At 42.4% G+C, this 42428-nt stretch carries 39 protein-coding genes and 3 pseudogenes (1 of these 42 running past the window's edge); 28 read left to right on the top strand and 14 right to left on the bottom strand.

The window, feature by feature from the left end:
- Window positions 1-113: 113 nt before the first annotated feature.
- From TOL9009_RS0112475 to TOL9009_RS0112460, 4 genes are read left to right on the top strand one after another with little or no spacing between them, the layout of a single operon-like run.
- Window positions 114-341 (top strand): type II toxin-antitoxin system HicA family toxin, encoded by a 228-nt coding sequence (locus tag TOL9009_RS0112475; protein ID WP_029633106.1) that lies wholly within the window; start codon window positions 114-116, stop codon window positions 339-341.
- Window positions 338-562, top strand: coding sequence for a type II toxin-antitoxin system HicB family antitoxin (locus TOL9009_RS0112470; RefSeq protein ID WP_029633105.1), 225 nt, complete (start codon window positions 338-340; stop codon window positions 560-562). Before TOL9009_RS0112475 ends, TOL9009_RS0112470 begins: the two co-directional genes overlap by 4 nt.
- 25 nt (window positions 563-587) lie before the next feature.
- Window positions 588-842 (top strand): hypothetical protein, encoded by a 255-nt coding sequence (locus tag TOL9009_RS0112465; RefSeq protein ID WP_029633104.1) that lies wholly within the window; start codon window positions 588-590, stop codon window positions 840-842.
- Window positions 843-851: 9 nt separating this feature from the next.
- Window positions 852-1304, top strand: a complete 453-nt coding sequence (locus tag TOL9009_RS0112460) for an HNH endonuclease (RefSeq protein WP_029633103.1) — start codon at window positions 852-854, stop codon at window positions 1302-1304.
- A gap of 459 nt (window positions 1305-1763) precedes the next feature.
- Here TOL9009_RS0112460 and TOL9009_RS49285 read toward each other — a convergent pair whose 3' ends face one another.
- Window positions 1764-1886, bottom strand: a complete 123-nt coding sequence (locus tag TOL9009_RS49285; RefSeq protein ID WP_260675992.1) for a hypothetical protein — start codon at window positions 1884-1886, stop codon at window positions 1764-1766.
- Between TOL9009_RS49285 and TOL9009_RS43405 the strand changes: the two are divergent.
- From TOL9009_RS43405 to TOL9009_RS0112435, 5 genes and pseudogenes are all read left to right on the top strand, one after another.
- A pseudogene (locus TOL9009_RS43405) lies at window positions 1828-2028 on the top strand (hypothetical protein); the annotation flags it as partial. The gene TOL9009_RS49285 and the pseudogene TOL9009_RS43405 sit on opposite strands and share 59 nt — an antisense overlap.
- A 186-nt stretch (window positions 2029-2214) precedes the next feature.
- Window positions 2215-3090 carry an ABC transporter ATP-binding protein gene (locus TOL9009_RS0112450; RefSeq protein WP_029633101.1) on the top strand — a complete coding sequence of 292 codons (876 nt, stop codon included), beginning with the start codon at window positions 2215-2217 and terminating at the stop codon, window positions 3088-3090.
- Between the two features lie 16 nt (window positions 3091-3106).
- The gene (locus TOL9009_RS0112445) at window positions 3107-3691 is read left to right on the top strand and encodes a 5-formyltetrahydrofolate cyclo-ligase (protein ID WP_029633100.1); all 585 of its coding nucleotides are present in this window, start codon (window positions 3107-3109) and stop codon (window positions 3689-3691) included.
- A gap of 243 nt (window positions 3692-3934) precedes the next feature.
- Entirely contained in the window at window positions 3935-4381 is a 447-nt protein-coding gene (locus tag TOL9009_RS0112440) for a DUF29 domain-containing protein (RefSeq protein WP_029633099.1), read from the top strand.
- Window positions 4382-4542: 161 nt separating this feature from the next.
- Entirely contained in the window at window positions 4543-5373 is an 831-nt protein-coding gene (locus tag TOL9009_RS0112435) for a carbohydrate ABC transporter permease (RefSeq protein ID WP_029633098.1), read from the top strand.
- A gap of 205 nt (window positions 5374-5578) precedes the next feature.
- Here TOL9009_RS0112435 and TOL9009_RS0112425 read toward each other — a convergent pair whose 3' ends face one another.
- Both TOL9009_RS0112425 and TOL9009_RS0112420 read right to left on the bottom strand, forming a co-directional pair.
- Entirely contained in the window at window positions 5579-6253 is a 675-nt protein-coding gene (locus TOL9009_RS0112425) for a sugar transferase (protein WP_398344490.1), read from the bottom strand.
- Window positions 6254-6560: 307 nt separating this feature from the next.
- Window positions 6561-10496 carry a hypothetical protein gene (locus TOL9009_RS0112420; protein WP_029633096.1) on the bottom strand — a complete coding sequence of 1312 codons (3936 nt, stop codon included), beginning with the start codon at window positions 10494-10496 and terminating at the stop codon, window positions 6561-6563.
- A 152-nt stretch (window positions 10497-10648) separates the two neighbouring features.
- Between TOL9009_RS0112420 and TOL9009_RS48420 the strand changes: the two genes are divergently transcribed.
- The 4 genes from TOL9009_RS48420 (at window position 10649) to cobT (ending at window position 13831) form a co-directional block, all read left to right on the top strand.
- Window positions 10649-10789 carry a hypothetical protein gene (locus tag TOL9009_RS48420; protein WP_221928645.1) on the top strand — a complete coding sequence of 47 codons (141 nt, stop codon included), beginning with the start codon at window positions 10649-10651 and terminating at the stop codon, window positions 10787-10789.
- 260 nt (window positions 10790-11049) lie between these two features.
- The gene (locus TOL9009_RS0112415) at window positions 11050-11730 is read left to right on the top strand and encodes a Crp/Fnr family transcriptional regulator (protein WP_029633095.1); all 681 of its coding nucleotides are present in this window, start codon (window positions 11050-11052) and stop codon (window positions 11728-11730) included.
- Window positions 11731-11742: 12 nt separating this feature from the next.
- Window positions 11743-12462, top strand: a complete 720-nt coding sequence (locus tag TOL9009_RS0112410; protein WP_038296315.1) for a DUF2232 domain-containing protein — start codon at window positions 11743-11745, stop codon at window positions 12460-12462.
- Between the two features lie 181 nt (window positions 12463-12643).
- The gene (gene cobT, locus TOL9009_RS0112405) at window positions 12644-13831 is read left to right on the top strand and encodes a nicotinate mononucleotide-dependent phosphoribosyltransferase CobT (protein ID WP_029633093.1); all 1188 of its coding nucleotides are present in this window, start codon (window positions 12644-12646) and stop codon (window positions 13829-13831) included.
- Window positions 13832-14198: 367 nt separating this feature from the next.
- Here cobT and TOL9009_RS0112400 read toward each other — a convergent pair whose 3' ends face one another.
- From TOL9009_RS0112400 to TOL9009_RS50180, 3 genes are all read right to left on the bottom strand, one after another.
- Window positions 14199-14573, bottom strand: coding sequence for a hypothetical protein (locus tag TOL9009_RS0112400; protein WP_029633092.1), 375 nt, complete (start codon window positions 14571-14573; stop codon window positions 14199-14201).
- Window positions 14574-14873: 300 nt separating this feature from the next.
- Window positions 14874-15053, bottom strand: a complete 180-nt coding sequence (gene psb34 / locus TOL9009_RS0112395) for a photosystem II assembly protein Psb34 (protein ID WP_029633091.1) — start codon at window positions 15051-15053, stop codon at window positions 14874-14876.
- 173 nt (window positions 15054-15226) lie between these two features.
- Window positions 15227-17269: a thiazole synthase gene (locus TOL9009_RS50180; RefSeq protein WP_029633090.1), complete on the bottom strand. Its 2043-nt coding sequence runs from the start codon at window positions 17267-17269 to the stop codon at window positions 15227-15229.
- An 82-nt stretch (window positions 17270-17351) separates the two neighbouring features.
- Here TOL9009_RS50180 and TOL9009_RS47215 point away from each other — a divergent pair, with 82 nt between their 5' ends.
- Entirely contained in the window at window positions 17352-17477 is a 126-nt protein-coding gene (locus TOL9009_RS47215) for a histidine kinase (protein ID WP_186227543.1), read from the top strand.
- A 7-nt stretch (window positions 17478-17484) separates the two neighbouring features.
- Here TOL9009_RS47215 and TOL9009_RS0112385 read toward each other — a convergent pair whose 3' ends face one another.
- Both TOL9009_RS0112385 and TOL9009_RS43395 read right to left on the bottom strand, forming a co-directional pair.
- Window positions 17485-17829 carry a hypothetical protein gene (locus TOL9009_RS0112385; protein ID WP_029633089.1) on the bottom strand — a complete coding sequence of 115 codons (345 nt, stop codon included), beginning with the start codon at window positions 17827-17829 and terminating at the stop codon, window positions 17485-17487.
- A gap of 30 nt (window positions 17830-17859) precedes the next feature.
- Window positions 17860-18186, bottom strand: a pseudogene (locus TOL9009_RS43395) (2Fe-2S iron-sulfur cluster-binding protein).
- A gap of 70 nt (window positions 18187-18256) precedes the next feature.
- On the opposite strand from TOL9009_RS43395, the gene cimA reads away from it, so the two are divergent.
- Window positions 18257-19996 (top strand): citramalate synthase, encoded by a 1740-nt coding sequence (cimA, locus tag TOL9009_RS0112380; protein WP_029633088.1) that lies wholly within the window; start codon window positions 18257-18259, stop codon window positions 19994-19996.
- Window positions 19997-20205: 209 nt separating this feature from the next.
- Here cimA and TOL9009_RS0112375 read toward each other — a convergent pair whose 3' ends face one another.
- Window positions 20206-20439, bottom strand: coding sequence for a hypothetical protein (locus TOL9009_RS0112375; RefSeq protein WP_029633087.1), 234 nt, complete (start codon window positions 20437-20439; stop codon window positions 20206-20208).
- A 160-nt stretch (window positions 20440-20599) separates the two neighbouring features.
- Here TOL9009_RS0112375 and TOL9009_RS0112370 point away from each other — a divergent pair, with 160 nt between their 5' ends.
- Complete coding sequence (locus TOL9009_RS0112370; protein WP_029633086.1) at window positions 20600-22798, top strand: NAD(P)/FAD-dependent oxidoreductase; 2199 nt, start codon at window positions 20600-20602, stop codon at window positions 22796-22798.
- 3 nt (window positions 22799-22801) lie between these two features.
- Here TOL9009_RS0112370 and TOL9009_RS49270 read toward each other — a convergent pair whose 3' ends face one another.
- The 4 genes from TOL9009_RS49270 to TOL9009_RS0112355 form a co-directional block, all read right to left on the bottom strand.
- Window positions 22802-22930 (bottom strand): hypothetical protein, encoded by a 129-nt coding sequence (locus TOL9009_RS49270; protein WP_260675885.1) that lies wholly within the window; start codon window positions 22928-22930, stop codon window positions 22802-22804.
- A 48-nt stretch (window positions 22931-22978) separates the two neighbouring features.
- Window positions 22979-23368 (bottom strand): VOC family protein, encoded by a 390-nt coding sequence (locus TOL9009_RS0112365; protein WP_029633085.1) that lies wholly within the window; start codon window positions 23366-23368, stop codon window positions 22979-22981.
- Window positions 23369-23671: 303 nt separating this feature from the next.
- Window positions 23672-24211, bottom strand: a complete 540-nt coding sequence (locus TOL9009_RS0112360; protein WP_029633084.1) for a GAF domain-containing protein — start codon at window positions 24209-24211, stop codon at window positions 23672-23674.
- Between the two features lie 679 nt (window positions 24212-24890).
- Window positions 24891-26075 (bottom strand): NAD(P)H-quinone oxidoreductase subunit H, encoded by a 1185-nt coding sequence (locus tag TOL9009_RS0112355; RefSeq protein ID WP_029633083.1) that lies wholly within the window; start codon window positions 26073-26075, stop codon window positions 24891-24893.
- A gap of 202 nt (window positions 26076-26277) precedes the next feature.
- On the opposite strand from TOL9009_RS0112355, the gene rsmH reads away from it, so the two are divergent.
- The 3 genes from rsmH to TOL9009_RS45535 all read left to right on the top strand — a co-directional run bounded on the left by rsmH (window position 26278) and on the right by TOL9009_RS45535 (window position 28401).
- A complete protein-coding gene (gene rsmH / locus TOL9009_RS0112350; protein WP_038296314.1) occupies window positions 26278-27189 on the top strand; it encodes a 16S rRNA (cytosine(1402)-N(4))-methyltransferase RsmH in 912 nt (303 codons plus the stop codon).
- A gap of 150 nt (window positions 27190-27339) precedes the next feature.
- Window positions 27340-28137, top strand: a complete 798-nt coding sequence (locus TOL9009_RS0112345; protein ID WP_029633081.1) for an Rpn family recombination-promoting nuclease/putative transposase — start codon at window positions 27340-27342, stop codon at window positions 28135-28137.
- 33 nt (window positions 28138-28170) lie between these two features.
- Window positions 28171-28401 carry a hypothetical protein gene (locus tag TOL9009_RS45535; RefSeq protein WP_144238217.1) on the top strand — a complete coding sequence of 77 codons (231 nt, stop codon included), beginning with the start codon at window positions 28171-28173 and terminating at the stop codon, window positions 28399-28401.
- Window positions 28402-28403: 2 nt separating this feature from the next.
- On the opposite strand, the gene TOL9009_RS0112340 is transcribed toward TOL9009_RS45535, so the two are convergent.
- Window positions 28404-28883, bottom strand: a complete 480-nt coding sequence (locus TOL9009_RS0112340; protein ID WP_029633080.1) for a hypothetical protein — start codon at window positions 28881-28883, stop codon at window positions 28404-28406.
- Between the two features lie 219 nt (window positions 28884-29102).
- On the opposite strand from TOL9009_RS0112340, the pseudogene mraW reads away from it, so the two are divergent.
- From mraW to TOL9009_RS0112300, 9 genes and pseudogenes are all read left to right on the top strand, one after another.
- Window positions 29103-29216: pseudogene (gene mraW, locus TOL9009_RS43385) on the top strand (16S rRNA (cytosine(1402)-N(4))-methyltransferase); the annotation flags it as partial.
- A 205-nt stretch (window positions 29217-29421) separates the two neighbouring features.
- Window positions 29422-30174, top strand: a complete 753-nt coding sequence (locus TOL9009_RS0112335; RefSeq protein ID WP_029633079.1) for a response regulator transcription factor — start codon at window positions 29422-29424, stop codon at window positions 30172-30174.
- 54 nt (window positions 30175-30228) lie between these two features.
- On the top strand, window positions 30229-31560 hold the full coding sequence (locus TOL9009_RS0112330) for a PAS domain-containing sensor histidine kinase (protein ID WP_029633078.1): 1332 nt from the start codon (window positions 30229-30231) through the stop codon (window positions 31558-31560).
- Window positions 31561-31587: 27 nt separating this feature from the next.
- Window positions 31588-32259 (top strand): phosphate signaling complex protein PhoU, encoded by a 672-nt coding sequence (gene phoU, locus TOL9009_RS0112325; protein WP_029633077.1) that lies wholly within the window; start codon window positions 31588-31590, stop codon window positions 32257-32259.
- Window positions 32260-32798: 539 nt separating this feature from the next.
- Window positions 32799-35024: a PhoX family protein gene (locus tag TOL9009_RS0112320; RefSeq protein ID WP_029633076.1), complete on the top strand. Its 2226-nt coding sequence runs from the start codon at window positions 32799-32801 to the stop codon at window positions 35022-35024.
- A gap of 424 nt (window positions 35025-35448) precedes the next feature.
- Window positions 35449-36066: a Crp/Fnr family transcriptional regulator gene (locus tag TOL9009_RS0112315; RefSeq protein ID WP_029633075.1), complete on the top strand. Its 618-nt coding sequence runs from the start codon at window positions 35449-35451 to the stop codon at window positions 36064-36066.
- Between the two features lie 1012 nt (window positions 36067-37078).
- Complete coding sequence (locus tag TOL9009_RS0112310; RefSeq protein WP_029633074.1) at window positions 37079-38839, top strand: iron uptake porin; 1761 nt, start codon at window positions 37079-37081, stop codon at window positions 38837-38839.
- Between the two features lie 426 nt (window positions 38840-39265).
- Complete coding sequence (locus TOL9009_RS0112305; protein ID WP_029633073.1) at window positions 39266-40999, top strand: iron uptake porin; 1734 nt, start codon at window positions 39266-39268, stop codon at window positions 40997-40999.
- A gap of 130 nt (window positions 41000-41129) precedes the next feature.
- Window positions 41130-42428, top strand: the 5' portion of a protein-coding gene (locus TOL9009_RS0112300) for an iron uptake porin (protein ID WP_029633072.1). It continues 438 nt past the right edge of the window; only the first 1299 of its 1737 coding nucleotides appear in the window; its start codon is at window positions 41130-41132; its stop codon lies off the right edge, out of view.

The following is a 42428-nucleotide window of genomic DNA, read 5'->3' as shown; positions in this document are numbered from 1 at the left end:
GGGAGGGGAGCTAAAGCGTAGCTTTGGCGGGGTGGGGTTCTTGGGTTTTAAGAAGTAATCAAGCGGACATGATATAAGTCACCAGAGCCGATAAAGTTGAAGAATATGGGGATATGCCCAAGAAAATTAGAGAACTCAAAACTCTGTTGTTAGAAGCAGGGTTTATTTATAAACCTGGTAAAGGTAGCCACACTAACTGGTTTCATCAACTGCTACCGGGAAGAGTAACTTTATCTGGTAAAGATGGGAATGATGCGAAACCTTACCAAGAAAAAGACGTTAATAATGCACTTCAAAACCTAGAAGAAATCAAAAAAGCTCAAGAGGAAGAACAAGAATGAATTCTCATTATACTATTATTATTCAATGGTCTGACGAAGATAACTGTTATGTTGTCAGCCTTCCTGAATGGGGAGAATTTTGTCATACCCACGGAGACACTTACGAGGAAGCTGTTAAGAATGCTCAAGAAGTTTTAGAAATGCTCGTTGAGTCATCGTTAGAAGACGGTACACCTTTACCAGAACCGCAAACATTAACAAAGACATTTAAAGTAGCATAAATATTGATTCGATGAAAGAGGGATTATGACCACATCTGTAAATACAACCAAAGTCTACGACGAAATTATTGACTTTATTGCTGGGGGAACTACACCCCAAAGTGTTATAGATTTTAAATTATCACATGCAGCCCAGGAGCGTTTAGAAGATTTGGTTTACGCACACCAAACCGGAGAACTGACACCAGAGGAAAAAAAAGAGCTAGATCAGTTCCTCACCTTAGAGCATATAATGAGGTTGGCAAAAGCACGCGCTTACAAGTACATTACAGCCGAGTAATTATAAGAAGTGTCCCGACCTTACGTTAGTTTAGAACTTCGCCGTTTAGTTGCCGATCGCGCTGATTGTTTGTGCGAATACTGCCTAATTCCAAATACAAACGGCGTAAGCTTTCAAGTTGACCACATTATCAGTGTAAAACACAGTGGTTCAACTACAGCAGATAATTTGAGCTATGCCTGTATTTATTGTAATCTCCAAAAAGGCAGCGATTTAGGCTCTATTAATTGGCAGACTGGGGAACTTGTCCGCTTTTTTAACCCCCGTCGAGACTTTTGGGGAGAACATTTCCGCTTAAATGAAGCTGTAATTGAGCCTTTAACGGATATTGGTGAAGTAACTGTACGTATCTTTGATTTTAACAACGCCGATCGCATTCTTGAACGGCAAGCATTGATGGAAGTTAATAGATATCCATCAGAATCAGCGCTCCGACGGATAATTAAGCAGACGGAAGAATGAAGACGCAATGTAGTAAGGACTTCAGTCCTTAATCTTTGTTATGAGCGGTGAACCTCTCACTACGAAATCGCTTTAATCGAACACACGTAGAGACGTAGCACTGCTACGTCTAATCAAAGTTTTAGGTTTTATATATGTACTTCCTAAGGAGTGAAATCTGCTGTAAATACTCGTCGATGAGTTTCGGAAGGAGATTCATCAGTCTTTGACACTCGTCGATGAGTCTCGGAAGGAGATTCATTAGTTTTTGATACTCATTGATGAGTGTTGGAAGGAGATTCATCAGTCTTTGATACTCGTCGATGAGTCTCGAAAGGAGATTCACCAGTCTTTGATACTCATCGATGAGTGTTGGAAGGAGATTCATCAGTCTTTGATACTCGTCGATGAGTCTCGAAAGGAGATTCATCAGTCTTTGATACTCGTCGATGAGTCTCGCAAGGAGATTCATTAGTTATTTTAAATTGCGATCGCATGAATTGAGCTATTGTGTTTTAAGTAGGTGGGCATAAATAAACCTAATAAAAATGCCACTGCGGGTTGTTTAGTGGGACGCAGACGTGAAGGACAAAGCGAATTCATGGCAATCATAAAAGGCGATCGCCGTTATGTGAGTAATCCTCACTATGTTTTCTACACCACAGTTATTCCCAGCGATGATTTAGTCAAGGCATTCGGGGGAAAGGGCAAGAAATATTTCTCCCCCTGTTCAAATCCCCATTAGACATAGAAAGTAGAAATTAAACATGCCTTATCCAAAATCCTTAGAGACGTAGCACTGCTACGTCTCTACATTCTTTGTCTATTGTCAAATTGCCGCTTTCATCTTTAAGAATTCTCCTGATTGAAGTAAGTGTACTGGCGGCAAAAATGCTACTTTAAGGATGAATTCAAAGAATGCAAAGTATCCATGACCGCTGCTGTCTACCTAGAAAACGTTTACAAGCTATATAATAAGGTGCCTGTGGTGAATGACCTTTCATTCACAATTGAAGCTGGTGAGATATTTGGTCTACTCGGTCCCAATGGTGCAGGTAAATCTACGACAATTCGGATGCTAACCACCTTAACCAAACCATCCCAAGGACGGATTGAAGTATCTGGATATGACGTGGTAAAACAACCGATATTGGCAAAGCAAAGCATTGGTGTCGTTTTGCAACAAACCAGTGTAGATGCAGATTTAACAGTATGGGAAAATATGGAGTTGCACGGAAGGCTACATCACATTGCCAATCCACAGCGACAGCGAGTAATCAATCAATGGCTAGATTATGTAGAGCTAGCAGATAGACGCGATAGTTTAGTAAAAACTTTGTCTGGGGGGATGAAGCGACGGTTACAGATAGCCAGAGCTTTGTTGCATCAACCGCAAATTCTTTTTTTAGATGAACCGACGGTAGGACTAGATCCGCAAACAAGACGGCGCCTTTGGGAAATTATTCGAGATTTGAATAAGCAAGGAATGACGATGCTACTAACGACCCATTATATGGATGAGGTCGAATATTTGTGCGATGCTTTTGGTGGTGACAAGCCAGGACGCATTGGTATTATGGATGGGGGAAAGCTGATTTCTTTGGGAACTCTACAACAGTTGCGCTCGGATCATGGTCAAGGTTTGGTGATGAAGCAAGTTGGCGATCGCACTGAATATCAGTTTTTCCCGACTCTTGAAGATGCTAATGTTTATCTAGATCAACAACAAGATAAAATCGGCATGATGGTGCGTGCTTCTAATTTAGAAGATATTTTCGTGGATCTCACAGGACGCCAATTAGATTAAAAGAAAATTTCTGTAAATGCAAAAAGCAGAATTACGCCGATCGCTTCTCAAAACACGTCAATCAATGTCGGTAGCAGAATGGAAACTTTATAGCGATCGCATCTGCACTTACATAACTACTTCACCGCTTTTTACCCAAGCAAAAACAATCCTCGCTTATTTCAGTTTCCGCCAAGAACCTGATCTAAGTCCACTGTTTGCAGATATTTCTTTTGACGGTGGTCAAGATACCCAAATTACAAAAAGATGGGGATTTCCCCGGTGCGTTGGTGACTCGCTTTCCTGGCATCTCTACACCAAAGATTCCCTACAAAAAAACGTTTATGGTATTATCGAACCTCATGCCGACGCACCAACTATAAAGCCTGGGGAAGTGGATTTGATGATTATTCCCTGCGTAGCTTGCGATCGTCAAGGATATCGCTTGGGTTATGGGGGTGGATATTACGATCGCCTGCTGAGTTCTCCTGAATGGGCTACAAAGCCGACTATCGGAATTGTATTTGATTTTGCCTATCTACCACACCTACCAATTGAACCTTGGGATCAGCCGTTACAAAATGTTTGTACTGAAATGGGGTTGACAAAAGTTAGGAGTTAGGAATTACTTTCTCAATTCCGTGCTAGCCTCACCAGTACAATAGGACAAGGAACCAAAATTATGGTATGGCGATTCCCAGATTTATGAGGTAAAGAAAGAATTAACCGCAGATGAAGATAGATAAACGCCGATGGACGCAGATAAATTTGTACCTGAGCAGACTAGGAAACGCTATATCAGTGCCTATTTAAGAAAAGTGATTAATTACTGAGTGGTCGCATCTAGAAAGTTGAGAAAAGAAAAATGATTAGAATGACTAATCAGCGCAAACTTTACAAACAAGATATTGTGGCATGGTGTGACGACACTGTAACCAAACTGAAAGCAGGTCAATTTGACGAAATTGACATGGACAGTCTAATTGAGGAGATTGAAGGATTGGCAGGGCGCGATCGCCGAGAGCTAAAAAATCGCTTTAGAGTCTTACTCGCGCATCTGCTCAAACGAATATATGTGGAGTCTCTAGAGGACTATCGCGGTTGGGAAATCACAATTCGAGAGCAACGACAACAACTCCTTGATCTGCTTGAACAATCGCCAACTTTGCGAAATGAAGTTGCGGCTATTTTCTCAAAATGTTGGAATGAAGCATTAGCAAGCGTCAGAGAAGATTATCCTCAAGGGGAATTTCCAGATGAATGGCAATTCAACCGCGAGATTGACGGGCTGCTGAACGAGAAATTTTGGTAAGCCGAGCTGACCACTATTGCTACATAACTAGTACAGCACGGCGTAAATAAACCAACCATTTTCAATCGCTAAAAAGCTTGCTCCATATGACTTTTGACTTTTGACTTTTGACTTTTGACTTCCGCCTTGCGGTACTAGATATACTTGTTCGCTTTTCAAATATGACAAAAATTAAAAGTAAAAATTGGTTATGGATGTATGTGTTATTAGGAGCGATCGCTTTAATTACGCTGTTTCCTTTGCTGTGGCTTTTGAGTACCGCGTTGAAATCGCCAACAGAAAATATCTTTGCGACACCGCTGCAATTATTGCCTAATCAACCTACTTTAAATAACTTTGTTTCTGTTTGGCAATCTCTACCTTTTGGGCAATACTTATTCAACAGTACATTAGTGGCGGTGCTGACTGTGGGTTTAAATGTACTATTTTGCGCTGCTTCAGCTTACCCGATAGCTCGATTGTCCTTTCCCGGACGAGACTGGATTTTTGTGGCGATCGTCTCGACGATTATGATTCCCTTCCAAATTGTGATGATTCCCCTGTACATTTTGACAGTGCAAATGGGCTTAAGAAACACTTATTTGGGAATGATTTTTCCTAACTTGGCTTCTGCATTTGGGATTTTTCTATTGCGGCAAGCTTTTATTAGTGTTCCTAAAGAGATGGAAGAAGCTGGTAGAATGGATGGCTGTTCAGAGTTAGGCTTGTGGTGGCATATTATGTTGCCAGCGATTCGCCCAGCTCTAGTAACTTTGGCTATTTTCGTATTTATTGGTTCTTGGAGTGACTTTATTTGGCCCCTAATTGTTATCCAAGATGAACAGTTATACACTCTACCTTTGGGAGTCGCTAAATTAGCGGGTACATTTTCTTTAGATTGGCGGTTGGTAGCTGCTGGTTCGGTAATTTCAATTGCGCCGGTGCTGATATTATTTTTGTTTTTACAACGTTATATTGTACCGACGGAAACTGATGCAGGTGTGAAAGGTTGAATAATGGAAAGTTATTTAATGCGTGAATTGGAAGATAGGAAGAATTTAGGCTTTGTTAATGGAAAACGAGCAGCAGATTGCGTTTTTATGGAATAGACGTAGAGACGTTCCGGCGGAACGTCTCAGAGCGGGTTTTGGGTTTTATGCATGTACCTCCTAAGGAGTGAAATATGCTGTAGCTTGAGAGAGTTTTAGGTAAGTTTTATTAATAAGCACCGCTTTTTTTAAAGACTACCCAAACAGTTTTGACTAGAAGAGTTAAATCGTAGAGAATAGACCACTTACGCTGATAGTCAATATCCATGTTGACGATAGTTTCAAAGTCGTTAATGGAGGAACGACCATTAGCTTGCCATTCGCCGGTAATGCCTGGTTTAACTCGCAATCTTTGCCAGTGATATGGTTCGTATTGGCTTACTTCGTCAGGAGTGGGTGGACGAGTACCAACTAAACTCATGTCTCCAATTAATACGTTCCAAAATTGAGGAAATTCGTCTAAACTGGTGCGACGCAAAAATTTACCGACACGAGTAATGCGAGGATCGTGAATAGATTTAAAAATGTGACCTTTTGCCTCGTTTTTTACTAGATGCTTGAGTTTATCGGCACCAACGATCATTGAGCGAAATTTCCACATGCGGAAGGGTTTTCCGTTAAGACCGCAGCGAATTTGAGAATAAAATATGGGACCTGGGTTGTCAATTTTGTTGGCGATCGCTACTGGAACTGCCACCACAACTGTAACTATCAACCCGATAATGGCTCCAAAAATGTCAATTAATCGTTTGACAATGCTTACTGTTGATGCGTGTATAGGATGATTCAGAACTACGAAATCATCCACAGCATTAATATCTGTATAAGAAGTACAAGTAGACACGGCTATAATTCGGTTTTTACTGTTTTAGATGTTGATAAATGCTAATATAAACAAAAAATTTTTTTGCGTAAATGCCGAAACGCTAATTTTATCTAATCTTTCAATTACTCAGGGCTTTTTAAATCTTCAGTATTTTATCGTAAGTAAATGCATAAGAAAATAACACGCAATTTAAATAAAGGCGAAGAAAAGTAAATATTTGTACTTAGTCTCATTGCGGTTATGTAACAATACAGTTGAGTTAAGCCTGATCGGACGAGTGTAGAGACGCGACCAGTCGCGTCTCTACAGGTCTAAAAATTAACACTTAATTTCTGACAAGTACGAAATTAACTGTGTAAGGTTCCTCAAAGGATTGTTGATTACTGGCTTTGATCGCATCGAGATAGCGACGCAGAGCCTGTAGTTGTCGGGAATTGGGACGATAGCTAAGGCTACCTTGTTTGTCAAAAAGCGGTTCGGCAGCGATCGCTTTATAGTCAGGATTTTCTTTTGAAGTTTGAGTTAACCAGTTGGAGTCTTGCCCAGAAGGAATCAAACCAGGAGGTAACTCACCTTCCAAAAAAGCCAGCAAGCGTTGCTGACAAGCACGGGTATTGATGCCCTGATTCTCGAATAACTGAATAACTTCGTTAAAAGATAGCGATCGCTCTGGCATTAGTCGCAGCAATTCACTAAACAAGAAATAATCTGTATACTGTTGTTTGGCTACCTCTACAACTTGGGGATGCAAAGGCAACATTGCCAAACCATAAGCAACCCGGCTACAAGTGGCAGCACCGTCAGTGGTAGATAAATCTTGAATAATCTTAGCGTTGGGGAGTTTTTGCCGCAGCCAACTCTTCACAGCACTACAATTTGCTACTCCACCGGTGAGTATAGCTTGATTAATTGCTTCTGTAGGAATTCCCTTCGCTACTAATAATCTGTTAAGTTCTCGGTTGAGACGCCGCACAAACGGAACAAATACCTGAGCCTCTAAATCTCGCCGATGCAACACCCATCGCTGATCTGCCAATTCCAAAGTAAAAGATTCTTGGTGCTGTAAAATCAATTTTAAAGCAAGTCCTGCATCTAATACCGCCTGTCCCAAAAGAGAACTTTCAAGCCGTTGCTGAAGACGAATACGAGTTGTGATATCGGGTTCCCCAGGTCGAGGAAGTTCTAATTCTTCTAAATTCAAACTTGACAGGTGCATCTGATCTAAATCAGGAATTGCTGGTTGCCAATGCAAAGGATTACTGTTAGTAGTTTTACTATCGCCTTCTGTTTGTTGTCGTAGTTGTCGCCATTTTTGGGGAAACAGTAACTGACAGATAATATCTTGCTCAATTCCTTTGCCAGCATAAGCAAAACCGTGGAGCATAAAATTACTGTGTGTTAGTTCTTGCAGGTTTTCTGGCAAATCGACTAACGCCATTTCTGTGGAAGTTGCGCCAATATTAATTGTGAGAGTGCTACCAATCGGACGGCGATCGCTTTGAATTGGTGGAGGAGAACCTTCGGGAACGCTAAATTGTACAGTTTCACCGTTAGCACCGTCAAGTTCACTGAGCAAACTAGCGATCGCTTCTTCCACAAAAAATACTTGTTGTGGATGCTGCACTATTTTGCTGGTAAGTAAAGCTTCGCGGACATTAAAGCGATATTGTTCTGACCAGTTAGATGGACAAGTGCAGATTACACCAGCAATATTATTGATAATTGTCTGAAAACTTTGTTCATCTATACCAACAGCTGCCGCAGTTAAACCAGGTGTAGTGCTTGTGCGATCGCATTTGAGAGTTAAGAGCAATTTCGAGAGCGATCGCACAATCCAAATCAAAGGACCTGCGGAAAATTCATTTAATTGCAATACAGGTTCCCATTTGTCTTGTTCGTTTTTGTAGGCGATCGCTATTTGTAAATAAGGCTTCAACTGCGCTGAATAAACACTGTTTGTTTGCGCTTCGGGAGAATCGCTAGTAGCTAGATCGGACACTTTTTCCGAAGCCACAGCTACTGGTGCGAAGGAGTGGAGTGCTTCTGTGGACATCGAGCTACCAGATACAGAAGCCGCAGGCAAATAAACTTCTGCTGGTAAACGAAACGATGGTTTTAATGAAGTTGCTGCCGATTGTTTTTCTGCTGACCAATAAAGAGGATAGACTACATTTGTGGAGCGATTCAACAGCGCGGCAGAAATTCCAGTTGTACCCAAATCGATTCCCAGATACCAAACTGAACCATCAAGATTGAAGGATTCTGCTTGATTTGTCGAGCCGGAACTTGCTTCATCTGTCGGTTTAGTCTTTTCACTTGACGCCGGGAAAAACTCTAACACCTCGACAACAGACTCAGCCGCAGTCAAAGTATTTTCTGTTATGAATTGATTTTCTAAGTTGATTTCTGGTTGGGATTCAGAATTTAACTGCCGATCAAAATCAGCTAAATCTTGATTTAATTGCTCTAATTGGTCTTCGTCTAAGGAAATATCAAAAACAGAGTCAGCGATCGCTTCAGCTTGAGAGAGTAAATTTTCCTGGGGAGAAGCGCTAATATAGTTTGGTCGCTGTGGTTCTTCATCTTTGGGCATTATTTCCGAATTTTGAATTTCTGAAGTATCTGGCGCTACAGAAATTAACAAGTCGCCCAAGACTGTGATTGTATCGGTAATTGTCGGCTCTTCTACAGGTACAACTGTTAAATCTTCTGCTTGGGGCAAACTCACATCAGTATCATTATCAAATATTAATATTTCCGAAGTATCTGATATTGCTGATGTAGGGTTGCTTGCATCCCCAAGAACTGTTAACTCTTGTACTTGGGGCAAACTCACATCAGTATTATTATCAAATATTAATATTTCTGAAGTATCTGATATTGCTGATGTAGGGTTGCTTGCATCTACAAGATCCGCGTTTAATTCTTGCAGCCAAGGATATAAAGCAACAATGGGAGAATCGAGTTGTTGTACTTCGTTTGTGACGCTTTCTGCCGGGGATGTGGTCAAAGCAGATGCATCATCTGTAACATTTGTTTCTTGATTAATTATTTCCGGGGTGGCTTCATCCCTAATAATCTCTGGTTGGAATTTTGTACCGCTTTCTGGTGGCTGGACGATATTCGATATCGATAAAGGTCTTGAAGCAGTAATAGATAACTTATCTGTAATATCTGAATCTCGATTTGTGTCAATTTTTCGACTTTGCTCGGTGAGATTTTCAGTACCAAACAAACTGGCGTAAAGTTGATCTACTTCATCAACAACTAACTGAGTATTCGGCTGTGATGCGGTTGTTGTTGGAGGATTAGCAGTAACGAGTGAGTTTGGCTCATCCACACCAAAAATTACTGGATCTAGATCCTTTGTCGCGGGGATCTCTTCTTGAATAATTGTAGGTGATGAAGAGGTTTCGTTTTCTCCCCTTAAAGAAGATTGCTGCAACCCAGAAGTCAAATTGTTGACAAAGTTGCTCATCAAGTGTTCTGTTTGCACTCCTTGGCTGTGCATTCTAGCTAATGCTTGAGATAATGAATCGTGGTAAGTGTGAATGTTACGCTGTAGTGCTTCAAAGACGATATTCACAGTTCCATCTAACGATAAAAGACGGCGATCCAACTCCGCAGCAAAGCGTGTTATCTGTTCTACCTGTGTTGATTCTAAAAATGGTGGAGTCGAAGCAGATTCTAATTCTGTTGAGTAATTAGTATCGAGATGCTGGCTGGTGCCTGATGCTAAATTATCTTTTATTTGTGGCGTTATTGGCACTATGCGATTCATCAACACCTGCAAAAATTCCGAAATCATCTGCTCCTGATTTGCTATCTGCTGGGTTAAGGAGTAGTTGTGCAATCGCCGTTGCTCTAATTGTCTGATTTCCTGTACTAAAGTGGCTCGCTCTTGCAACAAAGCTTGTAATTCTCCTTGCAACGGCTGAAGCAATGCGGAAAAATCAATTTTTTGCCCTTGGGGGATTTGGACACTCTGTTGTTGGATTTGATTTGGCTGTGGTGAAGACTCACTATTACCTTGATCGGCAAATTTCGCTAATAAAGGGGATAATTGTGGCGGTTCGGCAAGCTTGTTTTCTGATTCGCTTTCCCTTAATTTGCTGAGAAAGTCGCGAATTCGTTCTAAAACCTGTCTTGGTTCTTGTGCTGCCTGACCGGATAGAACTCTGGGTAAGCGTTTGCCGCTTTTAGCGAATAAGTCGTCAATATCTGCGATTAGTTTTTGTATTTCTTCGGCGCGGGAAGTCACTGTGATTTACCTTAGCTACTACTGTACGTTATCTTTTATAGAAGTTACTTTACCTGAAATAGCATTCGTGGCTGCCACTCCCGCAGGGTACACAGAAGTGGTGGAACAGACGGGAATAATGCATTTTAGCAAGCCACACCGCATTTTCGCTCATGAATAATGATGTCACTTTGAGGGTAACGCAGTCGAGTAACGTTGACAGCAAACAGGAAACATTACCGTTCACGATCGCAGAAAAGATAAAAGAGCCAAAATTAATTATATTTAGTATCATTAATGAAGTTTTGTCTTAAGTGATGATATTTGCAGTTAGGGCAAACAAGAGTGACAATCGCTCCTTGTCGCACTTCACACAAAACTTTCACTTATTTAAAATTTATAGGTAAAGATTTTTCAGAGAAAGGGCAATTTCGCGTTTTTTTGTGTACCATAGTTAAGTTTTATGTTTGTGTTGGGCTGTGCCGCGATCGCCCTACTGCTGAAAATAGCACTTCTTGTTTGTTACATATATTGCAGCTTTAATAAATCTATTGTCATCAAGGACTAATATACTTTGCACGCACCTCCCAATCCCTGGACCGCAAGTGCGCCCTTTTTTCAAGGGTTGCCAGAAGACGTTGTGGAACCAGCCTTAACTCATCTTGTCACCCGCACTCACCCGGCAAATCAAGTCATTCTGCTGGAAAATGACTGGGGAGGTTCTGTATATTTTATTATCGATGGATGGGTAAAAATTCGCACCTACAATTTAGAAGGCAAAGAGGTAACACTAAATATTATCGGCAAGGGGGAATTGTTTGGGGAAATGGCAGCGCTAGATGAAGTGCCTCGTTCAACTGATGTGATTACTCTGACTCCGACGGTGATAGGCAGTATGCCGGCACAGGATTTTGTCAAGTTACTACACACAGAACCCTTGGCAGGGGTTAGATTATCGCAACTAATGGCACGACGCTTGCGTCAAGTAAATCGAAGATTGCGATTGCGCGAATCTGATAGTCAGTCGCGGGTGGCTGACACGTTATTGTTTTTGGCAGAGGGACAGGGAAAAAAAGGACACACAGGAACGGAAATTCCCAATTTACCTCACCGGGAATTAAGTAGTTTGAGTGGACTTGCGCGGGAAACAGTTACGCGAGTATTGACAAAGCTGGAAAAAAAAGGCTTGATTAAACGGGATCAAGACATTATTTGTGTTCCCGATTTGTTAGCCCTAGAAAAGATGATAATTTAACTTGTTATATATATGCCAGATGAACCAGAAGAACGCCACTCTCTTAAATCCCAAATCGAGGCTGATGAATTGTTAGACAAACAAGAAAATTTTAGCCGACAACAGTTAAAAGCTGATGCGCCTTTGCGAATGGTGGAAACGGCATTTTTAGCAAGTGCCTCTAGTTTGATTTGGTTTATTAATAACTACTTTCCGTTAGGACCAGTTTTGCGGATATTTTTTCCTGTGCCGATCGCTTTAGTTTATCTTCGTTGGGGCAACCGCGCAGCATGGATGGCGGCGGTAGTTTCCGGGTTGCTGCTTTCGGTGTTGATGGGACCGGTTCGCAGTTTGCTGTTTGTCATGCCTTTTGCTTTTATGGGAGTGCTTTTAGGGGCAACTTGGCATCGCCGCGTTCCCTGGATTGTTTCTATCACCTTGGGTACGCTTTTAGGTACTTTGGGGGTGTTTTTTCGGGTGTGGTTGTTGTCTGTGTTGTCGGGTGAAGACTTGTGGATTTATTTGATTAATCAGACAACAGATTTTCTGGAGTGGTTATTTTTGAAGCTGGGAATCTTGGCAACTCCCAGTGTATTTTTCATTCAAGTGGGAGCGATCGCCTTAATTATAATTAACAATTTTATCTATCTGTTCGTCGTTCACCTAGCAGCATGGCTATTACTAGATCGTCTCGGCAATCCCATCCCCCGTCCCCCACGCTGGGTGCAAGTTTTGTTGGATAATGAAGGTTAGTTAGTGGTTAGTGGGAATTTGAAGAGGGGCAATTTGAAGAGGGGAAAAGGTTAAGGGGTAAAGGGTAAAGGTATGGAAATAAAAAGTTATTTAAATCACTCCGGGAATATTTTTTCCCCCTTTCCCCTTCCCCTTTCCCCTTTCCCCCTCCTCAAATTACCCATTGCCCAATAACTAACTTATGATTCGCATTTATACCCAAATAGAACAAGGTGAAGCATGGATTAGACGTTATCGCGGTACTTCACCGATTTTTGCCTGTGTATTAGGATTTACCGAAACTTGTTTAATACCGGGAATTTCCGCAGCCGGTCGCACTCCAGAGGATCGGAAATACACAGCAGTTGCTGATGCTGAGTTTTTATACTACGGTGCAGAACGAAAGCCGCAATATCCCTTACCACCTTTGGAGGCTGGCGCGTCACCTGTGCTGATTTCTCGCGCTGTAGTTGAAGCACTCCAGATTCCAGTTTATTTGTTTAATGCTGGCTTACCCCAGCCGCCTGCTGTACCTGTAATTGATTTGGGTGGCTTTCCGGCTAAGTGTTTAAGTCAAGGTGCAGCGATGGATTTAGCAACGGTAAATCATTTGTTAAAGCAAGGGCTGCTTTGGGGTGAACGGCTAAGTGAAAAAATTAAAAATGGGTATCTAATTGTCGGTGAGTGTGTAGTCGGTGGAACTACAACCGCCCTAGCAATTTTAACTGGCTTGGGTATTGATGCAGTGGGCAAAGTTAATAGCAGCCATCCTGTTTGTAACCACACGCAAAAGTGGGCATTGGTGCAGCAGGGGTTGGAGAGGACTCCTTGGGGACAAGGGGACAAGGGGACAAGGGGACAAGGGGACAAAGCTATTGTTTCTGATTTCTCCTTGTCTCCCCCAGTCGATCCTCTACAACTGGTAGCGGGGGTGGGAGATCCGATGCAGGTGGTGGTAGCGGGTATGGCTATTGCAGCGAGTCGGCGTTGTGGTGTAATGCTAGCTGGGGGGACGCAAATGCTGGCAGTTTATGCTTTGATGAATGCGATCGCTCAAGCTTATACTTTACCTTGGCAAAGTTCTTCAGTTGTCGTCGGTACAACTCGCTGGGTAGCAGAAGACCCCTCTGGCGCTACAGTTGAATTAGCTCAACTAATTAATAGAGGTGGAAAAACTCAAAATAATGTTTCTCCACCTCTACTTGCAACTCAATTAAGTTTTGCTAATTCTCGTTATTCCCAACTCCAAGCTTATGAACAAGGTTTTGTAAAAGAAGGTATGGGTGCTGGTGGTGCTTGCATTGCTGCCCATATAAGCCAAGATTGGCGACAAAACCAACTTCTGGCAGCTATTGAAGCCCAACTCGAACGCTTGATCAATAGTCATTAGTCCAGAACTTACGCAACTACGTATTTCCGTCATTGCGACACGAGGAAGCAATCTCAAAGTCTTGTTTTATCGTAACGAGTGGGTAAGTCATATAGTCATTAGTCCAAAGATTTTTGACCCTTGACTATCGACTCTTGACTATAAACAAATACGCTTGGTGTTAAGGATTTTTGGTACTGATTTTTGACCTGTAGAGACGCGATCGGACGAAGTCTCTACACTCGGATTTTAGGCTTACAGCGCTTCCCGCTATTATGCAATACAGTTTTTCTTCTTGCCCCTCTCCTAGCATAGCTTTCAGCTTTGAGGGTGTACCTCATAGCTGCCGGAAGTGCTGTAACACCAAGCGTATTGGACTATAAACTAATTAATGAATTCTTTTGAGCAATAGTTGTTCTTCCAAAGCAGCTATGCGATTATATGCAGCTGTTAATTGTGCTGTCAGGCGTTGGATTTGAATTTCTGGTGTTAAAAGCTTATCTCCAGCTTGCATATTCATTTCTGGATAAATGCCGTCACTCAAAACATCCTTGTGTTCTAAATCTGAATTTAAACGAATTTTTCCTTTTAACTGGTAGCCCCCAGCGTTGTTATTTTCCGAATAATTATCTTTTGCCTCTATTCTTGCTAAAGAACACTCTGATACAGCTTGAGAGACTTTACTATCAAGCTGCTCAATCACCTGATAGAGGGCATCGACTTTATGACCCAAATTTAGGATCTGCTTTTGTAATTGCTCCATTTGATACCCTTGACCACATATTTTATCTATAATATTCAATCTGTTCCCAATGTTAACTATACTTATCAATTATTTAAGTATTCATATTTTCTAAGTAAATTCATTTTTTATCCTTTTTTGGTCAAACCTTTTTCTGACCATTCTTTTTGTTTATCCAGCATCATATTACTTATATGAATCGAATAATTATCTATTACTAAATGAGTGAATCTCCCGCTATATCAGGAGTAACTGATATAGCGGCGGCTTTTTAAATGAGCTTCAACAAGTACGGTACAAAATCAAAAAAACCGTTTCTTCTTAAGCCACATTGGAAACAGAGAAGGCTACGAAAATCAGGCTCGCAACCAAAACTGTAGCGGCAATTCCCAGTAAAATATAGTTGCGCTTTTGTCCGTCGTTGGGAGGTTCCGCTTGATATATCTTTGGTTCACGGGCAAAATTATTGAGACGACCGCCTTCTTCTGTTGTATACGGCATGAATCGATTCCTTACTTCTGTTTGTTTATATAATGTTACAGAAAATTAAGATTTAACTTTACATACTTGATACAAATCTTTACATTTCTTAATAATTATCGTTCTTGCACTTATGAGTTTTGCATTCTTGTGGGCAAGGGAAATTAACTTATTTCTCCCCAACCCAAGCCTGCCTAGCTAGTAATTGTCCCCTGAAGGGGTGAGCTTGCGCTGGCATAATTTTTAATGGGCATTCTGCCGGCAAGATATGCCAAACGACCGGCGACTGCGGCTAAATTCATCGCTTGTGCCATTGCTGAGGAGTTTGGCGACAGAGCGATCGCACTATTAATCAACAAAGCATCTGCACCCATTTCCATCGCTTGGGCTGCCTCTGACGGCGATCCAATTCCCGCATCTACCACCACCGGCACACCAGCGTTTTCAATAATGATCTGAATATTCGCCGTTGTTTTCAGCCCTTGTCCAGATCCAATGGGGGATGCTAAAGGCATTACAGTCGCACAGCCGACTTCTTCCAAGCGAAGAGCTAACATGGGGTCAGCATTGATATAAGGCAATACAGCGAAACCTTCTTTTACCAGTTGTTCTGCCGCTTGCAGCGTCCCGATTGGATCTGGAAGTAAATATTTCGCATCGGGGATCACTTCCAACTTGACAAAATTATTATCTTCTTGTCCTAATAGCTTTGCCATTTCCCGTCCCAAACGGGCAACGCGAATCGCTTCTTCTGCGGTTTGACAACCTGCGGTATTCGGCAACATCCAGATTTTTGTCCAATCGAGTGCTTCAGCTAAATTTTCATGTCCGGGTGCTTTAGTTTGTACCCGTCGCACAGCCACAGTGACAATTTGGCAACCGCTAGCGATGACACTTTGCTGCATTTCCTCAACGCTGCGATATTTACCGGTTCCTGTCATCAACCGAGATTGAAAAGTTTTGCCAGCAATTATTAAAGGTGAATCAAGAATGGCAGAGGGGGGAAGGGGGGGAGTGGGAGAAGGGGGGAGGGGGAAGTGGGTAAGCATTGAAGTGGTAGTAGATGACTTAGCCAGAAATCGCGAATAGTTGAAATGAGAAAGCAGAGAGTCGGATTTTTGCTCACAAACTAAATCGGCAATCAATGTCGCAGTTATCGGCGCAAGCAGAATTCCATTACGATGATGACCAGTAGCTAAAGTTAAATTTTGACAATGACTGGTACCCAAAATAGGTAATTCATCGGGGGTAGTAGGGCGAAATCCCCACCATAATTCCTCAATCGGATAATCTTGTAATTGTGGATATAGGCGGATGGCTGATTGTAGCAACTTTTGAATGCCGGCTGGGGTGTTGTGAGGAGTGAAGCCAACATCTTCGCAAGTTGCGCCTAAAATTATCTGGCGATCGCCAAGCGTGCCGCAGGTATCGCGCCTTGGTACGATGTAAATATCCTGTCCATACAAAATTCGCTTTAAAGGCAATTCTGAAGTAAATTCCGGGACTCGCAAACTCAGCATTTGCCCTTTTTTGGGACGCACGGGCAAGGGTAACAATTCATTTGACCAGGCACCCCCGGCTAAAACATAGTGTTCAGCACGAATTAGCCCAGCGTTAGTTTGTACGCCCACAACCTGACCTTGCTGCTGCTCAATCGCTTCTACTGTAATGCCTTCTTTGAGTTCAACGCCGAGGGATTCTGCCGCTGTCCACAATACCCGCGCTAAAGCCCGATTATCTACTTGTCCATCTTCAGGATACCACCAGCCCCCAACTACTTCATCTGTCAATCCGGGCTGATATTGATGAATTGCTTCTTTATCTAACCAGTAAGCAGAGGAGTGGGAGAGGGGGGGAGTGGGAGAGGGGGGGAAAGAATTGTCCCCTTGTCCCCTTGTCTCCTTGTCTCCTTGTCCCCAATCCCGAGTCCCCAGTCCCCCTTGCCCATAAATTGGTGCTAAAATGCCGCAAGAAGAGTAACCAGTATTTAAGCCTGTAAGGTCTTCTAGTTTGCGTGTCCAGTCGGGATATAAATGACGCGATCGCCTACACAAAGACTGCATCCCCTCAGATGAGATGTTTTCGGCATCTGGTGCTAACATCCCAGCGGCGGCGTGGGTGGCGGCGGCGCTGAAATCGCGGCAAAGTACGGTAACATTGCTTGAGCGCAATTTTAGTTCAATGGCGATCGCTAAACCAATAACGCCGCCACCGATAATTAAAACGTCATTATTCATTAGTTATTAATCATTAGTTATTAGTTCTTAGATACTAACAACTCATAACTCTGAACAAACACTGGGAATTGGGCAATGGGCAATGGGCATGGGGCAATGGAAAAAGGGAAATGCCCCATGCCCAATGCCAAATACCCAATACCCAATGCCAAATACCCAATGCCCCATGCCCCATGCCCAATGCCCCATGCCCAATGCCCAAATCTAAGTAGTTCTTACCATAAAGCGCGAACTGGTCCACTGGAATTTGGATCGGTTGATTGATTGTCGCCTGATTGAGAATTATCAGTGGTTGGGTCTGGAGTGTTATCGGTTTGCTCTTGATTATTTTGGCTAGTTGACTCTTGAGTGTTATTTTGAGCAACGCTATTGCCATTTTCGCCATTGCTACCAGAAGCAGTGCTATTAACGTTAATATTCGCTGGTAAGACTTGCGATCTTCCCTTGACGGTTGGAGCGCTCGCATTTTGTACACCCATAGGAAAGTTTATACCTAATAATGTACCTAGCAAAATTGCCAAGCCTCCAGCCATAAGAATAAGCGGTGTCCATCTACCCATGTTTTTTTCTCCTTTTTAACCTTCTGGTGTTCATACTATTTGAGAACCTTGTCCCCAAAACCCATCAAATTTTGTTACTTTCACATTGCCTAAAACCTTAGTTTGGCTTTTCTAACGTAGGTTTGATGTAGGAGAATGGTAAGGCATGTGCGATCGCCGTGCATCCAGAACGCCAATTAGCCGTTGACACTTCTCCTTCTATTTTGACGGCACAAGTACCACAAGTGCCAATACCCGACACCTGATGAATGATGCACCGCCATTGTAGAGGTCAATACCATTGTGCAGCAAAACTTTGCGTAAGTTTGTACAGCGATTGCACTCAATTGTTTTACCTTGGGCTAGTACCTTAGGCATTTAAATTTCCGAACTGTCTTTTTGTTGTATATTGCCACATCGCTTTGAAAGTTGTCTCTATTTTACTTTTATGACCGAAAATCCCTCACCCCCACTTTGGATCTATGACACCACCCTACGGGATGGCACTCAACGCGAAGGGCTATCAGTGTCCATAGAAGATAAACTACGCATTGCTCGCAGGTTAGATCAGCTTGGTATACCCTTTATTGAAGGGGGATGGCCCGGAGCAAATCCTAAGGATGTACAGTTTTTCTGGCAATTACAAGAAGATCCGCTTAAAAACGCAGAAATTGTTGCATTTTGCTCGACCAGAAGACCAAACATTAGTGTGGCAAATGAGCCAATGCTGCAAGCTATTCTTGCTGCTGGTACTCGTTGGGTGACAATTTTTGGTAAGTCTTGGGATTTACACGTCACAGAAGGTCTGAAGACAAGTTTAGCAGAAAATTTGGCGATGATTCGCGACACGATTGAGTATCTTCGCGTTTCTGGTCGTCGCGTTATATACGATGCAGAACACTGGTTTGATGGCTACAAACACAATCGCGATTATGCTTTAAAGACATTAGAGGCAGCAGCTACGGCAGGTGCTGAATGGCTCGTCCTCTGCGATACTAATGGCGGAACTTTGCCACACGAAATTAGCCAAATTGTCCAAGATGTGGTAAAGGCGAATGGGGCATGGGGCATGGGGCATGGGGGAGGCAGTGCGTTGGACGGGTCTCCCGGCTTAAAGCACCTGCCGGCATGGGGCATGGAAAGAATCTCTAATTCCCAATTCCCAATGCCCAATTCCCAGTCCCCAATTCCCCAAATTGGCATTCACACTCATAATGATTCAGATACGGCAGTTGCTAACGCCTTAGCCGCTGTGATGGCAGGGGCAAGGATGGTGCAAGGTACAATCAACGGCTATGGTGAACGCTGTGGCAACGCTAATTTGTGTTCTTTAATTCCCAATTTGCAACTCAAGCTTGGTTATAGCTGTATAGAAGAAAAGCAGCTATCTCAAATTACAGAAGCGAGTCGCTTTGTCAGTGAAGTTGTCAATTTGGCGCCTGATGAACATGCCCCTTTTGTCGGGCGATCGGCATTTGCCCATAAAGGTGGTATCCATGTTTCAGCGGTAGAACGCAATCCCTTAACTTACGAACACATTCAGCCAGAACAAATCGGTAATCGACGCCGCATTGTTATTTCCGAACAAGCGGGACTAAGTAATGTTTTGGCTAAAGCCCGTAGTTTTGGGATTGAACTAGATAAGCAAAATCCCCAAGCACGGCAAATTCTTCAACGTCTGAAGGATTTGGAGAGTGAAGGATATCAATTTGAGGCAGCGGAGGCAAGTTTTGAGTTGCTGATGCGCGAAGGTTTGGGGAAACGTCCTTTATTTTTTGAAATTAAAGGGTTTCAAGTACACTGTGACTTGGTGGAAGGAAAAGAAACTACCAGCGCTTTGGCGACAGTGAAAGTAACTGTCAACGGTAAAGATATTCTCGAAGCGGCGGAAGGTAACGGTCCTGTTGCGGCTTTGGATGCGGCATTACGCAAAGCTTTGGTGAACTTCTATCCGCAAATTGCTGCTTTTGAGTTAACAGATTACAAAGTGCGGATTCTTAACGGACATACGGGTACAGCAGCGAAAACCCGCGTTTTGGTAGAATCGCGCAATAGCCATCAACGCTGGACGACGGTAGGAGTTTCCACCAACATTTTGGAGGCTTCTTATCATGCGGTGGTCGAAGGGTTGGAATACGGTTTGTTATTGCATTCAAAAGCTGAAGTGGCGCTGAATGCTTCTAGTTGAGGGTATTAGTTTTGTAGTCGGCGCTTCAGCGCTCTTCGCGCTTATTACGGATTTAGCGCTGAAGCGCTTACTAGGAAATCACCAGACAAATATTTGACACTCCCATACCCACACAGCTTAAGCGGCAATTTAGGAAACATACGCACCATTGGGACAGCCTGACTACTAAAATCTTTAAGAACGGTGAAAAAATCGACAAGCGCTATCTTTTATGAGATAGTTTCCCAAGCTTGGGTGACTACTTGACTCAACCAGCGTCGTTGTTGCTTATCCAGCATTTGGTCATCTGCTAAAACCTGAGCTGTTAATTCTTCCAAAGATTGACCTTGAGAGCGGACAATTTTAATTACTCCGGCGATCGCAGCGGCAACCAATTCTTCATCAACGGGGTTTTGTCGTAAGTTAACAATTTCTTGGGGACTGTGTGGGATGGGATAATTCATGGCGTGCGTTTACAGATAATTACAAAATGAAGAACGAATTTGACAAACTATTAAAGTTTCTTTACTGAATCTTTATTCGACTGATAGGGCGGAGTTTACCTTAATTGCTCGCTTTGTTAAATCTGTCTTAATGAGTAGATTCATCGGAAATGTCAGAAAAATGAAACAAATACTTTATTTAGAAATCCCCACTCCGGATACAACGGTTGTACGCGAGTGGTTGCAAGCAGATTTTGAACCAGATACTGGGGAAAAAGTACTCACTCACTCAGGTTTCTGTTTAAAGATTTCAGAAACTACAACGGATGAGGCGATAATTCCCGAAAAATTACCTACAGAAATTTCTGTATTTGTCTGGTCGGGACAGCGTACCACGTATTTAAAAGCTTTCCGTTGGGGAGATAAACCTTTCCCTAATGAAAGGAAAATCTTACAAAGCTTGACTACTCAAATCAGAAGCCGCTTTCCACACCATTACCCGGAACCCCCAGCAATTGATTTATCCAAACAATCTATTTTTGAAGCGCTAGCACCTTATTATCCTCTCACCGTCAAGTATTTTCAGAAAATGCCCAAAGGTGAATATGACTTGCAACGCGCTTACTGGTGGGAACAACGATGGCGTGAAGGTGTGCGTAATCCGCAGCAGCCACGTCAGGTAATCTTCGAGGAAGGGGGACAAGGGGACAAGGGGACAAGGGGACAAGGGGATAAGGAGACAAGGGGGACAAGGGGACAAGGGGGAATTTCTCCCTTATCTCCCCTATCTCCCTTATCTCCCCTCTCTCCCACTCCCCCTCTCTCCCTCTCCTCCTCTCCCACCTACGATTTGATCTACATCGGTGGTGCTTTAGGGGCGATTCATGGGGCGGTGATGGCGCAACTGGGGTATAAGGTACTGTTAGTAGAGAGATTGCCTTTTGGAAGGATGAATCGGGAATGGAATATTTCCCGTGATGAAATCCAAAGCTTGATTAATCTGGGTTTGGTAACTCCTGCTGAGGTGGAATCTATTATTGCGCGGGAGTACAAAGACGGATTTAATAAGTTTTTTGATGGTAATAATCCTGCTAAATTGCGATCGCCTATATTGCACACGCCCACAGTGCTAAATGTAGCGTTGGATTCCGATAAATGGCTGCAACTATGCGGGCAAAAATTGCGAGCCGCTGGCGGTGAAATCTGGGATGAGACAGAATTTATCCGTGCAGATATTAGTAAGACACAAGTAGCAATTAATGTCAAGCATTTACCCACTCAAACTGAGAAGCAAGTGAGTGGACGAGTGCTGGTGGATGCGATGGGAACAGCTTCAACCATCGCTTGGCAATTAAATGGTGGTCGGGCTTTTGACAGTGTTTGTCCAACGGTGGGAGCAGTAATTGAAGGTGGATTTGAGCCAGGGGTGTGGGATTCGCAGTATGGCGACGTTCTCAACAGCCACGGGGATATTTCGCGAGGAAGACAGTTGATTTGGGAGTTATTTCCCGGAGCAGGTGAAGAATTGACGATTTATCTATTTCATTACCACGAAGTAAATCAGCAAAATCCCGGTTCGCTGTTGGAAATGTACGAGGACTTTTTCACGATTTTGCCAGAGTATCGACGATGCGATATGGATAAGCTGGTGTGGAAAAAGCCGACATTTGGATATATACCGGGATATTTTAGTATTGGGAATGGCGATCGCAAAGTTGCTTTTGATCGATTACTAGCGATCGGTGACGCCGCTTCTCTCCAATCTCCCCTGGTATTTACTGGCTTTGGTTGTTTAGTTCGCAACTTGGAACGCTTAACAACTCTTTTAGATGTAGCTCTCAAGCATGACTTGCTGAGTTTACACCACCTGAGCCAAATTAGCGCCTACCAAAGTAATGTTTCCGTAACTTGGTTATTTTCCAAAGGAATGATGGTTCCCACAGGGAAATTTTTACCACCCCAGCGGATTAACTCAATGCTGAATACCTTTTTTGGGCTATTAGCAGACGAACCCCTGGAAGTGGCAGATAATTTCATCAAAGATAGATGTGATTGGTTCACCTTTAACCGTTTAGCACTGAAAGCAGCTCGCACAAATCCGGCATTGTTGCTGTGGATTTGGCAACTTGCAGGACTAAGGGATTTAATGCGCTGGCTAAGTAACTACTTTAACTTTTGTCGTTACGCCCTAAATAGCGCTTTACTCATTCGATGGTTTCCCCGCTTCCTCAAGCGAATCAAGCCTTGGCTAGAAACCCAAAATCCGGCATTGTGGTTGAGGTTGTTAGCACTTAATTATGCTCTCACCATTGGCAAACCGCCTACTCAAAATAAGGTAGCAAAAGTTACTCCAGAAACGAGAATTCAAATTAGTCATTAGTCATTAGTTAGTTGATGGTTGATGGTTGATGGTTGATGGTTGATGGTTGATGGTTGATGGTTGATGGTTGATGGTTGATGGTTGATGGTTGATGGTTGATGGTTGATGGTTGATGGTTGTTCTAATAACCACTACCCATTAACAACTAACAACTAACAACTAACAACTATCCACTAACAACTATCCACTAACCAAAGATACAAGCACACCATTTGGATCGCGCACACGAGCGATTGTGTGTCCTCCATGCTGAGTTTTGGGTACATCTAATCCTTTTGCGCCGGCACCAATTGCTTTCATGTAAGCGGTTCCAACGTCGGGAGTAATGAATGATAGTTGAATTGAAGCTGGAAGTTGTGCGGAGTGGTTGGGATGACAACCACCAGGAAATAACTTCTGCGCTTCGTTGCTTGAGGAAAAAGCAAGCGTGGTGCTACCGGTTTCTAATTCTGCCCAGATAAAGTTGCCCTTCTCCTCAAGAGTGCGACGAACCAAACCAAAGGCTTTTTCATAAAATTCGACGGTTTTAACTACGTCGTCTACCCAAATAACTGTGTAACCAAATTTCATGGCTTTGCTCCCTGTATGCGTGCGATCGCCCTAAGGCGGGCACTTTGTGCCATCGCAAATTAATCTTACCCCAATAGCTGAAAACAAAAACCTATAAAAAATTATTTTTATCCGAAATATTACTGATATCAAAAGTCAATATATATGTTTTATTTATCGAGATATATTTATCCATGTTTAATATAATTTATGGTAAATCAGACATATTGTATTGTAGAGACGTTCCGGCGGAACGTCTCTACGAGGGTTGGGGTGTTTTTATTACTGTTAATAAGCAAAAAAATAGACTTTCTCTAATCCTATTTAACTTTCTAGAATACAAGAAGCTGTGGCGAGAATTTGTGCTTTTTGTTGCATGAGTTCAATATCTGATGCTAACCAAGAGCGAGGTGCTTGACAGTGATGAGCTATTAGCAATCCCCATAATCCTCTAGGAATCAAAACTGGTACAACCAGGTTAGCGCGAACTTGTAAATTACGAAGAAAATCTCGGTGACAAGGCTGAATTGGTTCTAATTCAATATCAGCGATCGCTCTGACTCTTCCTGCTAAGTACATATCAGCATACTCATTGTTAAAACAATCATCTGGTCCGGTTGAACCTAAAATTGATAATTTGCGATCGCTTAAAGATTCAAACGTTACTTGTCCCTCCCACTTTCCGTAAAAATAATACAAAACCACCCGATCAACCTGAAGTAACTCTCTAAGTTGGTTCGTTGTTTGTCTAACTAATGCATCCCGCTCAATTGTTTGACAAAGCCGATTGAGTACTCGTTGTAAACCCTTATCATGATACTTATTTGAACTGGGGTCAAATTCTTGATGGGAATCAATTTGCACAGGTTCCAAATGACTACTGAGTAAATATTATTGAATTTATAAGTAGGTAAACATAATTAATTACACAATGTCATTGCGAATGCAGCGTTCGCGAAGCGTCCCGAAGGCAAGCGAAATTAAGCAATCGCAAGGGCTGGGATTGCTTCGCTTCATTTCATTACGCTCGCAATGACTGTAAATATTTTTGTCCACCTACTTATGGTAACTTATCAGACCTTTAACTAAATAAATTCCTAACTCCCAATAGCGATTATTTTTATACGCAATCATATTGCCAGTCAAGCTTTTTGGGAAATTCAAAATAAAAAATTAATATTTGACAGTTCCTAAATTATAACATATTAATGGCAACATAAAAATATGTTGATTTTTCTTATGATTTTAAGCAATAAACACTGTTTTTAATTGTTAGCAAGTAATAAGTTTTAGCGTGTTAAAAATCACATTTATTTGTTAAGAATATAATTATAACAATCGAGTGATATTAATAATTCTGTTACCAGGCAAAACGCCTGGTAACAAAAAAGAAAGAGAAAGACTTATCACTTCTTCGGGGAAAAGGCAAAGGAAAAAAAGGGGAAGAAGTCATTTAAAACACGCATATTCGGGGAAAGGAAAAAACCTCCATGCAATTTCTTTCCCCCTTTCCCCTTTCCCCTTTCCCCCTCTTCATGAATGCCTATCTATCTACTGACCCCATGATGATGTCAATACTACCGAGAATTACGACAATATCTGCTAACTTCACACCGCGCAGTATATGAGGTAGAATTTGCACGTTGTTAAAATCAGCGGCGCGAATTTTCCACCGCCAAGGGAAGACGTTATCATCAGCAATTAGATAAATTCCCAGTTCACCTTTACCGCTTTCGACACGGGAATAAATTTCTCCTTTAGGAAGCTTGAAGGTGGGGGCAATTTTCTTACCGATGTATTGGAAATCAAAAGCATCCCACTCTGATTTTTTACCCGCAGCTATGCGCTTGGCTTCTAAGTTCTCAAAAGGTCCACCAGGAAGACCGGCGATCGCTTGACGAATAATTTTCACCGATTCGCGCATTTCTCGCATCCGCACGACGTAACGAGCGAAGCAATCACCAGCAGTTTCCCAATGCACATCCCAGTCGAAATCGTCGTAACATTCGTAGTGGTCAACTTTCCGCAAATCCCACTGCACTCCAGAAGCACGTAACATTGGACCGGAAAGTCCCCAGTTAATTGCTTCGTCACGAGTTATGGTTCCAACACCTTCGACACGACGGCGGAAAATTGGGTTATCGGTAACTAAGCGTTCGTACTCGTCAACTTTGGGGAGAAAGTAGTCACAAAAGTCCAAGCATTTATCTATCCAACCGTAGGGTAAATCAGCCGCGACACCACCAATCCGGAAGTAGTTGTGATTTACCATCCGATAACCTGTAGCAGCTTCCCACAGATCGTAAATCATCTCGCGTTCGCGGAACTGATAGAAAAACGGAGTTTGTGCGCCAACATCAGCCATAAATGGACCAAACCACAGCAAATGGTTGGCGATGCGGTTCAATTCCAGCATGATGACGCGGATGTAGCTAGCGCGTTTGGGAACGGGAATATCAGCTAGTTGTTCTGGTGCGTTGACGCTGACGGCTTCGTTAAACATCCCCGCTGCATAGTCCCACCGACTGACGTAGGGGACGTACATTATATTAGTGCGGTTCTCGGCAATTTTTTCCATTCCCCGGTGTAGGTAGCCGATGACCGGTTCACAGTCGATGACATCTTCGCCATCTAGTGTGACAATTAACCGCATAACCCCGTGCATTGAGGGATGGTGAGGTCCCATGTTTAGCACCATCGGTTCTGTGCGGGTTTCGATTCTTGCCATAAATTTAGTGTTCTCCCGATGCGTGAAAATTTAAAATAGAACCGCGTAAGTGCCAAATCAGCCAACGGAAAAAATTTGGTGGTTCGTAGTTACGACTTCAGTCGTAAAAGATGAGCGATCAATCACTCACTACGAGGGTAAGTTAGAGAGGGTAGCGGCGGATTTTATTTGATGTTTAGTTTTGTTGCACATATTCAATTATATGGATCTTCAGATTGAGAAAATGTCGGCGCAAGAATTTTTTCATGTGCCAGTTTTAAGTCGAGAGGTGATTGAGGGTTTAGTGGTGCATCCTGGTGGACGTTATTTAGATGCAACCGTAGGTGGTGGGGGTCACAGTCGGTTAATCTTAGAAGCTGCACCAGATGCCCAATTGACTGCAATGGATCAAGATGAGGATGCTTTGATTGCGGCAAAGCAGCAGTTAGGGGAGTTTAGCGTTAGCGTAGCTCCTCCAAAGGAGGCTCGCATCGAATTCATTAAGAGCAATTTTGCCGCTTACAAATTTCCTCCAAGGGCTTTCTCTGGTATTATCGCCGATTTGGGGGTTAGCTCTCACCATCTCGATACAGCAGAACGGGGTTTTAGTTTTCGCTCTAGCGCTCCTTTGGATATGCGGATGGATCGAGGACAATCGTTAACGGCTGCTGATGTGATTAATGAGTGGGATGAAGCGGAGTTAGCAAATATCTTCTTTACATACGGTGAGGAACGACTTTCGCGACGCATTGCCAGACGAATTGTGGAAAAACGCCCCTTTCACACTACCACAGAGTTATCTGAGGCGATCGCTTATTCTGTCCCCCCCAAATACCGTTATGGCAGAATTCACCCAGCTACTCGCGTGTTTCAAGCTTTACGCATTGTCGTTAACGATGAGTTAAAGTCTTTAGAAACATTTATAGAAAAGGCTCCAGAAGCGCTTTTACCTGGTGGCAGAATTGCCATTATTAGTTTTCACAGTCTTGAAGACCGACTGGTGAAACACGGTTTAAGAAATACACCATCGTTAAGGGTATTGACAAAAAAGCCAATCACTGCTCAAGAAGATGAATTGGCGAATAATCCGCGATCGCGTTCTGCTAAATTGAGGATAGCAGAAAGAAAAGATTGACACTACTTGAAAGAGGGGGAAAGGGAAAAGGGGAAAATTTTTTTCATGAGTTATTGGTGTACACAGTTCATGATGGCTACTTATTCTCAGATGTAGAATCTGAAATCGTGAGAAAATTGCTACAGTTCAAACTGTGCTACAACATCCAGAGTGAAAACCGACAGTATATTTTATCGCCTATTTCAAGAATTTCCCAGCATCTTCTTTGAACTGATTAGCAACTCTCCCGAAACTGCTAATACTTACCAATTTTCTTCAGTTGAAATCAAGCAAACAGCTTTCAGAATTGATGGTGTATTTCTTCCCATCCAAGAAGATAATCCAATTTATTTTGTCGAAGTTCAATTTCAGTCAGATACAGAGCTTTACTCGCGTCTATTGTCAGAACTATTTTTATACTTACGTCAAAATAAACCCAAAAGCACTTGGCGCGGAGTAGTGATTTTTCCTACCAGAAACATAGATACATCTGATACCAAAGATTGCCATGAATTCTTTACTAGTCAGCGCATCAGCCGAATTTACTTAGATGAATTAGGTGAAGCTGCATCACTACCAATTGGTATTGCTACTATTAAGTTAGTAGTTGAAGATGAAGATACAGCAATTATCGCTGCTAAACAATTAATTAACCGAACCAAGCAAGCGGTAAATCTACAACTGCAACAGCAGTTACTAGAATTTATAGAGACAATCTTGGTTTATAAGTTTCCGAAAATGAGTCGAGAGGAGATAGAAGCAATGTTTGGGTTAAGTGAGTTAAAGCAAACGCGAGTTTATCAAGAAGGTAAAGAAGAGGGTGAACAAAAAGGTCGTGTGGAGGCAAAATTAGAAGCTATACCCAGACTCTTAGTATTAGGCTTAACTGTGGAACAAATAGCGCAAGCGTTGGATTTGGAGCTTGCACAAGTCCAGCAAGTAGCAGAGCAAACACTTCCAAATCAATAGACTGATTGTAGAGATGGGGGAAAGTGTCCTTCTGTGACTCATCGACGAGTATCAAAGACTGATGAATCTCCTTCTGTGACTCATCGACGAGTATCAAAGACTGATGAATCTCCTTCTGTGACTCATCGACGAGTATCAAAGACTGATGAATCTCCTTTTGTGACTCATCGACGAGTATCAAAGACTGATGAATCTCCTTCTGTGACTCATCGACGAGTATCAAAGACTGATGAATCTCCTTCTGTGACTCATCGACAAGTATAATTTCAAGAACTGGATGCTGCTTTAGCAGCTCTACCTTTGCCGATCGCTTTAAAGCGTTCACCTAACTGTTCAGCAATAGTTTTTAAGCCTGGAGTCTTCTTTGCAGCAGTCTTTACATAGTCATAAACAGTCAAACTACTGGTCATAGTATCACTACCGACTGCTAATAGGGTATCATCTACCTTTTCGGTGAGTTGCCGCATTGAGGTTAAAAGTTCGGTGAGTGTGGTAGCTAATTGATAATCTTGCACCAATTCCTCAACGTCAAAACTCGCTGGGAGAATGTCGCGGTTAGATTGAGCAGCGGCAACGCTATTATTAACAAAAGCTAGGCTTTTGTCACCCATTTTAAATAACTTGCGCCGTTCTTCTACACTGAGAGTAATCAAAAAGGGTAGCTTTTTTTGAATTGTCTGTAGTGCTGCTTTAATTTCTTGCATATCTTCTGGGGAAATGCTGGCGTTGACATTTTGATAAGCCATCGTATAATTACCTTGGTGAATCTATTGCTGTAGTAGCAATGTTTACTATATTTATGATTCCCACAAGGTGATGCGATCGCACATTTTCTTGAAATTTCCTCTTTTCCTTCCTAGTAGACATAAAAGTGAAAATGAATTATGCGTTGTCCGAAACCCTTGTAGAGACCAAGCATGTGGAACGTATGAATCGTCTTTTCTACCAGATGTCTAGTGAGCGGTTCACCATCGTTACGGGTATTGACAAAAAAGCCAATTACTCACCAAGAAAATGAGTTGGTGAATAATTCGCGATCGCGTTCTGCTAAGTTGAGGATAGCAAAAAGGATTAAGTGACTTATCTTGCGCTTTTGTGTAGGCTACGAGCGAAACTCTTTGGGTGAAGAGATAAGTTCCCATTTTTGAGACAATGATTTATAATATTAAAAAAATGTGATTCAGGTAACAATTTTTGAAAAAATTTCTTTAATTGTATTAGTGCTGACACCGATATAAGATAATTGTATTGATACAGGCACTAGCCGCAAACTTTGTGATCCCGATGTATACAAGTGAGTTGACGAAGTATTCTTCTAGAACAGAGATTGCAAACACAAGCCGCATTCTCGTGGTAGAAGATGAAGAATTAATTCGGGAAATGTTGGTTGTCGCTTTGGAAGAGGAGGGTTACGGGGTGGTAACTGCCTCAGATGGACGAACGGCTATAGAATATCTCAAAAATTTTGAACCCAACTCAAAAGAGGTTGTTTTTGACTTAGTTATCCTTGATTTGATGCTACCGCAAATCAATGGACTGGATATTTGCCGCTTGCTGCGTCATCAAGGAAATCCAGTGCCAATTTTGATGGTGAGTGCTAAAGGTAGTGAAACTGACCGGGTTTTGGGTTTAGAAGTCGGGGCAGATGACTATCTGACTAAACCTTTTAGTATGCGGGAGTTAGTTGCTCGTTGTCGAGCTTTACTTCGCCGTCAACGGTTAAGCACTTTACCGGTAGTGCCCGTTTTACATTATAAAGAAGTAACGTTAAATGCTCAAGAGTGCCGCGTCATGGTTCGCGGTCAAGAAGTGAATCTATCACCAAAAGAGTTCCGCCTTTTAGAATTGTTCATGAGTTATGCTCGTCGGGTATGGTCACGAGAACAATTGCTAGATCAAGTTTGGGGACCAGATTTTGTCGGGGATAGTAAAACTGTAGACGTTCACATCCGCTGGTTACGCGAAAAATTAGAGCAAGATCCTAGTCGTCCAGAATATATCGTCACTGTGAGAGGTTTTGGCTATCGATTTGGATAATTGATTCGGATAGTTGTTAGTTTTTAGTTGTGATCAAGTAACTAAAAACTCGCGATGCTGGTATTAGTTTTTTTTCTGGGTTTAGGTATAGGCATTGGGTTTTGGATTTGGCAACAAATTCAACTAAATCGTTATTTTGGACAAGTCCTGCGACCTTCTGCCCCCCACTCTTCTCAGATAATGCTACCGCTGATTCCTTCTTTGCGGCATAAAATTGCCTCAGTTGAACAGCATCGGCAAGATTTACACCAGTCGCTGCAAACTTATGAAAAAGTGCTGGATTTTGCACCAGTGGGATATTTGCAAGTTGATGAAGAAAATCAACTGCTGTGGTGCAATCAGCACGCAAGAGAGATGTTGTATTTGCAAAGGTGGCAACCAGGACAAGTGCGGTTATTGCTAGAACTGGTGAGATCCTATGAACTGGATCAGTTAATTGAGCAAACACGCGATCGCTCTTCTTGCCAAATTAAAGACTGGGTGTTTCACCCCTCTTGTGAGAACCCAGCAGACATGATAGAGATAAAATCTCTAGCTTTGCGAGCGTCCAGCTTTCCCTTACCCAATGGACAAGTAGGGGTATTTCTGGAAAATCGCCAACCACTGCTAGATATGAACGCAGCACGCGATCGCGCTTTTTCCGATCTGGCACACGAACTGAAAACTCCCCTGACTTCGATTCGTCTGGTTGTAGAAACATTGCAAAACCGCTTAGAATCGCCTTTAAGTCGCTGGGTTGACCGCTTAATGCAAGAAGTTGATCGACTGATTAACTTAGTGCATAGCTGGTTAGAACTTACCCAAATGGAAAATAACCCAGCAATTCAACTACATCTAGAAGCAGTGGAAGTGCGATCGCTAATTGCCTCTGTGTGGGCAATGCTAGAACCGATAGCACAGCAACAGCAACTAACTCTTGACTTTTCAGTCAGCGAAGAACTGTGGATTAAAGCAGATAAATCGCGGATTTACCAAGTATTTCTTAATTTGCTCGATAACAGCATCAAATACAGTCCTCCTGGGACAAAAATTTACGTAAAGGCGAAAATAATCCCCAAAAAGAATAACTATAGTAACAATTCTTCTCCTCAAAGTCTGGAAATCAATATAATAGATTCCGGATTTGGTTTTTCTAAGAGCGATTTGCCTCATGTTTTTGAGCGATTTTACCGGGGAGATACAGCCAGAAGTCGTGAATCACAATCATCGGAAAACTCCAAACCGGGAATTGTTGGAACTGGTTTAGGTTTGGCGATCGTTAAACAAATCATCCAGGCACACGGAGGTTCCATTAAAGCCATGAATCATCCCGAAACAAAAGGAGCATGGCTGCAAGTTGTATTTCCAGAAGTAGTGGCAAACTCCCAAAGCCAAGACTATAGTTAAACAATATCTTCATGTTTGAGACAGAAAATGACCAAAGCAGTCCTTGATGGTCCCAATCCTGAAAGACCCCAGCTAGCACGGGCTATGATACGTTTAGAACGGGATGTTTTACGTATGGGTGCTTTAGTCGAACAATCATTTCGTCTCAGTCACCAAGCTTTAATTGCCCGCGATTTAACCGCAGCTGAGGAACTTCCCCTTTTAGATAAACAAATTGACCGCTTTTATAAACAAATAGAATTAGACTGTACGGCAATCATGACGCTGCAAGCACCGACAGCTAAAGATTTGCGTTCCTTGAGTGCTATTATGCAGTTGGTGCGCGACCTAGAACGCATCGGCGATTATGCTGTGGATCTAGCTGAAATTGCTGTGAAAATCTTTCCTTATCCGCCTCATCCTACTTTACCAGAAATTGCCCTCATGTTTCACCACGCCCAAGCAATGTTAGCTACTAGTTTGGTGGCTTTGGCAGATTTGGATGAAGTCAGTGGACGTAGTGTCAAACGCTTAGATGATGCTGTAGATGATGCTTACGATCGCGTTTATCAAACTTTAGCTTACCAACGAGATGTCCCCGGTGTAGTTGAACCTATTGTTTTGCTAGCTTTAGCAATTCGTTGTCTCGAACGTATGGCAGATCACGCCACTAACATCGGTCAACGAGTAGCATACATCGTTACAGGTCAACGCGGTTAATTGGGCATTGGGCATTGGGCATTGGGCATTGGGCATTGGGCATTGGGCATTGGGCATTGGGCATTGGGCATTGGGCATTGGGCATTGGTAATAATTATTTTTGTAGTCTCTAGTCCCCATTACTTATTACCTAAAAGTTACACTTTGCTTTTATACCATATCATTTAAACTGAAAGTTGCTTATAGATGATAAGTATAAATTATATCTAAAAGTCGATTTAGAAATTTTGTAGTGGTGGATACCGGTTTTCAGCAATTTTTTTTGGTAAGGTGTGAAAAAGCATAGATTACATTTAAGTTAACTTTTGATTAAACTCTAAGCTAAATTCAAAATTGATTTTATACTACGGAAATAAAAGTATATAAAAGCACCAGTCAAAAGTATTTTTTGCTCAACTAAATCAAGTAATTGTTAAATAACATACATTTCACTAAAAGCTTACCTGTTCTTAATCTTTGAAGTTTAAAGTAACCAAAGACCAAAGTGCTGAATGTTCCTTCATGTCTCACTGAAGTTTATCCTGTAATCGTTAAAACTGATGAGTATCAAACGTCGGGAATTCTTGCTGTTGTTGGGAGGAAGTGCAGGTGCAGTAGCCCTTAGCTCCGTGGGAGGATGTGAGAAAAAAAATACATTGCAGCAAGTAGCTACCACGGTAAATTCATTTTTATTTCAACCGATAAAAGGTGCTATACCCTTAGAAACGGCTGGGTTCAAACCAGAACAGCAAAAAGAAATTTACAGCACCTATGAAGTTGTAGATGATTTAGTACTACCAAAAGGCTTTGAATACCAAGTGATTGCCGCTTGGGGTGATAAAGTCGGTGATTCGCGGTTTGGTTACAACAACGATTATTTATCTTTTGTGCCGATATCTGAAAACGAAGGATATCTTTCAGTTAACTTTGAATATATCAGTGCAATACCCTGGATGCAGACATATCAGGAAGTAATAGGTAAATCATTACCATTTGCAGAGGTAAAAACAGCACTGAAAAAGAATAGTAAAAATGAAATTAATGCCTTTGCTTTGCCAGATAATGACCCAATAAAAGCCAAAATCAAGGAAATCTGTTCAGAAGCGCTTTTAGATCAGGGATTGGGGATTATCTCGATTCGGAAAACATCTACGGGTAAATGGGAAAGAACTAATTCTATAAGCGATCGCCGCATAAGTGGAATTTCTGGGTTAGAAGACAAGCGTTATTTAAAAGCAACCGGTCCTGGGGTAGCAGTGTTTCGCAAAAAGCAGGGACAGGGATATATTGATAAATTAGGCGATCGCATTATCGGTTCTTTCGCCAACTGCGCCGGTGGAACAACACCTTGGGGTACAGTGTTGAGTGCAGAAGAAAACTTTCAATCACAAGTACCAGAACCAGTATATGCTGATGGAACGTCCTTAGACCCAAGTAAACGTCCTTTTGGTTTGGGTGACGAAGAACTTGACGGACAAGGTAACGTTTTCGGATTAGCGGGAAATAAATATGGTTGGATTGTCGAAGTCGATCCAGCAAACCCCAATGATTACGGGACAAAACACACTTGGTTAGGACGATATCATCATGAAGCAGTTGGTGTGCGGGTTGAAACCGGCAAACAACTAGCATTTTATTCGGGATGCGATCGCCGGGGAGGACATATATATAAGTTTGTGAGTAGCGATCGCGTCACCAACCCCAAAGATAAAGCTAATTCCCGACTATTGCAAAAAGGAATGCTTTATGCTGCAAAATTTAACGCTGATGGTACCGGTCGCTGGATTCCCCTAAAAGCAGACACACCTGTAGATCCAGATGTTCCCAGCAACATCGGTGGAAACCTCATCCGCTTACCAAAAGGTGCAACAAAAGGCAAAGCCGGTTTTCAACGTTTACCAGAACCAATTGAAGGATTTAATCTGAAAATTACCAAAGACGAAGAAATTAGCTCCTTTAAACAAAATTACAAAAAGTTAGGCGACCTTTACACAGGTAATACTGAAGAACAGCAAGGCGCAATTTTAATTGACGCACATTACGCCGCAAATGCCGCCGGTGCAACCTGCACAGCGCGTCCAGAAGATACGGAAATTGCTCCTAATGGCGATTTGTACATTAGCTTTACCTCTGGTTCTTCTGATAAAGAGGGTGGTTCAGATATCAGAATTTTCAAAAGTCCTAAAGGTGAAGCATCCTATGAGTATGGCTGGGTGATGCGTTTAACTGAAGATAACAACGAACCCGCTGCCGCTAAATTTAAATGGCAAATATTGGCAACAGGAGGGGAACCCGCAGCAGGTGGTATGGGTTTTGCTAATCCAGATAATTTGCTCTTAGATCGTAGCGGAAATGTCTGGATGGTAACAGATATGTCCAGCAGTAGTATGAATAGCGCCATCAAAAGTCGCGTTAATGACCAAGGTAAACCTGCTACCATATCGGGTTTGTTTGGTAACAACGCTATCTGGTTTATTCCCACCAGTGGTCAAGAAGCAGGTAAAGCCTTTTTATTTGGTACAGGACCGATGGAATGCGAAACCACAGGTCCCTGCTTCACCGAAGACGAACAAACAATGTTCCTCGCAGTCCAGCATCCAGGTGAAAGCAACGGCACCCGTCAAAACCAAGCTTCAGAAAGCAGAGAATTTTTAGTTACCACTACCACAGGTGAGGAATTTATGCAAACTCGCCAAGTTCCCATTGGTTCTAATTGGCCCAGCAAAACTCCCAATTCTCCACCTAAACCAGCAGTTGTTGCTATTACTAAATCTTCGTCTACTTGAGAAAAATTTTTAATAGTAGTAGCGGAATCATAATTTCATCAACGAATATTTATCCAAATCATCACTAAATTTTAAGCTGCACCTATATATAAAATTCCCATGACAATATATGCTGATGCCATGTAATAACTTCTAAAAGCTACTATCCAATCCTAATAACGCTACCTCAGGCGATTTTACCAGATCAAATTATTAGTTGAATAATTTCAGACACGATCTCGCAATTTAAGAAAGAGATTTATCGATGATTCAAATTGTTTGCACCTACCATAAAGCGGTTTTTCCAACAAAACATCTATCCTTTGACTGAAATTTGCGATTATGAGTGTTCTAGCCACCAAATCCCTTGCAGAGATTGGGTTTTGCCCATCCTCTCATAATTTTTGAATCTAACAAACAACTTCTATTAAGCGAGATAACTTTCATGACATATTCGTCGATTAATACACCAAATCCTATATCTAACAATCCCTTAGCGATTGCAAATGAACAACTGCCCCAAAGGATATTTAACCGTCGAGAAATAATTCCCCAACGCAATGACGTACTGTGGCGGATTCAACGGGGTACAATTCGTACCTTAACCTGGAGTGAAGATGGAACATTCATCACTCTGGGTTATTGGGGACCAGGGGATTTAGTTGGTTATCCTTTATCCACAGTCAAGCCTTACCAAATTGAATGTTTGACCAGTGTAGAGGTAAGTATTATACCACCTCACCTTTGGCATCAAGATTTGAATGCTTTATTATCCCACATTCAACAAGCAGAGGAATTGCTAAGTATAGTACATCGTAAGCCAATCTCTCTGCGTTTGTGGCAATTTTTAGTCTGGTTGAGTGAAAAATTTGGTCGTGAGGTCGAACAAGGCAAGCTGATTGACTTGAATGTTACCCACCAAGAAATTGCCGAAGTTTTAAATACAACACGGGTAACAGTCACACGGCTGCTACAGCAGTTTGAGGAAGAAGGAAAAATGTTACGCTACAAACGCCGGATTGTTCTATGTTTTCCCAATCAAGGGACAAAAAATAGGGTTTAATGTGTGCTAGTTGAGATAAATATTTTATCTGTGGGATTTTTTGGTGCGATCGCGCTCCCTACCTCATGAGATAATATTCGTGACGCTCAAAAACTAAGGGGATACTCACAAAAACAACGAGAAATCTTGATATATAAATAAAACTTACCAAAAAATTCCCAATCGGTTTGATCCGTAAGTGGGGGAAATTCAATGTAAAATATTCCCCTGATTCGTAGTGAGCCAGCGCGGTCTTCTCCCTCATAGAGAGGCTAGCGCCAAGGGGAGGCAGTGCGTTGCGGAGGTTCCCTCCGTTGTAGCACCTGCCGTGGTTTCCCCCATGAGCGACTGGCGTTAGCGCAGCGGTAGCGACGCAGGAGCGTCACCCGAAGGGTAAGCGGTTTACCGCTCATCCATGAGGATTTTAACGGCTTAAGCCCTTACTACGTTAAGGAGCCTTTATTTATGCTCATGTACTTAACTATATAGTCTTAAAGAAGAGCGTGAAAAGTTAGATTCGGTGACTTCTTTAATAACTCACCGAATCTGAATATTACGAATTTTCACATGGGATGTACGATTGCTATCTATATATTAGCGATCGCTCTTAGTTGAAAGCAAATTGTGAAATATTTTGTTTCTTATCTAGTTAGTTGACTTGACAATAGATACAACCTTAATGTAGGAAATTATTTCTCCCGTAAATATCCTCTGACGATAACTATAAAAAGATTATTGACAATGCTTCAATTTCAAGAGCAATTGCCCTATCATTCAACGATTTTCAGACCAAGGCACTTGTTGGCATTGCTGCAAAATATCAATTTTACCTAAACTTAACCTAACTAGCAGTTATCGGTGAATAGGTAGATAAAAGAAGGCTTTTAACTTGTTTAGTGAAGTCGTCAACAACATCACTGAGAAATTCAATATCTCAAAGTGAATATTAATCATAATATCTGCTACTATTACTATAAAATGATTATCGGAATTTATTCCATTAAATCAATAGGTGTGAGTGAGAGTCAAAAAAATGAAAAAACCTTTGTGGAACGTTTTTAAACTAAGTCCATTGGTTGTTGCTGCCTCATTTTTAGCAGCGAACGGTGCCAGAGCAGCTGAAGTCAAAGCTGAAGTTAAAGAACAGACAACTTCTGTTTCCCAATTATCCCAAGAAGCTAACAGCATAGGTCAGGTAACATCGGTCTCTCAGTTTTCTGATGTGCAACCTACAGACTGGGCATTCCAAGCATTACAATCTCTGGTTGAGCGTTATGGCTGTATCGCTGGATATCCAAATGGCACGTATCGCGGCAACCGTGCATTAACTCGTTATGAATTTGCGGCTGGTTTGAATGCTTGTTTAGACCGCGTTAACGAATTGATTGCCACAGCTACCGCTGACTTGGTGACAAAAGAAGACTTAGCGACCTTACAGCGTTTGCAAGAAGAGTTTTCCGCTGAATTGGCAACTCTGCGCGGTCGTGTGGATGCCCTAGAAGCGAGAACCGCAGAGTTGGAATCCAATCAATTCTCCACTACCACCAAGTTGAATGGGGAAGTCATCTTTAGTGTGGCTGACGTTTTCACAGAGGAGCGAGCACTTCCTTACAATTTTAGTCGAGGTGACTTCTCACCAGCTAACTTAGCTAATCCAGCGGCTGTAAGTGCAAGAATCCAGCAGTTGAATCCTGGTTTTACAACTGCACAAGCAAATGCCATCAGAGACGCTTATGGTTCAGCCAACTTTCAAAACTCAAGAAGAGACACAGCGGGTAACACTGTCTTTGCAGACCGGGTACGTCTGAACTTTGATACCAGCTTCGTTGGCACAGACCGCTTGCGAGTCCGTATCCAAGCCCGAAATATTAGCGGATTTGATACAAGTAGAACGGGTACTAACTTGACCCGACTTTCCTATGACGGAGATGAGAATAACGCCGTTGTTCTTGATGACTTGTTCTATCAGTTCAACCTAAGTGATGCGGTACGGGTGAACATATCCGCTGCCAGAAGTGAATTCTACGACTTCGTTGATACCGTTAACCCTGCCCTTGCAAGCAGCGGTACTGGCGCGATCTCCCGCTATGGACGATTCAGCCCCATCTACCGTCAGGCTTCTGAGGGTGCAGGTATAACTGTAGTATTAGCTCCTAAAAGTCCTATTACTGCTACTGTGGGTTATCAAGCAGGTTCAGCTGAGAACCCAGATTTAGGTCGCGGTCTCATCAATGGTTCTTATTCTGCTTTTGGTCAACTAGCTTTTAAACCCAGCAAAGCCTTCACTATTGCTGCAACCTACGCACGCACCTATCAAAATAGTGAAGGTGCAGGTGGTGTCAATCTATTTAGTTCCACGGGCAACTTTAACGCCAATCGCCCCTTTGGTAACTTTGCTACTACCACTAATAATTACGGCATAGAAGCGCTCATACGTCCCAGTTCTAGATTCACTCTTGCAGGTTGGGTAGGTTATACAACCGCAGAAGCTGAAGCTGGTCCATTTTCTGGTGCTAATGCAGACATCCTCTACTGGGCTGCTTCTCTGGCTCTCCAAGACTTTGGCAAACAAGGCAGTACCCTGGGTATAATATTTGGTCAACCACCTACAGTTATTAGCAGCGATGTCATTGAAGATAGAGACACAACCTATCATTTAGAAGGTCTCTACAAGTACCAACTCAACGACAACATTGCTATTACCCCCGGTTTGTTGGTGATTTTCAGCCCAGAGGGTAATAGCGACAACGACACTACCTATGTTGGTACACTCCGCACCACCTTTACTTTCTAAAACTGACCACAGTTTTTAATAGCTAATAGACACGCGAAAGTGAAAAAGAATGTAGAGACGTAGCAATGCTACGTCTTTACGGGTTTTAGATAACGCATAAATTCGGTCGATGTCTAATAACAATTTACAGAAACCTGAGTCCGCTTACAGGCGGACTTTTGCATAGGAAGATAAGTAATGTGGAATTATAAGAATTTAAAACTTTATGATAAAAGTTAATTGGGGTGTGATATGATTTGCGTTTAATTAACACTAATAAAAACCTACCTACCGTCGTAAAGACGTTCCGCCGTAAAGACGTTCCGCCGTAAAGACGTTCCGCCGTAAAGACGTTCCGTCGTAAAGAAGTTCCGCCGTAAAGACGTTCCGGCGGAACGTCTCTACAGTATGTGTGATTATTAGGACATGGTGTGAATGAGAAAAACTTTGACAAAATTATTGTGGAACGTTTTTAAAGTAAGTCCACTAGTTTTTGTTGCTACCTTTTGTGTAGCAAACAGCGCGTTAGCAGCTGAAGTCAATGAAGAAATGACGGATGTTACCCAGTTGTCTGAAACTGACACCATGAGTCAGGTAACATCCGTTTCTCAATTTTCTGATGTGCAGCCTACGGATTGGGCATTCCAAGTATTACAATCTCTAGTTGAGCGTTATGGGTGTATCGCTGGATACCCAAACGGCACTTATCGCGGCAACCGTGCAATGAGCCGTTATGAATTTGCCGCTGGTTTGAATGCTTGTTTAAACCGCATTAACGAATTAATTGCGACAGGCACCGCTGACTTAATGACAAAAGAAGACTTAGAGACCTTAGAGCATGTGCAGAAAGAATTTTCCGCTGAATTGGCAACTATGCGCGATCGCGTAGATGGACTAGAAGCCAGAAACGCCGTGATGCAAGCGAATCAGTTTTCTACTACCACCAAGTTGATTGGGGAAGCGATTTTCGTTTTGTCCGATTCTTTCGGTGATAACTCAGCAATCAGCGCTGCTACACTCAGAAACAATCCCAATGCTCCAAACCGCGATTTAGACAGCAACGCGACTTTATCTGAGCGGATTCGTTTGACCTTAAACAGCAGTTTCACCGGAAAAGACCAGTTACAAATTCGTTTGCAAGTAGGGAATATCATTCCCAACAACAGTCCTAACATAGGTAACGCTTCAACGGGTACTAACATGACCCGTTTAATATTTGATAATAACACTGATAACAATCTCCAGGCAGAGAAAATCAACTATGCTTTCAACCTAACTGACGCAATACGTGTCCACATTGATGCAAACAATGGTGAATTTTGGGAAAACATCAACACCTTCAGCCCCTTGTTTACCAGCACTAGTCAGGGTGCTATCTCCCGCTATGGTCGCTTCAGCCCCATCTTCCGTCAAGGTCAGGGTGGTGCAGGTGCAACTATAACTGTTAACCCCAATAAAGCTTTAAGTGCGTCTGTGGGTTATCTAGCTGGTGGACGTAATAATACAGCCAACAATCCATTGGATAAAAATGGTCTTTTTGATGGTAACTATGCAGCTTTAGCTCAGATAGGTTTCCAACCAACTAAAACCTTTAACGTCGGTTTAACTTACGCACGTACTTATCAAAATGGCACTACTACTGTTAATGGTGTGACTAGTAGTCGCGTGAGCATGTTTGAATCCACAGGCAGCAGCATTGCCAATAACCCCTTTGGGGGTGTTGCCACCACAGCTAATCATTACGGTGTACAAGCTGCTTTTAGACTTACTCCTAAGTTGCTACTTAATGGTTGGTATGGTTACACAGATGCTGAAGCGCAGAACACTACTGCTAACTCAACCGTCAGCGGTGTTCCCATAACTGTTAGAAGCGGTGATAGTGCAACATTTAACTACTGGGGTGCCAGCCTCGGTTTGCAAGATATTGGTACAAAAGGTAGCGTGCTTGGTTTTATCTTTGGTCAACCACCCAGAACTACCAGCAATGATGCTAATGTGATTTCTAATGGTAGAGGTCTAAGAGATACAGATACCTCTTACCATTTAGAAGGTCTTTACAAGTACCAACTCAACGACAATATTGCTATTACTCCCGGTTTATTGGTGATTTTGAGTCCTGAGCATAGCGATCGCAATGACACCATCTATGTAGGTACAGTGCGTACCACTTTTAGTTTTTAAAGCTTACCACAGCTAATAGCAATTTACCCCGCTGACAAGGGACTTTTGCATAGGAAGATAAGTGATACGAATTATACAGCACATTTGAGGTTTATGATAAAAGTTAATTGAGGTGTGGATGAGAAAAACTTTGAAAAAATTATTCTGGAACGTTTTTAAACTAAGTCCATTAGTTCTTGCTGCCTCATTTTTAGCAGCAAACAGCGCCTTAGGATCTGAAGTCAACGAAGAAATGACTTCTATTACCGAGATGTCCCAAGAGTCTGACAGTATGGGTCAGGTAACATCCGTTTCTCAGTTTTCTGATGTGCAGCCTACAGACTGGGCATTTCAAGCATTACAATCTCTAGTTGAACGCTATGGCTGTATCGCTGGATACCCAAACGGCACTTATCGCGGCAACCGTGCAATGACCCGTTATGAATTTGCTGCTGGTTTGAATGCTTGTTTAGACCGTGTTAACGAATTGATTGCCACAGCTACCGCTGACTTGGTAACAAAAGAAGACTTAGCGACCTTACAGCGCTTGCAAGAAGAGTATTCCGCTGAATTGGCAACTTTGCGTGGTCGTGTAGATGCATTAGAAGCGAAAACTGCCGAATTGGAAGCAAATCAGTTTTCCACTACCACCAAGTTGATTGGAGAAGCGATTTTCGTTTTGTCTGATTCTTTCGGTGATAACGCAGCAATCAGCGCTGCTACACTCAGAGCTAATCCAAATGCTCCAGAGCGCGACTTAGACAGCAATGTGACTTTATCTGAGCGGATTCGTTTGACCTTAAACAGCAGTTTCACAGGAAAAGACCAGTTACAAATTCGTTTGCAAGCAGGGAATATCATTGCCAACAACAGTCCTAACATCGGTAACGCTTCAACGGGTACTAGCATGACCCGTTTAATATTTGAGAACGACACTAGTGACACTCTCCAAGCAGAGAAAATCAACTATGCTTTCAACCTAAGTGACGCAATACGTGTCAAGGTTGATGCAAACAATGGTGAATTTTGGGAAAACATCAACAACTTCAGCCCCTTCTTTGCCAGCACTAGTCAAGGTGCTATCTCCCGCTATGGTCGCTTCAGCACCATCTACCGTCAAGGTCAGGGTGGTGCAGGTGCAACTATAACTGTTAACCCCAAGGGAGCTTTAAGTGCCTCTGTTGGTTATCTAGCTGGTGGACGTAATAATACAGCTAGCAATCCTTTGGATAGAAATGGTCTTTTTGATGGTAACTATGCGGCTTTAGCTCAGGTAGCTTTCCAACCGAATCCAAGGTTCAATATCGGTTTAACTTACGCACGTACTTATCAAAATGGTGTTACTACTGTTAATGGTGTGACTAGCGGTAGTGGCATCAGCATGTTTGAATCCAATGGCAGCAGCATTGCCAATAACCCTTTTGGTAATGTTGCCACCAGTGCTAATCAT

The sequence above is a fragment of the [Scytonema hofmanni] UTEX 2349 genome, from assembly GCF_000582685.1.
In the GTDB taxonomy this organism is placed as follows: Bacteria; Cyanobacteriota; Cyanobacteriia; order Cyanobacteriales; family Nostocaceae; genus Hassallia; species Hassallia hofmanni.
This window is presented reverse-complemented; position numbering and strand designations above follow the sequence as displayed.

What these genes read in the sequence shown, in the direction of transcription:
- TOL9009_RS0112440 (WP_029633099.1), top strand. Translation starts at nt 3,935, where the DNA reads ATGATTAGAATGACTAATCAGCGCAAACTTTACAAACAAGATATTGTG.
- TOL9009_RS47215 (WP_186227543.1), top strand. Translation starts at nt 17,352, where the DNA reads ATGGGCATGGGGCAATGGAAAAAGGGAAATGCCCCATGCCCAATGCCA.
- TOL9009_RS48420 (WP_221928645.1), top strand. Translation starts at nt 10,649, where the DNA reads ATGAATAATGATGTCACTTTGAGGGTAACGCAGTCGAGTAACGTTGAC.
- cobT (WP_029633093.1), top strand. Translation starts at nt 12,644, where the DNA reads ATGATTCGCATTTATACCCAAATAGAACAAGGTGAAGCATGGATTAGA.
- TOL9009_RS0112385 (WP_029633089.1), bottom strand. Translation starts at nt 17,829, where the DNA reads ATGGGTAGATGGACACCGCTTATTCTTATGGCTGGAGGCTTGGCAATT.
- TOL9009_RS0112470 (WP_029633105.1), top strand. Translation starts at nt 338, where the DNA reads ATGAATTCTCATTATACTATTATTATTCAATGGTCTGACGAAGATAAC.
- TOL9009_RS49285 (WP_260675992.1), bottom strand. Translation starts at nt 1,886, where the DNA reads ATGAATTCGCTTTGTCCTTCACGTCTGCGTCCCACTAAACAACCCGCA.
- phoU (WP_029633077.1), top strand. Translation starts at nt 31,588, where the DNA reads ATGACCAAAGCAGTCCTTGATGGTCCCAATCCTGAAAGACCCCAGCTA.
- TOL9009_RS0112375 (WP_029633087.1), bottom strand. Translation starts at nt 20,439, where the DNA reads ATGAATTATCCCATCCCACACAGTCCCCAAGAAATTGTTAACTTACGA.
- TOL9009_RS0112315 (WP_029633075.1), top strand. Translation starts at nt 35,449, where the DNA reads ATGACATATTCGTCGATTAATACACCAAATCCTATATCTAACAATCCC.
- TOL9009_RS0112435 (WP_029633098.1), top strand. Translation starts at nt 4,543, where the DNA reads ATGACAAAAATTAAAAGTAAAAATTGGTTATGGATGTATGTGTTATTA.
- TOL9009_RS0112400 (WP_029633092.1), bottom strand. Translation starts at nt 14,573, where the DNA reads ATGGAGCAATTACAAAAGCAGATCCTAAATTTGGGTCATAAAGTCGAT.
- TOL9009_RS0112465 (WP_029633104.1), top strand. Translation starts at nt 588, where the DNA reads ATGACCACATCTGTAAATACAACCAAAGTCTACGACGAAATTATTGAC.
- TOL9009_RS0112445 (WP_029633100.1), top strand. Translation starts at nt 3,107, where the DNA reads ATGCAAAAAGCAGAATTACGCCGATCGCTTCTCAAAACACGTCAATCA.
- TOL9009_RS0112310 (WP_029633074.1), top strand. Translation starts at nt 37,079, where the DNA reads ATGAAAAAACCTTTGTGGAACGTTTTTAAACTAAGTCCATTGGTTGTT.
- TOL9009_RS0112475 (WP_029633106.1), top strand. Translation starts at nt 114, where the DNA reads ATGCCCAAGAAAATTAGAGAACTCAAAACTCTGTTGTTAGAAGCAGGG.
- TOL9009_RS0112340 (WP_029633080.1), bottom strand. Translation starts at nt 28,883, where the DNA reads ATGGCTTATCAAAATGTCAACGCCAGCATTTCCCCAGAAGATATGCAA.
- TOL9009_RS50180 (WP_029633090.1), bottom strand. Translation starts at nt 17,269, where the DNA reads ATGAATAATGACGTTTTAATTATCGGTGGCGGCGTTATTGGTTTAGCG.
- TOL9009_RS0112365 (WP_029633085.1), bottom strand. Translation starts at nt 23,368, where the DNA reads ATGAAATTTGGTTACACAGTTATTTGGGTAGACGACGTAGTTAAAACC.
- TOL9009_RS0112320 (WP_029633076.1), top strand. Translation starts at nt 32,799, where the DNA reads ATGAGTATCAAACGTCGGGAATTCTTGCTGTTGTTGGGAGGAAGTGCA.
- psb34 (WP_029633091.1), bottom strand. Translation starts at nt 15,053, where the DNA reads ATGCCGTATACAACAGAAGAAGGCGGTCGTCTCAATAATTTTGCCCGT.
- TOL9009_RS0112330 (WP_029633078.1), top strand. Translation starts at nt 30,229, where the DNA reads ATGCTGGTATTAGTTTTTTTTCTGGGTTTAGGTATAGGCATTGGGTTT.
- TOL9009_RS0112370 (WP_029633086.1), top strand. Translation starts at nt 20,600, where the DNA reads ATGAAACAAATACTTTATTTAGAAATCCCCACTCCGGATACAACGGTT.
- TOL9009_RS0112335 (WP_029633079.1), top strand. Translation starts at nt 29,422, where the DNA reads ATGTATACAAGTGAGTTGACGAAGTATTCTTCTAGAACAGAGATTGCA.
- TOL9009_RS0112355 (WP_029633083.1), bottom strand. Translation starts at nt 26,075, where the DNA reads ATGGCAAGAATCGAAACCCGCACAGAACCGATGGTGCTAAACATGGGA.
- TOL9009_RS0112410 (WP_038296315.1), top strand. Translation starts at nt 11,743, where the DNA reads ATGCCAGATGAACCAGAAGAACGCCACTCTCTTAAATCCCAAATCGAG.
- TOL9009_RS0112450 (WP_029633101.1), top strand. Translation starts at nt 2,215, where the DNA reads ATGACCGCTGCTGTCTACCTAGAAAACGTTTACAAGCTATATAATAAG.
- cimA (WP_029633088.1), top strand. Translation starts at nt 18,257, where the DNA reads ATGACCGAAAATCCCTCACCCCCACTTTGGATCTATGACACCACCCTA.
- rsmH (WP_038296314.1), top strand. Translation starts at nt 26,278, where the DNA reads ATGGATCTTCAGATTGAGAAAATGTCGGCGCAAGAATTTTTTCATGTG.